At 68.6% G+C, this 45,409-nt stretch carries 43 protein-coding genes and 3 tRNA genes; 17 read left to right on the top strand and 29 right to left on the bottom strand.

Going from position 1 to position 45,409, the window contains the following annotated elements; translation table 11 throughout:
- Positions 1 to 265 precede the first annotated feature (265 nt).
- Positions 266 to 796 carry a hypothetical protein gene (locus PUT80_RS39880; RefSeq protein WP_275295225.1) on the bottom strand — a complete coding sequence of 177 codons (531 nt, stop codon included), beginning with the start codon at positions 794 to 796 and terminating at the stop codon, positions 266 to 268.
- A 148-nt stretch (positions 797 to 944) separates the two neighbouring features.
- Between PUT80_RS39880 and PUT80_RS39875 the strand changes: the two genes are divergently transcribed.
- Entirely contained in the window at positions 945 to 1,964 is a 1,020-nt protein-coding gene (locus PUT80_RS39875) for a rhomboid-like protein (protein WP_275295224.1), read from the top strand.
- A gap of 117 nt (positions 1,965 to 2,081) precedes the next feature.
- Positions 2,082 to 4,787, top strand: coding sequence for an EAL domain-containing protein (locus PUT80_RS39870; RefSeq protein ID WP_275295223.1), 2,706 nt, complete (start codon positions 2,082 to 2,084; stop codon positions 4,785 to 4,787).
- Here the strand turns inward: PUT80_RS39870 and PUT80_RS39865 are convergent.
- The gene (locus PUT80_RS39865; protein ID WP_037807467.1) at positions 4,781 to 5,581 is read right to left on the bottom strand and encodes an arylamine N-acetyltransferase; all 801 of its coding nucleotides are present in this window, start codon (positions 5,579 to 5,581) and stop codon (positions 4,781 to 4,783) included. The genes PUT80_RS39870 and PUT80_RS39865 overlap by 7 nt on opposite strands.
- Before the next feature lie 157 nt (positions 5,582 to 5,738).
- Here PUT80_RS39865 and PUT80_RS39860 point away from each other — a divergent pair, with 157 nt between their 5' ends.
- The gene (locus PUT80_RS39860) at positions 5,739 to 6,572 is read left to right on the top strand and encodes a serine protease (RefSeq protein WP_275295222.1); all 834 of its coding nucleotides are present in this window, start codon (positions 5,739 to 5,741) and stop codon (positions 6,570 to 6,572) included.
- A 368-nt stretch (positions 6,573 to 6,940) separates the two neighbouring features.
- Here the strand turns inward: PUT80_RS39860 and PUT80_RS39855 are convergent, their stop codons facing one another.
- The 5 genes from PUT80_RS39855 to PUT80_RS39835 all read right to left on the bottom strand — a co-directional run bounded on the left by PUT80_RS39855 (position 6,941) and on the right by PUT80_RS39835 (position 9,690).
- Positions 6,941 to 8,674 carry a glycoside hydrolase family 9 protein gene (locus PUT80_RS39855; RefSeq protein WP_275295221.1) on the bottom strand — a complete coding sequence of 578 codons (1,734 nt, stop codon included), beginning with the start codon at positions 8,672 to 8,674 and terminating at the stop codon, positions 6,941 to 6,943.
- A gap of 205 nt (positions 8,675 to 8,879) precedes the next feature.
- A tRNA-Phe gene (locus PUT80_RS39850) sits at positions 8,880 to 8,953 on the bottom strand.
- Positions 8,954 to 8,984: 31 nt separating this feature from the next.
- Positions 8,985 to 9,058: transfer RNA gene (locus tag PUT80_RS39845), tRNA-Asp, on the bottom strand.
- A 14-nt stretch (positions 9,059 to 9,072) separates the two neighbouring features.
- Positions 9,073 to 9,145: transfer RNA gene (locus PUT80_RS39840), tRNA-Glu, on the bottom strand.
- A 293-nt stretch (positions 9,146 to 9,438) separates the two neighbouring features.
- Positions 9,439 to 9,690, bottom strand: coding sequence for a hypothetical protein (locus PUT80_RS39835; RefSeq protein WP_275295220.1), 252 nt, complete (start codon positions 9,688 to 9,690; stop codon positions 9,439 to 9,441).
- A gap of 451 nt (positions 9,691 to 10,141) precedes the next feature.
- Between PUT80_RS39835 and PUT80_RS39830 the strand changes: the two genes are divergently transcribed.
- Positions 10,142 to 10,561, top strand: coding sequence for a hypothetical protein (locus tag PUT80_RS39830; protein ID WP_037807455.1), 420 nt, complete (start codon positions 10,142 to 10,144; stop codon positions 10,559 to 10,561).
- Positions 10,562 to 11,152: 591 nt separating this feature from the next.
- On the opposite strand, the gene PUT80_RS39825 is transcribed toward PUT80_RS39830, so the two are convergent.
- The gene (locus tag PUT80_RS39825) at positions 11,153 to 11,356 is read right to left on the bottom strand and encodes a cold-shock protein (RefSeq protein WP_003097368.1); all 204 of its coding nucleotides are present in this window, start codon (positions 11,354 to 11,356) and stop codon (positions 11,153 to 11,155) included.
- Between the two features lie 457 nt (positions 11,357 to 11,813).
- Between PUT80_RS39825 and PUT80_RS39820 the strand changes: the two genes are divergently transcribed.
- The 4 genes from PUT80_RS39820 (at position 11,814) to PUT80_RS39805 (ending at position 14,545) form a co-directional block, all read left to right on the top strand.
- A complete protein-coding gene (locus tag PUT80_RS39820) occupies positions 11,814 to 13,022 on the top strand; it encodes an Ig-like domain-containing protein (protein ID WP_134663772.1) in 1,209 nt (402 codons plus the stop codon).
- Between the two features lie 170 nt (positions 13,023 to 13,192).
- Positions 13,193 to 13,486, top strand: coding sequence for a hypothetical protein (locus PUT80_RS39815; RefSeq protein ID WP_275295219.1), 294 nt, complete (start codon positions 13,193 to 13,195; stop codon positions 13,484 to 13,486).
- Positions 13,487 to 13,493: 7 nt separating this feature from the next.
- The gene (locus PUT80_RS39810) at positions 13,494 to 14,039 is read left to right on the top strand and encodes a SigE family RNA polymerase sigma factor (RefSeq protein WP_275295218.1); all 546 of its coding nucleotides are present in this window, start codon (positions 13,494 to 13,496) and stop codon (positions 14,037 to 14,039) included.
- Between the two features lie 5 nt (positions 14,040 to 14,044).
- Positions 14,045 to 14,545 carry a hypothetical protein gene (locus PUT80_RS39805; RefSeq protein WP_275295217.1) on the top strand — a complete coding sequence of 167 codons (501 nt, stop codon included), beginning with the start codon at positions 14,045 to 14,047 and terminating at the stop codon, positions 14,543 to 14,545.
- Between the two features lie 343 nt (positions 14,546 to 14,888).
- On the opposite strand, the gene PUT80_RS39800 is transcribed toward PUT80_RS39805, so the two are convergent.
- A complete protein-coding gene (locus PUT80_RS39800; protein WP_134663774.1) occupies positions 14,889 to 16,247 on the bottom strand; it encodes an MFS transporter in 1,359 nt (452 codons plus the stop codon).
- Between the two features lie 204 nt (positions 16,248 to 16,451).
- Between PUT80_RS39800 and PUT80_RS39795 the strand changes: the two genes are divergently transcribed.
- The gene (locus tag PUT80_RS39795; protein ID WP_037807441.1) at positions 16,452 to 17,030 is read left to right on the top strand and encodes a PaaI family thioesterase; all 579 of its coding nucleotides are present in this window, start codon (positions 16,452 to 16,454) and stop codon (positions 17,028 to 17,030) included.
- A 482-nt stretch (positions 17,031 to 17,512) separates the two neighbouring features.
- Here the strand turns inward: PUT80_RS39795 and PUT80_RS39790 are convergent, their stop codons facing one another.
- The 8 genes from PUT80_RS39790 to PUT80_RS39755 all read right to left on the bottom strand — a co-directional run bounded on the left by PUT80_RS39790 (position 17,513) and on the right by PUT80_RS39755 (position 27,333).
- Positions 17,513 to 20,584 carry a tetratricopeptide repeat protein gene (locus tag PUT80_RS39790; RefSeq protein ID WP_275295216.1) on the bottom strand — a complete coding sequence of 1,024 codons (3,072 nt, stop codon included), beginning with the start codon at positions 20,582 to 20,584 and terminating at the stop codon, positions 17,513 to 17,515.
- Between the two features lie 72 nt (positions 20,585 to 20,656).
- On the bottom strand, positions 20,657 to 21,592 hold the full coding sequence (locus PUT80_RS39785) for a glutamate ABC transporter substrate-binding protein (RefSeq protein ID WP_037807716.1): 936 nt from the start codon (positions 21,590 to 21,592) through the stop codon (positions 20,657 to 20,659).
- Between the two features lie 29 nt (positions 21,593 to 21,621).
- A complete protein-coding gene (locus tag PUT80_RS39780; protein WP_037807438.1) occupies positions 21,622 to 23,010 on the bottom strand; it encodes a hypothetical protein in 1,389 nt (462 codons plus the stop codon).
- Positions 23,011 to 23,101: 91 nt separating this feature from the next.
- Positions 23,102 to 24,157, bottom strand: a complete 1,056-nt coding sequence (locus PUT80_RS39775) for an NAD(+)/NADH kinase (RefSeq protein WP_037807435.1) — start codon at positions 24,155 to 24,157, stop codon at positions 23,102 to 23,104.
- 142 nt (positions 24,158 to 24,299) lie between these two features.
- Positions 24,300 to 24,521 carry a heavy-metal-associated domain-containing protein gene (locus PUT80_RS39770; protein WP_009071751.1) on the bottom strand — a complete coding sequence of 74 codons (222 nt, stop codon included), beginning with the start codon at positions 24,519 to 24,521 and terminating at the stop codon, positions 24,300 to 24,302.
- A gap of 182 nt (positions 24,522 to 24,703) precedes the next feature.
- Positions 24,704 to 24,907 carry a cold-shock protein gene (locus tag PUT80_RS39765; protein WP_009071749.1) on the bottom strand — a complete coding sequence of 68 codons (204 nt, stop codon included), beginning with the start codon at positions 24,905 to 24,907 and terminating at the stop codon, positions 24,704 to 24,706.
- Positions 24,908 to 25,117: 210 nt separating this feature from the next.
- The gene (locus PUT80_RS39760) at positions 25,118 to 25,459 is read right to left on the bottom strand and encodes a hypothetical protein (protein WP_037807433.1); all 342 of its coding nucleotides are present in this window, start codon (positions 25,457 to 25,459) and stop codon (positions 25,118 to 25,120) included.
- A 230-nt stretch (positions 25,460 to 25,689) separates the two neighbouring features.
- Positions 25,690 to 27,333, bottom strand: a complete 1,644-nt coding sequence (locus tag PUT80_RS39755; RefSeq protein WP_037807431.1) for a thiamine pyrophosphate-dependent enzyme — start codon at positions 27,331 to 27,333, stop codon at positions 25,690 to 25,692.
- A 124-nt stretch (positions 27,334 to 27,457) separates the two neighbouring features.
- On the opposite strand from PUT80_RS39755, the gene PUT80_RS39750 reads away from it, so the two are divergent.
- Both PUT80_RS39750 and PUT80_RS39745 read left to right on the top strand, forming a co-directional pair.
- Positions 27,458 to 28,738 (top strand): hydroxyacid-oxoacid transhydrogenase, encoded by a 1,281-nt coding sequence (locus tag PUT80_RS39750; RefSeq protein ID WP_275295215.1) that lies wholly within the window; start codon positions 27,458 to 27,460, stop codon positions 28,736 to 28,738.
- Positions 28,732 to 29,136 (top strand): thioesterase family protein, encoded by a 405-nt coding sequence (locus PUT80_RS39745; protein ID WP_275295214.1) that lies wholly within the window; start codon positions 28,732 to 28,734, stop codon positions 29,134 to 29,136. The genes PUT80_RS39750 and PUT80_RS39745 overlap by 7 nt, the downstream gene beginning before the upstream one ends.
- Here the strand turns inward: PUT80_RS39745 and PUT80_RS39740 are convergent, their stop codons facing one another.
- Positions 29,137 to 30,090 carry a YafY family protein gene (locus tag PUT80_RS39740; RefSeq protein WP_275295213.1) on the bottom strand — a complete coding sequence of 318 codons (954 nt, stop codon included), beginning with the start codon at positions 30,088 to 30,090 and terminating at the stop codon, positions 29,137 to 29,139.
- Between the two features lie 45 nt (positions 30,091 to 30,135).
- On the opposite strand from PUT80_RS39740, the gene PUT80_RS39735 reads away from it, so the two are divergent.
- The 5 genes from PUT80_RS39735 (at position 30,136) to PUT80_RS39715 (ending at position 34,999) form a co-directional block, all read left to right on the top strand.
- Positions 30,136 to 31,224, top strand: coding sequence for an epoxide hydrolase family protein (locus PUT80_RS39735; RefSeq protein WP_275295212.1), 1,089 nt, complete (start codon positions 30,136 to 30,138; stop codon positions 31,222 to 31,224).
- 428 nt (positions 31,225 to 31,652) lie between these two features.
- Positions 31,653 to 32,054, top strand: coding sequence for a helix-turn-helix transcriptional regulator (locus PUT80_RS39730; protein WP_158242472.1), 402 nt, complete (start codon positions 31,653 to 31,655; stop codon positions 32,052 to 32,054).
- Between the two features lie 303 nt (positions 32,055 to 32,357).
- A complete protein-coding gene (locus tag PUT80_RS39725) occupies positions 32,358 to 33,605 on the top strand; it encodes a hypothetical protein (RefSeq protein ID WP_143271382.1) in 1,248 nt (415 codons plus the stop codon).
- A gap of 37 nt (positions 33,606 to 33,642) precedes the next feature.
- The gene (locus PUT80_RS39720; protein ID WP_101440864.1) at positions 33,643 to 33,873 is read left to right on the top strand and encodes a CHC2 zinc finger domain-containing protein; all 231 of its coding nucleotides are present in this window, start codon (positions 33,643 to 33,645) and stop codon (positions 33,871 to 33,873) included.
- A 286-nt stretch (positions 33,874 to 34,159) separates the two neighbouring features.
- Positions 34,160 to 34,999, top strand: coding sequence for a hypothetical protein (locus PUT80_RS39715; RefSeq protein WP_233921959.1), 840 nt, complete (start codon positions 34,160 to 34,162; stop codon positions 34,997 to 34,999).
- On the opposite strand, the gene PUT80_RS39710 is transcribed toward PUT80_RS39715, so the two are convergent.
- The 6 genes from PUT80_RS39710 to PUT80_RS39685 form a co-directional block, all read right to left on the bottom strand.
- Entirely contained in the window at positions 34,985 to 35,788 is an 804-nt protein-coding gene (locus PUT80_RS39710; protein WP_229857911.1) for a cupin domain-containing protein, read from the bottom strand. The genes PUT80_RS39715 and PUT80_RS39710 overlap by 15 nt on opposite strands.
- Entirely contained in the window at positions 35,757 to 36,161 is a 405-nt protein-coding gene (locus PUT80_RS39705) for a hypothetical protein (RefSeq protein WP_229857913.1), read from the bottom strand. Before PUT80_RS39705 ends, PUT80_RS39710 begins: the two co-directional genes overlap by 32 nt.
- Positions 36,162 to 36,177: 16 nt before the next feature.
- Positions 36,178 to 36,327, bottom strand: a complete 150-nt coding sequence (locus PUT80_RS39700; protein WP_167441923.1) for a hypothetical protein — start codon at positions 36,325 to 36,327, stop codon at positions 36,178 to 36,180.
- A gap of 188 nt (positions 36,328 to 36,515) precedes the next feature.
- Positions 36,516 to 37,256 (bottom strand): class I SAM-dependent methyltransferase, encoded by a 741-nt coding sequence (locus PUT80_RS39695; protein WP_101436254.1) that lies wholly within the window; start codon positions 37,254 to 37,256, stop codon positions 36,516 to 36,518.
- Positions 37,253 to 38,815 carry an asparagine synthase-related protein gene (locus PUT80_RS39690; protein ID WP_101436255.1) on the bottom strand — a complete coding sequence of 521 codons (1,563 nt, stop codon included), beginning with the start codon at positions 38,813 to 38,815 and terminating at the stop codon, positions 37,253 to 37,255. The genes PUT80_RS39695 and PUT80_RS39690 overlap by 4 nt, the downstream gene beginning before the upstream one ends.
- Positions 38,816 to 38,891: 76 nt before the next feature.
- The gene (locus tag PUT80_RS39685; protein ID WP_267903761.1) at positions 38,892 to 39,017 is read right to left on the bottom strand and encodes a hypothetical protein; all 126 of its coding nucleotides are present in this window, start codon (positions 39,015 to 39,017) and stop codon (positions 38,892 to 38,894) included.
- 210 nt (positions 39,018 to 39,227) lie between these two features.
- Between PUT80_RS39685 and PUT80_RS39680 the strand changes: the two genes are divergently transcribed.
- Complete coding sequence (locus PUT80_RS39680) at positions 39,228 to 40,706, top strand: helix-turn-helix transcriptional regulator (RefSeq protein ID WP_101436256.1); 1,479 nt, start codon at positions 39,228 to 39,230, stop codon at positions 40,704 to 40,706.
- Between the two features lie 133 nt (positions 40,707 to 40,839).
- Here PUT80_RS39680 and PUT80_RS39675 read toward each other — a convergent pair whose 3' ends face one another.
- The 5 genes from PUT80_RS39675 to PUT80_RS39655 form a co-directional block, all read right to left on the bottom strand.
- The gene (locus PUT80_RS39675) at positions 40,840 to 42,318 is read right to left on the bottom strand and encodes a site-specific integrase (RefSeq protein ID WP_101436257.1); all 1,479 of its coding nucleotides are present in this window, start codon (positions 42,316 to 42,318) and stop codon (positions 40,840 to 40,842) included.
- 84 nt (positions 42,319 to 42,402) lie between these two features.
- Positions 42,403 to 42,579, bottom strand: coding sequence for a helix-turn-helix domain-containing protein (locus PUT80_RS39670; RefSeq protein ID WP_244194626.1), 177 nt, complete (start codon positions 42,577 to 42,579; stop codon positions 42,403 to 42,405).
- A gap of 275 nt (positions 42,580 to 42,854) precedes the next feature.
- Positions 42,855 to 43,679: a hypothetical protein gene (locus PUT80_RS39665; RefSeq protein WP_229857915.1), complete on the bottom strand. Its 825-nt coding sequence runs from the start codon at positions 43,677 to 43,679 to the stop codon at positions 42,855 to 42,857.
- A 173-nt stretch (positions 43,680 to 43,852) separates the two neighbouring features.
- Positions 43,853 to 44,389, bottom strand: a complete 537-nt coding sequence (locus PUT80_RS39660; protein ID WP_158242473.1) for a recombinase family protein — start codon at positions 44,387 to 44,389, stop codon at positions 43,853 to 43,855.
- 256 nt (positions 44,390 to 44,645) lie between these two features.
- Positions 44,646 to 45,140 (bottom strand): hypothetical protein, encoded by a 495-nt coding sequence (locus tag PUT80_RS39655; protein WP_143271384.1) that lies wholly within the window; start codon positions 45,138 to 45,140, stop codon positions 44,646 to 44,648.
- Between the last annotated feature and the right edge of the window lie 269 nt (positions 45,141 to 45,409).

Below are 45,409 nucleotides of genomic sequence, written 5' to 3'. Positions count from 1 at the left end.
AACCCCGATACGAAGCCTCCCTGCGGTTCGGGGGTGCTTGTCAAGGCATCTTTCCCGCCTTGACAAGCACCCCCGAACCGTCAGCACAATCAAACTTCGGGGTGCCCCACGCAACCAACAGGCGCAATGTCGCCGCCAGGCGACGAGCCGAATCACCCCACAAACACCAACGGCCCCCGCCTGCGGATCCAGCCCAACCCTCCGCAACACCACGTAACGCGCGTAACGCGCGTAACGCGCGTAACGCGCTGACGCGCTCAGACCCCTAAAGGCAAATAATGTTCAAAACACAAGGCGGCTCATGGCTGCTCGACGAAGCCGGCTGGCTCGAACTCGACGGCGCCGACGTGCTCGTCGACGGCTGAGTCGGCCCAGTCGGCCCGGTCGTTTCCGGCCGCTCGCTCGACGACGGACGCGCCGGAGCGGAATCAGCCGGGTGGTCCGCGGTGCTGTGCTCGCCGAACGGATTGACGTTCGCCTTGGTCGAGGGCGCATCCCCCGTGCCGGCAGTGCCCTCTTCGGTCTCCTCGCCGGTGGGCGTCGGCGGGTTGGTCTCGTCGACGCCGCCCGCACCGCCGGTGCGGTCCGGCATCTCGATCACGCGCATTTCGGTGATCCGGGCGGCCCCGTCGTTCGCGGTGGTCCCGTACGAGACGAGCATGGCCGCGGCCCCGCAGCCGACGATCACCGCGAGCATCACCGAAACCATGCGCCACCTGGACCGGGACGGCGGCGGGATGCGTCGTTCGTGTCCTTCGCGCACCAACAGCTCGGCGACCGAAACCTCGTCGTTCACCAGTGAGACCTTTCACCAGGAGTGGCCTATTCCTACCGGATGCGGCCACCGAACGGGTGACAAAGAGAGAAACCTTCTACCCAGAGTGCTCACTCTAGCGGGTGTGAATCACAGCGCATTCACAGCTGCGCTTAGCCAAAATCCCAGCATGCCCAGCCACTCTGGACGCATGTCGCTGCGCGAGCCGGACCCGGCGCCCCGCCCGGCACGCAGTGCTGCCACCGCCGGAACTCCCCGGAAGTGGCGCTCCTTGACGTGGCTGCGCGGACGGACGCCCGCCGTCCAGCCGGTCTCCGTCCCGATGGCCGGGAAGCCGGAACCGGGCAACCCGGGCACCGAACCGGCCATCGCAACGGCAGCGGCCCCCACCAGCGCAGGCGGCACCCAGTTGGTCGAGATCATCGACGGGTCCTCGCGACCGACGGCGACGGCCGTGCTGACCAAGGACGACCCGGCCGCCAGCTCGCTCGAACTCGTCCAGCCCGTGCCGAGGCTCCCCTTCCTAGCCGCCGTCCCCGCGAGCTGGCGGCCGAAGCGCGCCTGGCTGAGCCTCGTCCCCAGCCCGCGGTCCACGCCGTTCACCTTCGGTTACCTCGTCCTGCTGCTCGGCACCTCGCTGCTCCTCCGCTTCGGCAGCTCCAAGCTCACCGACAAGCTCCTCGCGGTCTCCAGCACCGACGCGCACAACATGGCGCGCCACCCCCTCACCGCGCTCCTGACCAGCGCGTTCTGGATCGCCGACGGCGGCTGGCTGCCGTACGCGGTGATCTTCGCGATCGCTGTCGCCCCGTTCGAACGGCGGTTCGGCGGGCTCCGGACGGCGCTGGTCTTCTTCAGCGGCCACGTGCTCGCCACGATCGCCACCGAACTGCCGGTCATGGCCCTGATCCACACCGACGTCCTGCCGCATTCCGCGGGCCGCTGGCTCGACATCGGGGTCAGCTACGGCTTCCTCACCACCGCCGGCGTGCTCGTCGCGCTGCTGCGCGGGAGGGCTCGGATCGCCGGGATCGTGGCCCTTGAGCTATTCGTTATCGGCGTCTACGTGACCGACGATCCGGCCAGTCTCGCCTCCGTCGTGACGGTCCTCGGACACGCCTGTGCGGCCCACTTCGGCCTGCTCGTGTGGGGTCCGCGGCTGCGCAGCGTGCCCCGCATCGCCCGATAGCACCCACCTTCATCGTCCGGACGAGTGACGCAAGCAGCTCCCCGTGCGGATATACACAGGCTTCACTCGGTGGTGTAATCGACGGGCCATACGCCGACAAGGGGGATCGGAAGCACCATGGAGGCTGACGCCCTGGCCGGTGAACCGGGTGGGATCACCCGGCGCGCCCAGCTAGCGGGCCTGCGGCCGGACGCCGGCGCGGGGGTCCTGTTCTCCCTGCGCGCCTCCGAACCGGCGACCCTCACCTGGCTGCCCGGCCTCGACGCGGTGCTCGGCCTCCCCGGCGCGACCGGCAAGGAGCTGTGCGACCGGCTCACCGAGCTGCTCCGCCCGCTCACCGCGAACCTCCGCCGCACCCCGCCCGGCCGCGATTTCGAACTCGAGCAGCCGCAGGACGGTCCCGACGGCACCGCGCGCCGCATCCGGCTGCGTGCGCGGACCGTCGGCGAACAGGACCACACGACCGGCCTGCTCGGCGTCGCCTCGGCGGTCGCGGAGACGGTGCCGGAGAAGTCCGACCTCGCGGAGCTGTCCGACCGGTACCAGCTGCTGATGGAGCAGAGCCCGGACGCGATCTGCGTGTACTCCGGCGGCGTCGTCACCTACGCCAATCAGGCGGCCCTGGACCTGTTCGCGGCACGGGCGGCGCACGAGGTCGTCAGCCGCGAGTTCGCGGACTTCGTCGCTGCCGAATCCGCGGACCTGCTGGAGGATCCCAGCGCGGAACCCCGCGAAGCGGTGTTGAAACGGTTGGACGGGAGCAAATTCGTGGCGGAAACCGTTTCGGTGCGCACCAGCGACTCGAACCCGCCGTCGTTCCAGGTGGTGATCCGCGACAGCACCGTCAAACACGCCGCCGCGGCCGCCGTCCGCGCGCAGGAAGCGCTGGTCACGCACGTCAGCGACGCCGTCGTCACGATCACCGCCGAGGGCATCGTCACCGGCTGGAATCCGGCCGCCGAGACGGTCTACGGCTGGCCTGCCTCGGAAGCGCTCGGCAGGCGGGTGCACGAGGTGCTCGGCATCGACCCGTCCCCGGCCTCGATCCGCGACGGCGACGCCGAGCAAACCCACCGCTGCCGGGACGGCTCGCCGCGGCAGGTCCGGGTGTCCGCGACCGAGACCGTCGACGGCTTCCTCCTGGTCTGCACGGACGAAACCGCACGTCGCCGCGTCGAACAGCACTACGCGACGGTCGTCGCCGCGCTCGACGAGGGCGTGCTGGTGATCGGCCCGACCGGGCTGATCCAGTCGGCGAACCCGGCCGCCTGCCGCATCCTCGGCGTCCCCGAAGCGGACCTGCTCGGCGTGCCGTGCACAACGCTCGTGTTGTTCGACGAGGAAGGCAACCGGATCCCGGACGACGAGCTGCCGTCCATGCACACGCGCCGCACCGGGATCACGCACAACGGCCTGGTCGTGCGCCTGCGCCGCCCCGACGGTCGCGATGTGTGGGTGTCGCTGACCTCGCGGTTGCTCGATTCGGACGACCCGAAGGGCGTCTCGGTGGTCACGTCCTTCACCGACATCACCGAACGGCGCGCGATCAGCGCCCGGCTGGCCCACGAGGCGACCCACGACCCGCTCACCCGGCTCGCCAACCGGACCCTGGTGCTGGACCGGCTCAACCGCCGCGACGGCGGCGAGGCGGCCGCCGTGCTGTTCCTCGACCTGGACAAGTTCAAGCTGATCAACGATTCCCTCGGCCACCCGGTCGGCGACCAGGTCCTGCGCATCGCGGGCGAGCGGCTGCGCCGGGCCACCGGCCCCGACGACGTCGTCGGCAGGCTGGGCGGCGACGAGTTCGTGGTCGTCACGTCCGCGACGACCGGTCCCGCGCAGGTCGGCGTGTTCGCCGCGCACCTGCGATCGGTGCTGGCGGAACCGGTTTCGGTGCACGGCAGGCAGTTGCACCTGGACGCGAGCATGGGCATCGTGCTCGTGGAACCGGACGACCGCCGCAGCGCGGAAGATCTGCTGCGCGACGCGGATGTCGCGATGTACCAAGCGAAATCCCGCGGCCGCGGCCGGTTCGAATTCTTCGACGTCGCCCTGCGTAGACGCATGCAGCGGCGGTTGCGAATGGAGCAGGACCTCCGCGATGCTGTCCACAGTGGACAGCTATGGCCCGCTTACCAACCGGTGGTCGACCTGCGCACCGGCGAGATGGTCGGTGTCGAGGCGCTGCTGCGCTGGACCCACCCGAAACACGGCGCGATCTCGCCCGCGGAATTCATCCCGCTGGCCGAGGAAAGCGAACTGATCAACGTGCTGGGCAAGTACGTCCTGCGCGACACCACGCGCGAACTGGCCGCGCTGCGCACCGGCCGGGGCCTCGACTTGAGTCTGAAGGTCAACCTCTCGGTCCGGCAGCTGGACGACCCGCACCTGGTGCCCGCGGTCCGCGATGCCCTTGCCACCACCGGCTTGCCGCCCGGATCGTTGACGCTGGAAGTCACCGAAAGCGCCCTCATGCGCGATACGTCGGCGGCCGCGGAAGTGTTGTCCGCCTTGCGTTCTCTGGGCGTTCTGCTGGCGATCGACGACTTCGGCACTGGCTATTCGTCGCTGGCCCAGCTCCGTCGGCTGACACTGGACACGCTCAAGATCGACCGCTCGTTCATCACCGGAATCGCCGATTCCCGCGACGCGGCCGCGATCGTCACGAGCATCATCGCGATGGCGCACGCGGTGGATCTGACGGTGGTGGCGGAAGGCGTCGAGACGGCGGAAGAGCTGGCGCTGCTGCGGGAGCTCGGCTGTGACCAGGCCCAGGGTTACCACCTGGGCCGGCCGTTGGCTGCCGCGGAGTTGTTTCAGTAAGTCTCGAGCAGCGCCGCCAGCTCGTCCTCGGTGAGGAAGACGTCGAGGTCCTCCAGGGTCTTGCCGAGATCGACCGGTTCGATCGTGCGCGTTTCGACCGTGCCGTCGGGGTGGCTTTCCTGGTACTCGCGGCCGAGGAGCCTGCGGAACCGTCCCGGTTCGAGCCGCATCACCACGACCCGCCCGGTGAACGGGGACTTCGGGTGCGTGGACGTGTAGTGGTGGAACACCTGGTAGTCGAGCGGTCGGCTGTGCACGAGGGGAAGCACTTCGTGCAGGTCTTCCCACCCGTCGCCGTCCTGCTTCTGGAGCACCCACCAGCCGTCGCGGAGAGTCATCCGATGCGCCCACCCGGCTTGGTCCACTTCGGCCCCGTCGATCAACGGCATCGGCACCAGGATTCCGGCCCCGAACCCGACGTCCACGAGAAACTGTTGCCCCTCAACGGTAATCACGAGCGTCATGTGCGTGTACGGCCCGCTCTTCCGCGGCTGCACCCGCGCGACCGTGCGCTGCACCTGGTAACCCAACTGCTCGGCGACGGCCGCGAACAACCCGGCCTGCTCGTAGCAGTACCCGCCTCGGCGACGTCCGACGAGCTTCTCGCTGACGACGTCCAGCTCGATCCCGCGATGGCGGCCGATCACCACGTCGACGTTCTCGAACGGGATCGCCTCGACGTGCGCCCGCGCCAACCGCCCCAGCGCGGCTACGGACGGTTCCTCCCGCCGCTGTCCGATGCGCGCGAGGTAGGCGTCGACGTCTGCTGCCTCGATGTTCCATTCCCCAGTCATGCGATCAGTGTGCAACCTCCAGCTAGCTCTAGGTCAATAGTCACCCAGGGTCACAACGGTTGTGACTGGCACCACTCTCTGGTGTGATGTACCCCCGATGCCTACCAGTCAGTAGCACACGTCCGAGTGAGTGCTGGCCTTTCTCGAAGGGAGCCCGATGAAGACCCCTCGACCACTGGCCCGGGCCAGTGCGGTGACGGCACTGGCGACCGCCGCCGCATTGCTGCCCGCGACCGCGTGGGCAGCGGCCCCGACCTGGGCCCCGGCGGACACCGCCGCCGTGCACCCCGGGGTGCAGACGCACACCAACGGGGCGCAATGCACCTCGAACTTCGTGTACAGCAACGGAACGGATGTCTTCCTCGGACAGGCCGCGCACTGCTCCGGCACCGGCGGCTCGACCGAAACGAACGGCTGCTCCGCCGGTTCGCTCCCGCTCGGCACCCCGGTGGAAATCGCCGGCGCGAGCAAGCCGGGAACGCTCGTCTACAACTCGTGGCTGACCATGCAGTCCCGCCACGAGGCGGACGCGAACACCTGCCAGTACAACGACCTCGCGCTCGTGAAGGTCGACCCCGCGGACGTGTCGAAGGTGAACCCAAGCCTGCCGTTCTGGGGCGGGCCGACTGGCGTGAACACCACCGGCACGAAGCAACTCGCCACCGTGCTCAGCTACGGAAATTCGGAACTGCGCGGCGGAATCACCCAGCTGTCCCCCAAACAGGGCACCAGCCTGGGCGACACAGGCGGCGGCTGGAGCCACACGGTACTCACCGTGACCCCCGGCATCCCCGGCGACTCCGGCAGCGGCTTCCTCGACCGCGACGGCAACGCACTCGGGGTGCTCAGCACGCTGAACCTGCTGCCCCAGCCGGGGACGAACGGTGTTGGCGATCTGTCGCGCGAGCTGGAGTACGCGAGCGCGCACGGCGGGCTTGGGACAGTGCAACTTGTCCCGGGGACGGCTAAGTTCCGGGGGCCGTTGATCTAGGGCTCGAGCTTCGGTTGGTGGCGTGCCCGGCACGATTCAGTTCGTGCCGGGCACGCAGCCGGTTCTGTGGTTTGGCGAGCGCTTACCACGCCGAGGGTCGGACAAGCTCGTGCTGGACAGGCCGAGTCTCCGCGCCGTGGCCGCTCGACCGCGAGCCGGACAACAAGCCGGGACCAGCAGACTCGCGGGCACGACGAGACGCAACACCGCGATCGCGACAAGCCAAGCAGCCCCACCGGGCCTCACGCCACCGCCCGGTGACCGGCCTCATCCGAGCCTGCGCCAGACACCACCAGGCACGGCGCCACGCGACTGCCCGCGACAATCCAGGCACTGTGCACCGCTACTGCCCAGGAATGCGGCCTGGATCAATCTCCCACCGCGACCGCGTACAGGTACCAAGTCGAGTGGGGCAGCCACTGTTCATCCCACCGCCAGTCGTCGTCCTTTCCGGTGACCACGTATCCGCGATCCCAGGCGATCCCGCTGCCGTCCTCGTTCAAGCCGGTGATGCCGTTGACGATTCCGCCCGCGGTGGGCAGGAACTGCCACGACCCGAGCCAGCTGTACTGCGGGTTGGCGTGGCCGCTGCCGTCAAGCATGCACACGCCGTACGGGTTGCTGCCGCAGATCCAGTTCAGCTGATCAGCCGCGTACGACCGCAGGCGTGCCGCGAACTCGCCGGGAAACCGTGGCGCAGCAAGGCGAGCGGCGGTCGCCAGGGAAGCGATCCGCGCGTTCTCCCCCTGCCACCACTGGTCCTTCGCTCGCGGAGTGACGTTGTGCGGGAAGAAAAATGAGCTATACCTCTTACCCTCCCCATCTTGCACAAGATTCCGCGCATACCCAAACGGGTTAGGCACCTCGGCGGTCACCGCGAGTTCGACCTCCAGCGAGCGCCGCACCACCTCCAACACGTCAGAAACCGTTGCCGCGTCAGCGATCTCGGTGTACGCGAGCAGGCTGATCACCGGCAGGCCAGCGTCCGAGGGATGGAAATACGGCCGGTCGCCGTCGTCCGCGCACCAGTAGTCTCGGTAGGACTTCCAGGAAACCAAGCGCTGCAACAGGTTGTGCGCCCGGCGATCCGCTGCTTCGCGGTAGACTGGCTTCTTAGTCACCTGGTACAGCTCGACCGCCGCCAGCAACGCACCGTAGTCGTCCTGGATGTTTTCCTTGCCGTCATTGGTCATCTCGACGTTGTGCTGCTCCAGGTATTCGAACGCAGCTTCCGCTGTCGCCAAGTACTCCGTGTGCGAGTAGTCGCCCGACGCATCCAGCGTGGTCGCCGCGGCCAGCGCTGCGATCGCGACCCCGCCGCCTTCGCGGTAATTCACCTGGACGGGGTCGCCGTCGCTGTTCGCCAGGACGTACCGCAGCTTCGGATCCTTCGGCGGTCCCGGCTGGATGACCGACGTGACGAAGGTGCCGCCGTCGAGTTTGACCCGGTGCAGGTAGTCGGCGCCGAACAGCGCTTCGTCGGCCAGCCAGGTCCGCAGTTGGGTGAATTTGGTGTCGCCGCGCGCGGTGAGCCGCTGGTACGCCTTGGCCAGCACCCATGCGGTGAGCGGGATCTGGAGAGTGTTGAAGTAGCTGCGGTCCGACAGCTGCGTGAAATGCTTGCCGAAGTCGCCGGTCGCGTCGTACCAGGCACCGTGCGCGTCCATGACCTGCGTGCCCTTGGGGCCGATCGGCGCTTGCCGGTCCTGGCGGTCGAACCGGTCCGAGCTGCGGGTGCCCTTGAAGTAGTGCACGACGTGGGAGAGCGTGTAGCGCTCGAGCACCAGCTGGTCGATGCGAAACGGCTGCGACCGCCCGTCCGCGGCGAGCAGGATGTACTCGCCTTCGGCCTTCAGGGCGGAGAAGTCCGCGGTCCAGTAATGTCGGTCGTCCCATCCCGGGACCTGAGCCGCCGGCCGCGGGCTGCCGGTGAACACGACCTTTCCGGTGGCGAGGTCCGCGACGGTGAACCTCGGGATCGCCCGGGGCGACTCAGCGGCGAGTACCGCCCGCTTGGGCGCGCCGGGTGCGTAACCGACGTTGTTCGCGTAAACCGCCACCCCGGGCCGTGCCTCGACGGCCTCGGCTCCGAACGGTGCCATCACCCCGACCCCCACCGCCGCCGATCCGGCCAGAAAACCTCGACGTCCCACATCTCCCGGCATCCTCGACCTCCAGTGGTCCAGACCTTTTGAGATATCATCGAGGCTAGGGAGCGCTCCGAAGGTTTGGCAAGACTGTTTCCGAAGGGAAGACCGAGACGACGAAAAAGCCCCCATCCGCTGGGATGGGGGCTGAAATTCGCTGTGGCCAGGGCCGGGGTCGAACCGGCGACCTTCCGCTTTTCAGGCGGACGCTCGTACCAACTGAGCTACCTGGCCGGGAACGCCGGCTAGGAGCCGAACGATCTTGCGACCCTGACGGGACTCGAACCCGCGACCTTCGCCGTGACAGGGCGACGCGCTAACCAACTGCGCCACAGGGCCTTACTGGTACTGCGTACTCCCAACGGGATTCGAACCCGCGTTGCCGCCTTGAAAGGGCGGAGTCCTAGGCCACTGAACGATGGGAGCCCGATCGGTTTCGGTGGACCGACCGACCGCGCTCTCAGGTGTTCCCCTGGGAGCGATTACAAGCATAGGGCACGTTCCAAGGGCTTTGCACGGGGGGTTCATTAAGCGATCGGCGAGCCTCCGACCTGCGGTAACGCCAGCGCCAACGCCCCACCCGCGCCGCTTCCCGCCGATCGGCCGCTTCGAAGCCGGGTCGGACGATCGGTGTGCGCCACGCCACTCTACGCCGGAGACGAGCGCGCACGCCGAGAGTTCAGGCCGCCGAAACCCACACAGTTCGGCCGTCCAGCCTCTCAGCGCTGTACGGGCGCCTGACCGTCGTCACCCGGACTCAGCCCGAGCATCTCCAGCAACTGCGCGCAGTCCTCGACGTCGAGCGCACCGGCCGCGACGGCCAGGCGGGCTCGGCGGACCTGGTCGTCGGAGACCCGGTGCCCTTCCGACGACCCGCGCTGCGCCGGCACGCCGCCGGACAGTGACGTGCTTCCCCCGTCGGCACCTTCGTACCGAAGGAGGAACTGACGAACTTCGACCGATCCGCTCATGGCCCCTCCATGCGGTTCGCAACAACTGGCCGCGAGGCTAACCAGCGGCGAGCAGCACCGGCAGCCCCCCGGAGAGTGAACCTGCGAACACTCTCCGAAGCTTCCCTGGTAACGCATTCCAAGATCGCGCAGAACGATTTCTCCCGGCTTCCCCTCGCCGATCCCCGGAACTCGTGCAACAATCGGTGTTGCTGACACACCCCCGGTCAGCGCCTGTGGAGATCCCCTCCGACCCCCGCGTTCCTCCCCCTGGCGCGGGGGTCTCTCCATTTCCGCACACCGGCGCTGACCTGCGGATCTACTCTCCGTACCCCTGATCAACAGACAGTCGCGAAATGTGTTTACCGACTGGGCTGAACAGGTGATCGAATTGGGCTTGCCGGGCACGGAAATGCGTGTGTCGTGGCTCACAGTGGTTTCTTTGCCGAGACCCAACCGTTATCGTGACCGCGTGCCTCTTCCCTCCCTCGGCCGCCTCAGCAGCCGCACGAATCTCAAAGCCGTCTCGAGCGGGCGGCATCGCAATGCCGCCAAAGCCGCCGGCGACGAAGTCGTCGAGGACAAGGAGCTCACCAGCTACCTCGCCGCGCTCGCCCCGGACTCCGACCCGGAGAGCACCGGGACCGGCAGCCGCTTCGGCGACGCGCAGGTCTACCAGCTGCGGATGAACCTCATCGCCAGCCAGCAGCTCAAGGACATCGCCGTCGCCAGGAACCTGACCCCGCAGGCACTGGCGCAGGAATGGATCCTGGAGCGCCTCTCGTGGGAGGGCCAGGCCGCCTCCGCCCAGGAGCGCCGCCACTCCGACGCGATGACCGACGAATTCCACTTCCCGGCGGAGACGTTCGAGCAGCCCCTCGTCGGGCGCTGATCCCCGCACCCCCTGAACGAAAACCCCCGGCTTCCCCCGACGGCCGGGGGTTTTCCCTTTCCAGGGGTCGCCGGACCGCCGGAGTCCCGGTGAGCGGGACGCTCTCGGATTCCGCCGCCGACGACGCGGTCTTGGCCGCGAAACGGACGGCGCGGCGGATAGCTCGCGACAAGGGCGACAGCCAGCCGAGGCCGCCGCTGTCGAGCAGCTGCACGATCGCCTGCCAAGAACGGCACAGCGGGGCGCGTGAGAAGCCAACCCGCCAACTCCAGCGACCGACCCGGCCCCAGCGACCCGCCACAGCGGCCAGCGCCACCCGATCGGGTCGGATCACGCACGCCCACTCGCAGTGGGGCAACCATCCGATCCGGCGTCGCCCGTACGTGCCGGGAGCCTCGCCGAAACCCGCCCTCGACCGGCGACCCCCGAACCCGAGCACCCGGCAGCCGCCGCCCCAACACCCGCCAGGATCAACCGCGGTAACCGTCGCTCCAAACATTCCCCACAACGGAAGCCGCAATGAAAAAAGGCCCCGACGGGAAATCCCGTCGGGGCCCTTCTTTCAGGCCTGAGAAAACGCGCGGGCCTGACTCAGATCGCGCGGACCTTCTGGGCCTGCGGGCCCTTCTGCCCCTGGCCGACCTCGAACTCCACTCGCTGGTTCTCCTCGAGGGTGCGGAAGCCGCGTCCCTCGATCTCCGAGTAGTGCACGAAAACGTCGCCTTCGCCGCCGTCCTGCGCGATGAAGCCGAAGCCCTTCTCCGCGTTGAACCACTTCACAGTGCCTTGCGCCACCGCTGTACTCCTCGTAACAGATCCGCTTCGAATGCCACCGAAGCGGCACCCAGGCCGTCCCGGGCGGTTCCAACGAGACGAGCGAAGAGCTTTTCGGCCCCACGGCTCGCGTCAGAAGTTCCGCGAGTGTGAAGCCACGAACACGCAAAACGACGGCCTGGTCAGCAGCCTACCGGGATCTCACCAAATCTGAACCCCGTTGATCGCAAGGATCGGTTCCGACGTGCGCGCGTCACCGGAACGTCGTATCGCTGCCTACGCACCGAAGTCGGACCCGCGGCTACGCTGATCCAGTACACCCAGCGCACTTCGGGGATGCACAGTGCGCGGTCGTTCGAGCCGCTTCCGTGATGGTCACTCGGTGCAGTGTGATGCTGGTCACCCCGTTTCCGGTGAACGTGAAGGTGTCTCGGGACGTCTGGGTGTTCGGGGTACCAAGGGGAGATTGGGGATCGGTGTGACAATCCGACACTTCGCACGCCGCCGGGCCGGCGTCGCGGTGCTGGGCTTGGTCGCCGCGCTCACGCTCGGGGCGTGCAGCGGCGGCGGGTCGAGCGTGAACGCGGGCGGGACCGCGGGCGGCGGGCCGACCGAGGCGCCGGCCACTCCGGTGAAACCGGCGGCCGTCGCGCTCACGCCGGCGTCCGGGGCGGGCAACGTCGCGCCGGGCGAACCGGCGAAGGTGACCGTCGCGAACGGCACCATCGGGAGCGTCACGCTCACGAACGCCGACGGCAAACAGGTGCAGGGACAGCAGTCCCCGGACAAGAAGAGCTGGAGCAGCACCGAAGACCTCGGCTACGGCAAGACCTACACCTGGTCCGGGCAGGCCACCGGCGAGGACGGCAAGCAGGTCCCGATCAACGGCTCGTTCACCACGGTCAAACCGCGCCGCCAGATGCAGGGCAGCCTGAACGTCGGCGACGGGCAGACCTACGGCATCGCGATGCCGATCGCGCTCACGTTCCCGAGCGCGGTCAAGGACAAGGCCGCCGTCGAGCGCGCGCTGTCGGTGGAGACCACGCCGAAGACCGAGGGCGCGTGGGCGTGGCTCAACGGCGACACTTCGGTGCACTGGCGGCCGAAGGAGTACTTCAAGCCGAACACGAAGGTCGTCGTCTCGGCCAACATCTACGGCGTTTCGATGGGCGACGGCGTCTACGGCAAGCAGGACGTCTCGGCGAGCTTCACCATCGGCCGCTCGCAGATCGTCAAGGGCAACACCCAGGAACACACCATGCAGGTCATCCGCGACGGCCAGCAGGTCATGGACTTCCCGGTGAGCTACGGCCTCGACTCCGACCCTGGCCGCGTCACGCACAGCGGCACGCACGTGGTCATGTCGAAGCACTCGACGTACTCGATGAGCAACCCGCGCTACAACTACACCGACGTGAACGTGCCGTGGGCGGTCCGGATCTCCAACAACGGCGAGTTCATCCACGGTCTCGCCGGGTCGATCTGGGCGCAGGGCAAGAAGAACATCTCGCACGGCTGCCTGAACCTGTCGCCGGCGAACGCGAAGATCTACTACGACAGCGTCCTTCCCGGCGACCCGGTGGAGATCTCCGGCAGCACCCAGCAGCTGGGCGCGAAGGACGGCGACTACAGCGACTGGACCTACGACTGGGCGTCGTGGACCAAGCTGTCGGCGCTGGCCGCCTGACCGCGAACCGAACCAGCGTCAACCGGACGGCCGGGAGCTCTCGAACGCTCCCGGCCGTTCGGCTGTCCCGGCCGGAAAAAGAAAAAACCGATGCAACCCCGGCGACCGCCGACCGCATGACTAGAGCAGAGAAGCGCCACCCGGCGCTCGCCTGAACCAGGAGGAAACTCGTGCGTGTTCGCTTCGCTCTCGCCATCGGTTCGCTGCTGCTCGCCGGAGGCGCGCTGGCCGGCGGCGCGGTCGCTTTCGCCGCGGACGGCCCGCCGTCGGTGCAGCCGGCCCCGGCGCAGACCGCCCCGGCCGAGCGGCCCACCGCGGCGCCGGCCCCGGCTCCCGCGGACCGCCAGACCACCGCCGCGCCGAAGGTCGCCGCGCCGGGGCAGCCCGCGAAGTCCAAGCGCGTCCCGACCGCGGTGCCCGCGGGCCCGACCGGCGACCTGCACCTGCCCTCGGTCTGGGGCTGATCGCCCGGTGCCCTCCCGCTCCCGTCCGGCGTCCGGGCAGAGCTCGCCGTGGGACGGCGAGTTCGCCCGGTACTTCGGCGAGCGCGCGCACAGCCTGCGGTCCACCGCCTACCTCCTCTGCGGAGACTGGCACCGGGCCGAAGATCTCGCACAGGCGGCGCTGCTCAAGCTGTACCTCGCCTGGCCGCGGCTGGCCCGGCACGACGCGCTCGACGCCTACGCGCGCAAAATCGTGCTGCGCACTTTCCTCGCGGAAAACCGCCGCAGCCGCTGGAAACGGGAGCGGCTCACCGACGCACCACCCGACGTCCCGGCTCCTGCCTCCGAGACTGAGCACGACCAGCTGATCCAGCAGGCACTCGCCGCGTTGGCCCCGCGTCAGCGCGCGGTGCTGGTGCTGCGGTACTTCGAGGACCTGTCCGTCGAGGAGACCGCCGCGGCGCTCGGCTGCCGGACCGGCACAGTGAAAAGCCAGGCCGCGCGCGGTCTGGCTACCCTGCGGACCCGGCTGGGCCCGCATTTCGAGGCACTGCCCGTCCCTGGAGGGAGGTGAACGAGATGGTCTCCGATGATGCCGACGATGTGCGCGCGCTGTTCGCACGGACGTCGGACGGCCCGCCCCTGCAGGTCGACGCCGCGGACGTGATCGTGCGCGGTGCTGCCGTCCGTCGCAAGCGCAAGCGCTGGGCGGTCGCGGGCAGCTCCGCCGCGACGGTCGCGGTGCTCGTGGTGGCCGGTCTCGCGGTGGGCAGCCGCGGGACCGAACAGCCGCCGGTGATGCCTGCCGGACCGGGACTCGCCACCATCTCGCCCGCCCCGTCCAGTCCGGTCGCGCCGAAGAAGGTCCCGTCGGGTCCGGCCCAGGTGCCGACGCCTGGTCCGGAGGTGAGCCCTGGCTCGCCGGACCGGCAACCGCCGGTGGAACCGTCCGGTCCACGAGCGGGCACGTCGCGGGCGCCCGCACCGCCGCGGGCGTATCCGACCACGACCGACCGGGCACCCGCGTCCATGCGTTCACCTGCGGGAAGCACCTCGTTACCCAGCTCGACCTCCGGCTGAAACGCTTTCGCGGCAAGAGTGGCCGACGTCACCAGATTAAGTGGGTTTTCGACGAAATATCCCGGGCTTTCGGGGCGATGTTCTCAGTGGCGGCCGGAGCGGCCGTCGAACCAGTCGCTCAGCCGGCACAGGATTGGCCGGCCCGAGAACCTGAGGAGGAAGCACCATGGTGCTCGTTGCACTGATGATCGAAACCGTTGTTGCCGTCGTGGTCGCCGGTGGCCTGGCAGCTTGGGCCCGCAAGCGCTTCGCTCCGCAGGCGGTCGAGGCGACGCAGAACAGCTGACTTGGACGCGAAAACCGCCCTCTGTCCGCAATGGACGGAGGGCGGTTTTCGTTTCGCTTACTTGCTGGCGCCGGCGAGCTTGCCGCCGTGGTCCGCCGTGTCGATCTCCTCGATCGGCACGCGTGCCGTCTCCGGGATCTTGATGATCGGGACCAGCGCGATGAGCGCGGCGATGATCAAGTAGTACGCCGGCCAGTCCGCGTTGCCGGTGCTGCCGATCAACGCCGTGACGATCACGCCGCAGGTGCCGCCGAACAGCGACGTCGAGATGTTGTAGCCGATCGCGAACGAGCCGTACCGCACGCGCGTCGGGAACATCGCCGGGAACGTCGAGCCGATGACCGCCAGCATCAGCGCCAGCAGGATCGCCACGACCAGGAAGCCGACGATCAGCCACAGCAGGCTGCCGCTCTGCATCAGCTTGATGCTGGGCCAGCTCAGCACGATGAACCCGATGGCCGCGGTGAGCAGCAAGGGTTTCCGGCCGATCCGGTCGGACAGCGCACCCAGTGGGATCAGCAGCGCGAACTGCACGATTTCCACCCCGATGATGATCAGGCTGGACTCGGTGTCGCCGATCTTCAAGGTGTCGGTGAAATACGTCGGCATCGTCGTGAGCAGCATGTAGTCGGCGATGTTCAGCAGCAGCACGATCCCGATCAGGTTCAGGATCATCCGCCAGTTGCGCTGGATGGTCTCCTTGAGCGGAGCCTTCTCCGACTTCTCGCCCGCCGCCTCGAGCCTGCGGAACTCAGGCGTGTCCTCGAGCTTCGACCGCAGGTACAGACCGATCGCACCGATCGGAAGCGCGATGAAGAACGGAATCCGCCAGCCCCACGAGTCGAACTGCTCGGTCGACAGCGACAGGTAAGTGATCAGCACGACCGAGTTGCCGAGCACGTAACCGGCGAGCGTGCCCATCTCCAGGAACGAACCGAAGAACCCGCGCCGTTTCGTCGGCGCGTATTCCGCGATGAACGTCGCCGCGCCGCCGTACTCGCCGCCGGTGGAGAAGCCCTGAATGAGGCGCAGCAGCAAGATCGCGATCGGCGCCGCGATGCCCATGCTGTAGCCGCCTGAGTACGTCGGCAGCACGCCGACCAGGAAGGTGCAGCCGGACATCAGCAGAATGGTGAGCGCGAGAACCTTCTGCCTGCCGAGCTTGTCCCCCAATGGGCCGAAGAACGCTCCGCCGAACGGTCGTACGATGAAGCCGACGGCCAGCAGGGCAAGCGATTTCAGCACCGCGTTGCCCTCGCCGGGGAAGAACAGTGTCCCGATACTCGTCGCGATCGCGCCCGAGGTGAATACGCCGTAGTCGTACCACTCGGTCGCGTTACCCATCGCGGACGCGATCACCGCGCGTTTGACTGTTCTCTGATCGACCTCGGGTTTCCCCGTCTTTGGCTCACTCATCCCGGCGGTGACCTCCTCCTGCACACGTCCCGGTCCATCCGTTGGAGCACATTTCCCCAGTCTTGACCTGTTGAACCAAGCTGGCAGGGTGAGTCGCGAAATTTCTACCGTGCGGAATTTTCCGACTACCCTGCGCTCAGGAAATGCGCCCGCGCCGGTCAGGGCGGGTGCCGACGGGTCCTTCCGCCGGGTTAACGTCGTCCCATGAGTCCTGTTTCCGGCCCGTGGCCGCCGGTGCCGGTGGAGCCGCCGGAGATCCACCCGAAGGCCCCCGCCCCCGGCACCGAACTAGGCGCCCACTTCGCCGAATGCTTCGGCTGCGGCGACGAGGTAGACGACGGCCTGCACCTGCGCTCAGCCATCGGCGAGGGCTACACGGTGCACTCGAAGTTCACCGTGACGTCGGCCCATCAAGGCGCCCCCGGACTCGCCCACGGCGGCCTGCTGGCCTGCGCCTTCGACGAGGCACTCGGCTCGACTGTCGGCAACCTGCTGCACCGCCCCGCGGTAACGGGAAAACTGGAGACGGACTTCCGCCGCCCAGTACCGGTCGGTTCGACGCTGTACATCAAGGCCCGCCTGGACGGAGTCGCAGGCCGCAAGATCTACGTCAGCGCAGACGGCCACCTGGACGCCACGGACGGCCCCATCGCGGTGAACGCCCGAGCAGTCTTCATCGCAGTGGGCTTCGACCACTTCAGCACCCACGGCGACCCGCAGGCGTTGGAGAAGCTAGCCGAGCAGCACCGACGCAACAAACGCGAGTGGGACATCAACCCCTGATCCAGCTGCTTTGCGCCCCTCCCGCGGTTCGTGAGGGCCACCCTCATTGACTCTGATTCCCTCAGGGTTCCCCTCACGACCAGCCGCCGCCCTGAGGGGCTCCTTCACGGACTTGGATTCCCTCAAGGAGCCCTTCACGGACCGCCCCCGCCGTTCGCCCGGATGCCGCCCCAATGCGGCATTGGGTGCATCCCACGCACCGAACGCCACATTGGGTGCATCCCACGCACCCAATGCCACATTGGGGCGCTACCCCCCACCCACCCAAACCGCAGCCGGTGCACCCAACGAGCGAGGCACCCAGCCCTCCCCGCACCCCGATACGAAGCTCCCCTGCGGTCTGGGGGTGCTTGTCAAGGCATCTTTCCCGCCTTGACAAGCACCCCCAGACCGTCAGCACAATCAACCTTCGGGGTGCCCCACGCAACCAAGACGGGCGCAATGTCGCCGCCAGGCGACGAGCCGAAACTCAGGTAAGCAACTCAGGTAAGCGTCCGAGGCCGAATAGCATTAGCCCGATCCACCAACGCAATCCGATCACCAGCGTCATCCGTCAACCGAGCCAACGACCGATAACACCGCTCCAGCCCGAACCGAACGTCCCGCTCCTCCAGCTCACACCCGAGCACCTTCGCAGCAGTAACCGGCTTAGCCTGCCCAGGCACCTTCAGCCAGTCATAAGCCGCCTCAAGCACCTCAGCACTAAGCCGCGTATGCCGCTCAGCATCAAGATTCAACCGCTGCAACCGCCCGGAAGCGTCCACAAGATCGCCCTCGGTAACAGTCGGATGCTCCCCGGTACCCACACCTTGCGCCCGAGTTTTGATCTTGATAGCCGCAACCTGCGCATCCACATAATGCGTCGAAGTAGCCGGAACCCCTTCCAGCACCTCCACCGCACTCTCCCGCGCCCCCTGCGCCAAATACACCCGCGCAAGCCCGAACGCAGCACTCACATAAGTCCGGTCCGTCCGCCAAACCAGCTCATAGAACCGAGCAGCACCAAAGTAATCCCCCACGCCCTCAGCACTGACCGCCAACGCCAGCTTCGGCGCGATCTCCCCCGGCAGGTCGTCGTAAACGGCGTCAAACGCCACATGCGCGACCCGCGGCCGACCACCGGCCAGCTCGATCAACCCGCGATACCAGTCAATCCGCCAGTCATGCGGGAACCCATGCCGAATAGCCAAATACTGCGCGGCCTGCAGCTGCCGCTGCGCCTCCACGAACTCGCCCAGCTCGATCCGGGCACGCACAATCCGCAACCGCACCTCGATCGACTCGCGCGGCGCAGTAGCCAGCGCCTCGATCGCCTCGTGCGGATCCAGCGCGGTCGTCGTAGCCAGCACACCAGCAGCCGGGTCGTCCGTGTCGACCTGCGGAATCGGCAGCCCGGCAACGACCTCGGCCGCGTCCGGCAACGGCACCCGCTCGCCCTGCTCGGGCACCACGAGATGGACACCGAACGTCCGGCTCTCCGGCCCGAACACCGTCGACGCGGCGGGCCGCGGCTGACCGGTACCGAGCGCCATGATCTCGCGCAGAACCCCGGTCAGCTGGTCGGCCATGTCGTCGGCAGCGATGAACCGACGGTCCGGATCAGCGTGCGTGGCCCGCTTCAGGAACCGGTAGTACGACCCGAAAAGCGCGAACAACGGCACCGCGTCCGGCCCGGGCAGCGTGTTCTTGAACTCGCGGGTGTAGCCGGCGAACTCGAAGCTCAGCACGGCCAGCGTCCGGCCGACCGTGTACAGGTCCGAGGACACCGACGCGCCCTGTGACGCCAGCTCGGGCGCACTGTAGCCGGTGGTGAAGAACAGCGGGCTCTCGTAGTCGTCGATCCGCCGCACCGCGCCGAGGTCGATCAGCTTGAGCTGCTCGCGGGTCTGGATGACGTTGTCCGGCTTGAGGTCGCAGTACAGCAGGCCCTGGCCGTGCAGGTAGCCGAGCGCGGGCAGGATTTCCAGGCCGTACGCGATGACCTGGCCGATCGGCAGCGGCTCCGGCCGGTTGCTTTCCCGGTGGTGCTGCAGCGCGAGCTGGCGCAGCGACTGGCCGCCGACGTACTCCATGACGATGTAGCCGACGGTGTTGCCGGTCTGCGCGTCCGGATGCTGCACGAAGTTGTGGATCTTGACGATGTTCGGGTGCTCGACCTCGGCGAGGAACCGCTGTTCGTTCGCCGCGGCGGCCATCGCGGTGGAGTCGCCGGTGTCGATCAAGCCCTTGAGCACGACCCAGCGGTCGGACACGTTGTGGTCCTTGGCTAGGTAGATCCAGCCGAGACCGCCGTAGGCGAGCGCGCCGAGCACCTCATACTGGCCGCCGACAACCTCGTGCGCCTTCAGCTTCGCGATGAACGAGAACGGCGTGCCGCACTTCTCGCAGGTGCCCTCGGGCTCGCCCGGCTGACCGTCCTTGCCACGGCCGACCTTCGCGCTGCAGTTGCCGCAGAACCGCTTGTCCTCGGCCACGACCGGGTTGGCCAGCACCGCGGTCGACGGATCGCGGTACGGCACCGGAGGCACGTCGATGAGCCCCGCGCCGAGCCGTCCGCGCCGGGAGCGGCGGGTGCCGCGCGAGCCAGTGCGCCGAGAGGTGCCGGGGAACGAACCCGTTCCGGTACCGGTGCCAGTGCCTTGCGAGCCCTGCGAACCGTGGGTACCGGTGCCGTGGCCCTCGCTGCCGCCCGACGGCAGGACGCTGTCCGTGCCGTGGTCGGGCAGCGGGCCGCCGTCGGCGGGGGCCACCCGCGGGGTCGGCGGCATGATGCTCTGGGTGTGCGGCGTCGGGCTGGCGAGCACGCTGGTCGGCATCGGCGCGGCAGGGTCGACGGGGGCGACCGGCTGGTTCGACTGCGGCAGGATCACCGGCGCGAGGTCGCCCGGCGGACGCGTGGGGGCGTCGCCGCCGTCAGCCGGGGGCTTGCCCTGCGCCGCGGCGCCCATCGGGATCGGGCCGGAGTTCGGTCCGGTGGCGCGGTTCTCCGGCGGACGCGACGGGCGGTTCCCCTGCGCTTGCTGCGGATGGTTCGGCGGGGCCGGTCGCTGTCCGGTGCGCGATTGCGGCGGATACGGCTGCCCCTGCGACGGCGGCGCGGGCTGTCCCGGGTACGGCTGGCCTTGCGACGGCGGCTGCCCCTGCGGACGGCCCTGCGGCGGCATCGGCTGGCCCCCGCGCGGAGCCGGACGGCCCTGCGTCCGCGGCTGCTGCCCGGCCTGCCCCGGCTGCGCCTGTCCCGGCTGAGCGGGCTGGCCCGACGGCGCGGCCTGTCCCGGCTGGCCCTGCTGACTGCCTCGCTGAGCTGACTGAGCCTGCTGCCCGCCCTGCGGACGCTGCACCGGTGCGTTGATCAACGTCTCCGCGTCCGGATCGGCCTGCGGGTTCAGCCGCCCGGACACCGACGGTTCCGGGGTGTCCCAGCGCACGGGCGGCGGCGGGGTCCACGAAGCGTCGGCCGCCTCGCCCCGCCCGGACGGCTGGTCCGCGGCCTTCGCCTCGTCGCCGTCCCCCTCCGGTGCTGCGTGCCGAGGACGGCGCGCCTCCTCCGACACAACTACCTCCCGAGCTCCCCGCGGCAAACCTGCCGCTCAAAAAGTACAACTCACGCAGCGCGACTGGCCAGGTCACCCGTACTGCGGGGACGGCGGGTTCGCCGGCCCCAGCCGGGCGCCGACCCAGTTCTGGTAACTGCTCGCCCAGGTGCCGTCGCCGCGGATCTTGTCCAGCACCGCGTTCACGAAGCGGACCAGGTCCTCCTCGTCCTTCGGGACCCCGACGCCGTAATTCTCCTGTGTCATCGGATCGCCCGCGACCTTCACCGTCGGGTCCTGCGCGGCCATGCCCGCCAGGATCGTGTCGTCGGTGGACACCGCGTCGACCTGGCCCTGTTGCAGCATCACGAGGCAATCCGACCAGTTCGGCACCGACACCGCGACCGGTTTGGCCGGGTCGGTGGCGATCTTCGCGAGCGAGGTCGACTTCGCCGCCGCGCACACGCGTTTCCCGGCGAGGTCGGTCAGCGACTGCGCGTTGGACGACTTCGGCACCAGGATCTTCTGCCCGGCCACGTAGTACACGGACGAGAACTGCACCTGCTTCCGGCGGGCGCAGGTGATGCTGTAGGTCCGGACCACCACGTCGACCTGGTGTTCCTTGAGCACGTTCTCCCGCTGCGACGACGTGATCGCCCGGTACTGCACGTGGCCCTCGGAACTGCCGAAAATCGCCTTGGCGATCTCGTTGACCAGGTCGATGTCGAAGCCCTCGAGCTTGCCGGTCTTCGGATTCCGGAAGCCGAACAGATAGGTCGTCTGGTCGACGCCCGCGATGAGCTTCCCGCGTTGTTTGATCTTCTGCAGGCTCGGTCCGGAGGTGTCCAGACCATTCGGCGCGAGGCTGGCGAGCGGGTTGCAGCTGGTGTCGGAATCGCCGCCGGCCGCGGCGTCCGGGCCGCCGACGCCCGCCGGGGCGGGCCAGGCCGCGTCAGTGACCGGCGCGGCCTCCATCGGCTGGACCGCCGTCCCGCAGGCGGCGGCGAGAACCGCGACCACCGCGAGCACGGCAGTCCGGACGAAGTGCCGCGACCGGATCACCGGTACTCCCTCAGTCTCTCTCGCACGCCGACTGTGATGCCGCCCGCCGCGAGCACCGCCAGCACCCCGACGCCCGCCGCGAGCGCGGTGAGCGCGTTGTCGCCGGATCTGGTGCTGTCGAGGAATTCCTGCCGGCAGACGTCGATCGCGGCCTGGAGGTTTGTGTCGAGCCGCGCGAACGCGGCGGCGGCGCTGTTCGGGCTCACGCTCGTCGCGAAGTCGACGGCTTCCTGGTACTGCCCGCCGTCGTCGAGGCGGCGGACCTGAAGGTGGGCCAGCGACCATTCGCGCGCGGCCTGTTCCGCCGCTTCGATCTTCTGCTCGCCCGCGGTGCCGGAGGCGAGGCCGCGCGCGTCGCCGAGCAGGCCGCCCTTGCCGTCGGCACCGACGAGCTTCTCGGCCAGCTTGATGAACTGCTGCTCGTACGCGCCGCCGTCGCCGCGCGCGACCAGCGTCAGGGTTTCGTCCGCGCGGGCCTGCAGCGCGTAGATCCGGGCGCGAACCAGGATGTCGACCTGCGACGTGCCGTCGGTGCGCCCGGTCGCGACGAGACTGCCCTGCACGACGAGCGCGACCGCGCCCCACAGCAGCGACAGCACGATGCAGCCGGTGGCCACGAGCAGCCCGATGTTCAGCACCCGGTTCGTCCGCCGGGTCAGGTAGATCTGCGCGGCCACGAGCGCCGCGAGGAGCACGACAACCAGCGCGACCGCCACCCACGGCACGTCGCTGCTGCTGTCCTGCTCGCCGGTGAGCTTCTGCGTGTGCGCCTTGTAAAGCTCGTCCGCGGCGGGCAGGATTGTCGTGCGCATCAGCTGCGAGGCCTCGCGCAGATACGAAGCGCCGGAGGGAAAACCCTGCCGGTTGTTCGCGCGCGCGGTCTCGACGATCCCGGTGTAGACCGGGACCTTCTGGTTCAGGATGTCCACCTGGTGGGCGGCGGTGCCGACGTCAGTGGTGTCGGACGCCGCGCGGGCGAGCGCGGATCCCGCTTCGGCGATGTCCTGCTCGTACCGCTTCCGCAGCGCGGGCGGTTCGGTGCCGACGGAAAGAAAAGCGCTGGCCGCGGTCGCGTCCGCGTCCGACAGCGAGCGGAACACCTGCTGCGCGGCCGCCGCGAGAGGTTCGCGGTGGTCGATCAGGCCGTTGATGGTGTTGTCCTTGTCCTTCACCGACAACACGCCCACGAGCCCGGCCACCAGCGAAAGCAGCACCAGCGCGACCGCGATCAGCGAAAGCTTGCCGGGCGTGGTGGTCGTGGATCTGACGACCGCGCGCACCGCCTGCCCGGGCAGGTCCAGCAGCCCGGCGATTCCGCTGCGGCCCCGAAATTTCTCCGGTGGGGGCTCGGCAGTCGTTTCCGGCCGCGTCGCAGTGCTGCTCATCCCCGATCCTCCCCGTGTGCCACTCGCAGAAGGTAGCCGGTCGGGCGAGGCGCAGCGAACGACACCCGGAAGGTGTCACCTGCACGTGATCTCAGCCAGCGCACTGACCGCGGCTTCGGCCTTTCTCACCGGTTCCGCTCGTAGCGGTACTGCGTAGCAACCCCTGGGTTGCCGCTTCGGCCATTGCTGCGCGTACGTCGACGCACCACGGGCCGTCAGCTCGCAGTTCGACGTACGCTCCTTCGCCGTTCTTCAGTTCCAGTTCGCGTTCTCCGTCTACCGCGATAACCCCGCCACCTGCGGCAAGGTCCACCCGTACGCCGGGACGCAGCACTCCCCAGCCACGTACGCCGACTGGACGCACCACGCCGGGCGCGATCGCGGCGTGCACCACGTACGCGGAACTGTCGACCGGTCCAAGCTGCAGCGCCACACCGTCCGCGCTGGAACGAGAGCTCGGACACAGCTGTCCGGCGATGCTCGACAGGCCAATGCCGTCCGGCTCAGCGAAGGTGCAGTACAGCTCCGTGAGCGCGGTCGGATCCCAGAGCGCCTTCGCGCCGACGTGTTTGTTCATCGAGACCGCGACGTCCACGAGCGCGATCTCGCGACGGTTCTTGGTGACGACCTCGAGCATGCTGACTCGCTGGGTGACGAGGTCGGCGTCGACCTGGCCGCTTGCGACCATCCCGGCGGCGAGCCCGGCGACAGTGGCCTCGCCGGCCTGCGGAAACGCGTTGTTGGTGCCAGTCGGCAACGCGAGCAGCGGGACGTCGCCGCACGCCTTCGCGGCGACGCGGGCCGTGCCGTCGCCGCCGAGGCACACGATCACGCCCGCTCCGGCCTCGACCATCCGGCGCACCGCGTTGATGGTGTCCTGCGCGGTGCCGGTGAGGGTGTCCTCGTCGCAGAACTCCACGCGGGGCAGCGGCTCGCGGCCGAGGTCGCGCAGCACGGCAGCGGAGATACCGCTGAGGTCAGTGGACAGCAGGGCACGCTCGACGCCGGTCACCGCGAACGCCGACAGCAGCCGGCGCACCAGGTTGGCCTTTTCCTCGACCGGGACGGCCGACGCCTGCGTGACGAGTCTTCGGATGTCCTGACCGGACGCCGGGTTCGCCACGATCCCCGCAACGACTACCCCCATCGAGCACCCCTCAGTCCACTGCCGCCAGGGGACCAGCACACGCGTCCGGTCACGCGGAGGAAAGGGTTGCACGGACGTTGCATCGGCCGTGCCTCCACGCCGGCCAGAGCCTACCCTGGGTTCCCGCGTGGCTACCCGTCGTTCAAACGAGAGAAGCAAGCCCTTCGTAGGTGTACCCGGCTTCTTCGACCGCCGCGCGGACGGCGGTCTCGTCGAGGGCTTCGGCGCTGCGGACCGTCACGTGCCCGGTTTCGACGTCGACGGTCACGTTCTCGACCCCGGGCACCTCGGTCAGTTCCTCGGTGACCGACTGCGCGCAGTGGCCGCAGGACATGCCGGTGACGAGGTAGGTGTTTTCGCTCATGCCCGCGAGCCTACGAGCCTCCGGGCAGTCCACGATCGGGTGATCCACAATGGCCGGTCCGGCATACAAAGCCTTGTCCGGCAAGACAATCCGCATGGTGGGACGAGCGCTCGGCGGCAGAGACGAAAGAAGCCACCACCCCCGCAACCGGGAGTGGTGGCGACTTAGCGATTAGACGCAGGTCAGATCAGGCTGACCGACGTGGCCTGCGGGCCCTTCTGGCCCTGGCCGATCTCGAACTGCACGCGAGCGTTCTCCTCGAGGGTACGGAAACCGTTGCCCTGGATCTCGCTGTAGTGCACGAAGACGTCGCCGCCGCCGTTGTCGGGAGTGATGAAGCCGAACCCCTTCTCGGAGTTGAACCACTTCACGGTGCCCTCAGTCATCTAAACAATCTCCATACATAACACCAAAACAGGAAGCCGACCGACGTCCTGGGCCCAGACACGGGCGAGATGCGTTCCCAGAGAGGAGGCCCACGCCCGCTGAGTTCTGCGAGCGTGCTTTACCACGAACACAAAAATCGAGACCAACTAAAGTAAAGCACAGCGGAGCGGGCGCGGACAAGCCGACTCACCCCAGTTCGCGAAGCCGGGTCACTCCCCGCTGGCGTGGCGGAGCGGCGCACCGAACGGCGAGCGCCAGTCAGCGCCCTGATCAGGCGCGACCACGGCTACGTCGTGGGCTTCCGCACTGGCGCTGAACAGCACCGGAACCACCCCGGACCGGGTCTGGGCAGGCACCTCGACGGCCTGGCCCTGTTCCGGCTCCTCGCGCACTACCGACACCAGCGCACCGGCCCGCGCGGACCGGGCCCGGCCGCGAGCCGTCGCCGCGGCGGTACGGGATTTCCCGTCCTTTTCGTCGGCCATGACGAACTCCCCTCGTTCCTTCCCCGCGGCAAGCGGGGCGATGACCGCGATGGTGCCATCCGGCACCGACAAAATCCGGCCGAAACCGGTTGTCCCCACCCCTGAAACGCGCCGAATGGCCGCGAACCGAGCCGGGGAACGTGTCCACCCGGGAATTTCCCCAACCGAACGCCAGCGAACCTCGCGGGGCGAACCGGGTCCGGATGCCGAACCCCGGGAACACCGTCAGGTTACCTGAGCCAACCCCCGCCAGCTACCGAACATTCCCGGCGTTTCCCTGTGTTCTCAGGAAGATTTCAGGTCCCGGAAGGACGCGGGGCTCCGAGAAGCGTGCTCAGCCGCACGTCGGGGGTCACGACGTCCGGGTCCGTCCGGACGTCGATGACGCACGGCCGCTGCCGGACGAGCGCGCTCGCGATGATCGGTTCGAGCCGCTCGCGATCGTCCACCGTGTACCCGGCCGCGCCGAGCCCGCGCGCCCACGACGCGAAGTCAGTCAGCGGGATGGTCACTCCGGACAGCCGTCCGTGCGTACGCGCCTGATGCATCGCGAGGGGACCGTGCAAGCCGTTCTGGAACACGACCACCATCACTGGCGCGCGGTAGCGCACAGCGGTCTCGATCTCTTGCCCTGTCATGAGCGTGCCCGCGTCGCCGACCATCGCGACCACAGCGCGTCGCGGTTCGGCGAGCTTGGCCGCTACGGCCGCAGGCACCGCGTACCCCATCGCGGCGTTGCTCGGACCGAGCTGGCTGCGCGGAGCGGTGAAGCACCAATAGCGGTGCATGAACTGCGCGAAGTTGCCGGCGTCGCTGGTGACGATGGTGTCCTCGGGCGCGAGCTTTCGCAGCGCGCGCACGACGTCGACCGGATGTACGCGCGTGTTGTTGCTTGTGTTCGGCGGTGTCATGAAGGTGTGTACGGCAGCGTTCGCGGCCGACGCTCTGCGCGTACGCGGCGAAGCGATCGCGCGCAGTTCCTTCAGGAACGGCTCCACTTCAGTGTCTACACGGAACGTCAGGCCGCGACGGCGCTGCTCGTCGATGCCAGTGCCGACAAGGACAAGCGTCTGCTGCGGAGTCGGATAGCGGAAGCCCTGCGTCGTGACTTCGTCGAGTTGCGTACCTAGCGCGAGCACGAGGTCGGCTCGTTCGAGCGCGTCGAGCTGGCGCGCGGGGATGCCGAGGCCGAGGTGCCCGGCGTAGCGCGCGTGGTTCTCCGGGAACGCGTCCTGGCGGCGGAAAGCGTTGTACACCGGCAGCGCCAGCTCGTCGGCCACCGCGATCAGCTCGTCCCGCGCCGACCGTGCGCGCCCGCCGACGATGACCACCGGGTAGCGCGCTTCGTCCACCAGCCCGGCAACCGCTTCCGCCGAACGGCCCAGCGTTCCGGTGGTCGGCGGGCGCACCTTCGCCACCGGTTTGGCCGAGTCGTACGGGACGCCCCACGCGTCGCTCGGCACGCCGATCACGACCGGGCCCGGCCGTCCTTCGCGGCACCGCGCGAGACCTTCGGCGAGCAGATGCGGCACGTCGTCGGGATCGTCCGCGCGGACGCACCATTTGGCGATCGATTCGAACATCCCGGTTGAATCGGACGTCGGCACCTCGCCGGTGAGCACCGGGTCGAGCGCGGGGGTTTCGAGCAGCACCACCATCGGCGTCTCGTCCTGGTACGCCGTCTGCACGCCCATGACCAGCGCGGCAGCGCTCGGACCGCGGCTCGCGAGCAGCACGGCGGGTCGTTCGGTGAGCTTGCCCTCGGCCTCGGCCATGAACGCGGCGCCCGAATCGTGGCGGGCCGAAACGAGCGTGACATCGCGCTCGCGGCGCAGCGCGTCGAGCAATTCCAGGAACGACTCGCCGACGACCGCGTACACCCGGCGGACCCGGGCCTCGTTCAAGACGCGTACGGCCGTTTGCGCGACGGTGGTTCCCACTTGGTATCTAATGAGGAGAGCTTAGGGCGGCACCGTGAACCGGCGTCAAGTGATCTTGAACAACTCGCCGCGGGATTGTGCCGATTGCCGGATCGGGCTGCCCACCAGTTGGGAGGACGCCGTCGTGACATCCGCCGAACATGAGACTGTTTTCACTTATGGGGCTCCGGCGCTCAAATACGGAACCGGCTCGAGCGACGAGATCGGATACGATCTTGCCCAGTTCGGCGCCCGGCGCGTCCTGGTGGTGACCGACCCGGTCGTCGCGGCGACCGGCTGGCCGGAGCGGATCGCCGAGGGCATCCGCGGCTACGGAATCGCGGCCGAGACCTTCGACGGCGTGCACGTCGAGCCCACGGACGTCAGCATGCAGAAGGCAGTGGACTTCGCCCGCGGCACCGGCCCGTACGACGCGTTCGTGGCGGTCGGCGGCGGGTCCAGCATCGACACCGCGAAGGCCGCCAACCTGCTGACCAGCAACGACGGCGAGCTGATGGACTACGTCAACGCGCCGGTCGGCGGCGGCCGCGCGCCGGCGAACCCGCTGAAACCGCTGGTCGCGGTGCCGACGACGACCGGAACCGGATCGGAAAGCACCACGGTGTGCGTGCTGGACGTGCTGTCGCTGCGGGTGAAGAGCGGGATAAGCCACCTGCGGCTGCGCCCGACGCTCGCGGTCGTGGACCCGCGGCTCACGGTCAGCCAGCCGGCCGGGGTCACCGCGGCGAGCGGGATGGACATCCTGTGCCACGCCGCGGAGAGCTACACCGCCAAGCCCTACACCGAGTTCGGCCGGAAGCGGCCGGAGGAGCGGGTGCCCTACTGCGGGTCGAATCCGCTGGCGGACATGTTCGCGGAGAAGTCGCTGCAACTGCTGTCGTGGGCGCTGCCCGCCGCGGTGCGCGACGGCGAGGACCTGGCCGCGCGCGAGGCGATGGCGCTGGCCGCGACGTTCGCCGGGCTCGGCTTCGGCAACGCCGGCGTGCACATCCCGCACGCCAACGCGTATCCGATCGCCGGACAGGTCCGGGATTTCCACCCCGACGGCTACCCCGGCGAGGAAGCGATGGTGCCGCACGGCATGGCCGTCTCGCTCACCGCGCCCGCCGCGTTCCGGTTCACCTTCGAAGCGAACCCGGAGCGGCACCAGCGCGTCGCCCGGCTGCTGGCCCCGGATTTCGAATGGTCCGGCGACTTCGCCGACCACCTGCCCGCCGTGCTGACGATGCTGATGCGCGAGATCGGTCTGCCCGCCGGAATCGGCGCGGTCGGCTATAGCGAGTCCGATGTGGACTCCCTGGTGGAGGGAACCTTGAAACAGCAACGCTTGCTGGCCACCGCGCCGCGCACACCGTCCGAAAAGGACCTGGCGGGGATTCTCCGGGACTCGGTGCGGCTGTGGTGAACTACCCGCATTGGCAGACGATTCCGTTGCGCTGGAAAGACAACGACGTCTACGGCCATGTGAACAACGTCGTGCATTACTCGCTGATGGACACCGTCATCAACACCTGGTTGATCGAACGCGGCGGTCTCGATATCGAGTCCGGGCCGGTGATCGGGCTGTGCGTGGAATCGCGTTGTGCTTACCACGCCTCGGTTTCGTTCCCGGACACGCTGCGGATCGGGCTGCGGGTGGCGCACCTCGGGCGGTCGAGCGTGCGGTACGAGATCGGGATGTACACGGCGTCGGAAACCTTGGTAGCGGAAGGGCATTTCGTGCACGTGTTCGTGGACCGCGAGTCCCGGCGGCCGGTCGAGGTGATCGGGAAGCTGCGGGAATCGCTGGCGGAACTGGCTTGATCACCCCGGACTGACCGCACGCAACGCCCGGCCGCCGAGTTCGCGCAGGTGCTCCGCCAGCTCCGGCGGTTCGTGCACCTGGAACTCGCGGCCGAGGCTGGTCAGCCGGAACGCCAGCCACTCCAGGGTGTCGGCCGGGCTGACGACGCGGCAGGTGCGGTCGTCCACCGCGGTCACTTCGCTTGCCGCGCCCCAAATCCGCACCACCTCGTCGGCCGGCGCGTGCACGGTGACCACCGCGCGATGCGTCGGGCGGGAGGTGTGCAGCTTCTTGGTCACGTACTCCGCCGGGTCTCTGGCAGGCAGGTCTCTCGCGGTGAACCGGGTCCCGATGGCCTGCGGTTTCTCGATGCGATCGACGCGGAAGACCCGCCAGTCGTCGCGGTCACTGTCGAACGCCAGGAGGTACCAGCGCCGGCCGGACGACACCAGATGATGCGGCTCGACCAGCCTTTTCGTCGCCTTGCCGTCGTTGGCGAGATAGCCGAACCGCAGCCGCTCGCGGTTGGCGATCGCCGTGGCCAGGACCGTGAGCGCTTCCGGATCCACCCGCGGCCCGTCGTTCAGCGGCAACGGCACCGTCGCCTTGCTCAGCACACTCACCCTGCGCCTTAATCGAGACGGCAAGACCCGCTCCAGCTTCGTGAGCGCCCGCACCGACGCCTCGTCGATCCCGGTCACCGCGTGCCCCGACGCCATCCGCAGCCCGACCGCGATCGCGACCGCCTCCTCGTCGTCCAGCAGCAACGGCGGCATCGCACTGCCCGCGACCAGGCGATATCCGCCCTCCGCACCCATCGTCGCCTCGACCGGATACCCGAGCTCCCGCAGCCGCTCGATGTCCCGGCGAACCGTGCGCCCCTCGACGCCCAGCCGCTCCGCGAGCTCACTGCCCGGCCACTGCCTCGGTACCTGCAACAGGGACAGCAACTGCAACAACCGCGCCGCGCTCATGATCTAGGACCATACCTGCCCTATATGCTCTCTAACGTTCTTCTCATGACCATTCGCCCGTTCCGCATCGACATCTCCGACGCCGCCCTCGCCGACCTGCGTGCCCGGCTCACCCAAACCCGCTGGCCGTCCCCCTTGCCCGGCGACGGCTGGGCCCGCGGCGCCCCGGTCGACTGGCTGCGCGAGGTCGCGTCCTACTGGGCGACCGGCTACGACTGGCGCGCCCACGAGGCCCGGTTGAACGAATTCCCGCAGTTCCACACGGAGATCGACGGCGTCGACCTGCACTTCTTGCACGTCCCGTCCGCCGCACCGTCCGCCACGCCACTGCTGCTGACGCACGGCTGGCCGAACTCCTTCGTCGAGTTCGCGGACCTGATCGAGCACCTTTCGGACTTCCACGTCGTGGTCCCGTCCCTGCCCGGCTACGGCTTCTCGTCCGCCCCCGGCCCAGGCTGGGACGCCACTCGCGTGGCCCGCGCATGGGCCGAGTTGATGCGCCGCCTCGGCTACCGCGACTACGTCGTCCAAGGCGGCGATTACGGTGCCTATGTAGCCCCCGAAGTCGCCCGGGTCGGTCCGGTGCTGGGCGTCTACATCACCGCTGGCCTGGGGATTCCTACCGAAGCCGACCTGCCTGACCTGGATTCTTCGGAGCGCGCGGCGTTCACCGAGATGATGTCGCAGGACTGGATGAACGGCGTCGACCACCATGCCCTGCTGCGCGCCGCACCGCAGACGTTCGCGTACGGCTGGAACGACTCCCCCGTGGGTGCTTTGGCGTGGATGGCGCAGAAGTTCCACGAGTTCGGTGGTGGCGGCCGGGCACTGGACGAGATGCTGGACGGGTTCCTGACGAACCTGAGCGTGTACTGGTTCACGGAGACCTTCGGGACTTCGTCGTGGTCGTACTACTCGAGTACCGGGTTCGCCTGGCCGCGGGGCCAGAAGGACGCGCCGACCGGGGTGTACAGCGGAGTGCCGGGGATCCGACGGCTGGCCTCGAGGGAGTCGGAGATCGTCCACTGGCCTGATGACAATCCGGCTGGGCATCACTTCATCGCGATGGACCAGCCGGAGGCTTACGCCGCGGACCTCGCACGGTTCGTGTCCCGACTCCGCTCGCGGCGGTGAGGCTAGGGGTGGGTACCCACCCCGGTGAGGGGCCGGGCACTGCCCGCTAGACTGAGCGCGCGGGCCGTTAGCTCAATTGGTAGAGCTGCGGACTTTTAATCCCCGGGTTTGCCGTGTCAACGAGTGTCGCATAGTGCCGCCCAGGGCTAATCCGTGCAGGTCAGGCGGCATTTTTCGCGTGCGCTGATGTCGGGCAGTGTCGCGGCGTATCGGGTGCTCTGTGAGCAACGGAGCCCAATCGGAGACCGACATCGGCCTGGGGGTACCCATCGCAGGCCACCGCAGGTGCGCGGTGTGCCGCGCCCCGGGTCCACCGCTATCCGCCTTTTGGGAATCAGTTTTGCCTCGAATTTTCGGTATATATCTCCGGGCTGGCGATTCTATGATCAACTGTGTCGACTATTAACTACTCGATTGTTTCAGCGCGGGTGCTTTCGGCGATCACGCATTCGCCCGGGTTTGAGTCGTTCGGCGCTGAGATCGCTCGGCTGACCGGGCTGCGGGCTCCGTCGATCTACAAGTTGCTCGCGCGGTTGGCGGAGCGGGGGTTCGTGCGGGAGGCGCGTGTCGAGCCCGCACGGCACGGGACACCACGGCGCTGGTTCGCCTTGACTGATGCCGGTCGGGCGTTGGCCGAGCAGTGGGGCGTGATGCGGCGGGAGACGGTGGTCGCTGAGCGCTTGCGTGCGGTGGCCGTCGTGTTGGACCTGGGTGCGGGCGATCCGTTGTTCAGGGTGGCGGACTTGTTGGACGTGCCCGGAGTGCCGGGCGCCGAGTTCGACGTGGATGCGCTGGTCGAGGCTGTGTTGGGCTCCGACGACGGGCCTTGAGGAGCCCGCGTGGGCCGTCCGCCGATCGGCTGGGGTGGCTGCCCGTCCGGCGCGGTCTTTCGACGTGCCCGTTGGCACGCCAGCAGGGCACGGATGATCCTGTGGCTGTACCACCACTGCCGCCGTTGCGTCAGGCTCGGGCGATCGGTGGACCGCCCGGTTCGTTCGCCATGCCGCTTGCTGGGTCAATACGGTGACTCGTCTCTATGCCGAACTACCGTCGAGGGTGATGCGGGCACGGATCGAGGGCGAACGGCCATCGGTGCTGTCGTCCGTGATGGCCGGGTGCGAGGTGAGCGGGCGGTGTCAGGTCTAAAGGAATCGGGGCAGCGCGATCGGCGTCCGGTGCTGGAGTTCGTCACGGAGGATCCGTGGGAGCAGCAGCTGGCCCGGGACTACTGGCTCCTGGATGCCGACGGGAAGTTCGTCTACAAAGTCGGCGATCTGGAGCGACGGGCCTACGACGAGCGCCCGGCGCTAGCCCGAGAACGGATCCCGGGCTTGGCCTACTATCTGCGCAAGCGAGTCCGGGCGCATGTTCCGGCAGTGTCGTGTCCCGGCTGCGGTGCCCGTGTCCATGTCGACAACCGGCCCGACTATCAGAAGGTGCTCAAGCTGCTGGAGGCCAGCGAGGTCCAGGCGTGCGCACCGTGCCGCGCGTCCGCGGTCGACGCGGCGGACCGAGCGGTCGCCGTGACACGGTGGCGCGAGGACCACGGCTGGTACGACGAGCAGCCGCCGGTGAAGGTGGCGGCCTTGTCGCTGCGGGAGGCGGTGAGCCTGCTGGCGGTATTCCGGGTGCCCTTCGACAGCGCGTTCACCTCGACTACGCCACTGGAACGGTGGCGGCGAAGGCTGGTGCCGCGTTACGCGGGAACGGACCTCGACGGCCGCGCACGACTGCGGGAGCTGGTCAAAGCGGGGGCGTTGTTCCCGCATCCGGACTGCCCGTCCTCGGGATATCGCGCCGTACACAGCCGGACCCAGGAGGTGTCGCTGGACTTCGAGACCGCGCGGTTGACCGCGCCTGGACCAGGGCCGACCAGCCTGCGCAACGAGGCCCTCGCCGCTGACCTCGTGGCAGCGTTGACCGGCCCATGGCCCGAACGATGGCACCGGCAGCGCGCGGTCGAGTGCCGCAAACTGCTGCACGCCGAGAACACCGGCTACCTGATCCGAACGCTGCACGACCACGGACTGCCCGCACCTCGCCACGACCTCGAACGGGACGTAATGGGACGCCTCGCCGACACGCTGACGCTGGCAGAGGCGGTGTACCTGATCGAGATCGCGACCGGGCGTGCGCACGAGCAACTCCGCCAGGGACACCTGGCCAACGTCCGCGAGGCCACCAACCAGGTCCTGCAGCGCCTACGCTGGTACCTCCGGCAGATCACCACGGGCGAGGCCGAACCGAAGGCACTGACGGCTCTGCCAGCACCCTGCTCGGTCGTCGCGACGACGTTCTTCCATACCGCGCTGGGACGGGACTCCGCCCTGCACGAGCGCGCTGAGCCCCTCACGCTGCCACCCGCAACCGAGTCCACGTGACGACACAGTGTCGGTCAGCACCGCTACGGTGGCCGCGATGACCACCGCCACAGCCACCCCGGACCCGGCACACGGCAGCGACATCCTGACCGTGGTCGCCCGCCACGTCGTGCTGCGTGAGCACGGTCCCGGTCGGTGGTACGGCCGCTGTCCGTTCTGTACGTCGACGACCTTCCAGGTCCGCTCGACCCACGGCACCTACCACTGCTTCGGGTGCGGCGAAGGCGGCACGGCGCCCACCTTCGCCGCCCGCATCCAGTGCCCCTGACGCAGACACACGAACGCGTCGACGGCGGATTTCGGTCATCCGGCCGGATTCCTCTGCCTTAGCGCTGGCCCGGAAAGGGTGTACCCAGGTACGGATTCGGTTATCGCCGGACAGGCATTGCCCCTTTTCGGCCCGTTGCTGTCCAGTCGGCCAGCAATGATCGAGGGCCGGGATGGGGGCTCAGCACGGAGCTACGCCCGTGATCGTGAGCTTGCCACGCCCGTCGTACGAACCTCGTTCACGGTGACGACGGCCGGTAGCCTGACTCTGTGCCGGAGAATGAGTCGTGACTGCTGCCTCGCCCACGCCCACGGTGTTCGACGTCCGCGAGCAGCAACATGACGACGTGCTCGGCCAAGTCGAGCGCGCTCTGGATGTGCGCCTCGACCGGGCCTCCGTCGTGTATGGCATCCACGGAGCCACCGAGGGATTCCGCACGAGCGCCGACACCTGGGTCCGCATCGAGCGCCGTCAGCGATGGCGGATCAACAGCGCGGTCTGGGTTGGCCTGGAAGCCGCCGCGACGATCCGGGGTGTGAAGAAGCCCGCCTGGTATCAGAGCACCACGTGGTCCGACCCTGCTCGCGACATCGTGTGGCGCGCGGACGAGCTGGAACGAATCACAGCCCCGCCGGTCGGCGACCTCGCCACGGCGGCCGGCCTGCCGAAAGCATGGTGGGCGAGCTTGCACGAGTCCCTCACCGCGTTGGCCGCGCACCCGACCGAACGGGTCGGGATGAGTCAAGCACACCTGACGAAGCGGATCAGCGAGGTCTTCGACGACGTTGATACCCAGGTGGACGAGTGGGCGACCGCGCACACCGACGTGCACTGGGCGAACTTGTCCACCGACGCCCACCTCATCGACTGGGAGGACTGGGGCCTCGCGCCGCGCGGGCACGACGCCGCGTGCTTGTGGCAGTCCGCATTGCCCGACCCTGCGGTAGCCGCACGGGTGCAACGAGAGTTCGCCGACGACCTGGAAACCCGGTCAGGCAAGCTCGCACAGCTGCTCCAATGCGCAAACGCGATCCGCGTCGCGCGTCGGCGGGGAACGCCGACACCGCTGTCCGTACCGGCGACGGCGGCGGCCGACGTGCTGCTCGCCGAGCTACGTACTGGCTGAGCACCATCCGGCATAGCCAGCCGCCAGATCGCCAGTCAGTTCCGCGCACACCCCTGCGTCGAGCAGCGCCTTGGCGAGTACCGCCGCGTCAACGCCGGTGGCCGCGGTGACCTGCTCGATGTTGGTCGGGTTGCCCGACAGCAGCGCGCGCAGCGCCGGTTCCGCACGCCCTGCGAACGTCAGCTCCGTGCCCACGGCGATCACTTGTACGGTCGATCCGTCCGGGATGATGTGCGGCGGGAAGTCGGTGAGGCACACCACGTCGGTGACCGGGCCGAACACGCCAGAGGTCACCACGCGTCGTCGCGGTGGACGTTCCTGTTCCCGAGCGGTCAGGTAGGCGGCCTGCGGGAATCGCGCGGCCAGCTCGGTCACCCGCCGTGGGAGTTGCTCGTCGGGAGCGTTCCAGCGCTCGAGGTCGTGGCGGAATTCCACGTCCTGACGGGCCTGGTCAGCGAGCCAGCTCATCCAGTCCACGCCGGTTCGCTTCACGAACCCGAACGTGGCGTGCAGGCTGAATCCCGAGCCCTGGTTGACGCGCGTGGCCTGGTGCCAGAAGCCGCGGGGAATGTGCATGACGTCGCCGGCCTTCAGGGTGCCGGACCAGACGATCTTCTCACTCGGCTCGTCGTTGTGCTCGGCGTCGCGGTACATCGGCGCCGGCCGCGACAATCCGCGCACTTCCCACGCCTTTTCGCCGCCGAGCTGCACGATGATCACGTCGTGGTCGTCCCAGTGCAGGTTGAATCCCGCCGCGTCATTCGTCGTCAGGTAGGTGTTGACTTGCACCAGCTCGCGCCCACCACTGGAGTGCCAGGCAGGCGATCTCCATGGTGGCGTCGAAGGCATCCAACGTGTCGAGCACGATCGTGCACCCGGAGTCGATCAGCTGGCCGAGCCGGTCCATTCGTGCCATCGGCATGCTCTGCCCCCGCCGGGAAACGACGTTGCCGAGGTAGGCATCCGGGTGGAGCTCGTCGCCGCCCTTGAAACAGCGGAACTGCGGCGCCGACAGCGACCGCCGCATGATCACATCCAGCAGCTTGGCCGGCGTCATGATCCGAGCGCACAGTTCGGGGGCGGTCATACTGCCGACCGCGAAACCCTGGCCGAGGGGCTGCGGGCCGCTCCAGCCGAGCGCCTTCTCGATCTCCTTGACCAAGTGGTGATCCACGCGGCTATTCCGGGATGTTCAGACCGTCGCCGCCCGCATCGCCGTGCCCGTCACCGCCACCCGAGGTGGAGGGATCGCCGTGTGTGAGGTCCATTCGGTCGCGAACCACCGGCACCCTTCGCACACTGATCACCAGGTCATCGTGCTCATCCATGAAAAGGGCTCCCCTTCGTTCGTGGCCGTTCCCTCTCCACGCTGGCCTGATGCCCGTGCCGCTGCCTAGCGCCATTCGGGTTTACCCACGATCACACTCAGTTCCCGCCGGTGGGCGCGGCGAGTGCCCGGCGTGAACGACGAACTCGGCGCGGCTGAGTTTCCGTCATTGACGCCGGTCCCTCGTGGTTATGGCGCTGCGGGGTTGTACCTGGCGACGAAGTGCGCGGTGGAACCGGTGAGCGGGCCGGTGTGGTTCCGCGGATCGGTGAATAACGCCGCGGGGCGGAACCCGGTGAGGGTGGCGTGGAGCTCCAGTTCGCGGGGGAATAGGACTCGGCGCCGGATGAGGTCGATTTCGGGGGTGCCGTCGTCGAGCTGCCAGGTGCGGCGCAGGGTGGCGATCTGGGTGCGGGCGTCCCAGCTGTGCTCGGTGATCACCTCGGCCTGGATGCCTGCCGCCTCCACGCGGCCGCGGGTCGGTGTGGCGATGAGGGTGGGGGCGATCTGGGTGACGAGGATCAGCAGGGTGCCGCGGTGGGCGTGGGCGGCGAACGTGGCGAAGGCGGCGCGGATGTCATCGTTGTGGTGCAGATATGCCAGGGAGTTGCCGAGGCAGAGGATCGTGTCGAAGGTGCGGTCCAGTCGGATCGTGCGCAGGTCGCCGACGCGCAGGTCCAACTCGGGGTGTTGATGTCGTGCGTGGTCGATCAGCGCGGGCTGGAGGTCCACGCCGACGCAGTCGTGGCTGTCGGCGAGTGCCGCCAGGTCGCGGGCGGTGCCGCAGCCGAGGTCGAGAACGCTCCCGGCAGGGACGGCCCCGTAGTCATCGATGAGGCGCTGACAGGTCGCGGCGGCGGTGCTGTCGCGGGTCAGGGCGTCGTAGAGGTCGGGGCGCCGGTAGGCGATGTTGTGCTCGGCCAGGCTCATGCGACGGGGGCGGGTTCCGGGGCCAGCAGGGAGCGCAGGCCGACTTCGAGGACGAGGGTGTCGCACAGCACGGACGGCACGGTAGCGCTCTGATGCGCGTCGCGCACGGTGCGCTTCAGGGCGTCGGGGTCGATGAAGCCGTGGTCGGCGAGCAGCATGCCTTCGGCGAGCAGACGTTCGGCGAGTGGTAGTCCGTGGTGGCGCAGGCCGTGTTGCATGAGGTCCCGGAAGTGCTCCGTGCGCTGGGGGTGGGTGACGAACGACGGCAGGTCGGCGCGGGTGAGGAAGTCGCGGTAGAGCTTCTTGCCGCGGCGGACCTCGAGCGGGAGCTGTTCGGCGAAGCGCACCAGACGGGGATGGGTGAACGGCGTGACCGGCCAGATTCCCGCGCGCAGGTAGGCGGGGTGGTGGATCGCGAACCCCATCAGGGTCGGTGTCGGCAGCACGGCGGAGGGCGCCAGGTTGTCGTCGATCGCGGCGACGGCGTCTCGGGTTCGGGGCCCCAGCCAGGACACTTCGGCGAAGCTCTGGGGTGGGAGTGGGGGCAGTTCGTCGATGCGGGGTGCCATGATCTCGTCGCCGCCGTTGCCGGTCAGCATGATCGTGACGCCACGGTGGGCAGCGCGGTCGGCGAGGGCTTCGAACGCTTCGCGGTAAAACTCGCCGCGGGGATCGTGGGCGGCGCCGCTGGCACGGATGCCGCCGGCGCAGAACGGGGCATGCTCGTGCGCTCGCAGAATGTCGTCGGTCGCGCCGACGCGGTCGGCGATCGCGACGCGACGACGGTGCTGCTCGGCACCGAGGGCTCCCTCGACAAGGAGCCCGAAGGTCCGCAGTGCGGGTCCTGCGGGCTCGTGTGCGGCGATCGCGACGGTGGCGGAGTCCAGGCCGCCGGACAGTTCCAGCCCCATCGCGGCACCACTGGCGCGCCACGGGTGCAGTGCCTCCGTGAGCAGGTAGGCGAGCCCATCGCGAGGGTCGGCACCGGGGCGCAGGTCCCGCGCGTGCGTAACGTGTTCGGCCGGGGTCGGGTAGGTGAGCTGGAAGCCCGCCGTGGTGAAGGTCGCGATCGCACGTTCGGTCAGCATGGTCACGTCGGTGAACAAGGTGTCGCTGCTGTAGCGGTGCCGCCTGGTCAAGGCGCGTGCCACGGCACGATCCTGTAGCTGGGTCGGCTGGAGGAGTCCGCGCAGCGCGGGCAGGTTCCAGCTCCCGTGCAGTACCTCGCCGTCGGAGGCCAGATACAGCGGTACGGTGCCGCCGATGCCGGCGGTGAGGGTGACCCGTCCCGGCTGCAGCTGCAGTACCAGTGCGTCGCCACGGGAAGTGCCATTCGCGCCGTCGCCGCCCTCCACGGGATGCGCCGGTCCTGCCAGGGTCACCGGGCTGGCGAGGTCACGCACCAGGATCGTGGTCGCTCGCGCGTCGTGGTCGATCTCGTGACGCAGTGCCGGGTGGGAGATCGGCTGGACCCAGCTCTCGCCGCAGCGCCATCGATCGCTATCCCAGTGCCACGCCGGTCGGGTCAGGTCGCTCAGCGCCAGGCGGAACGAAAGCATGTCGGGTTCAGGTCCTTTCCACCGTGCGGCTCAGGCGGCGCGAGCCGCCCGAGCCGCGGCGGATGTGGGCGTCCGGTCAGCTGGCGCAGTGGTCGCCCTTGTCGTTGCCGTCGGCGTCGCCAGGCATCTTCGGTGCGTAGAGGCTCTCCGACGAGGGCACACCGAGCACTAGGTCTCCGGTGAACATCGCGTCCAGGTCCATCTCGACTCCTTCGTGTGCTGAACCCGCGGCAAGCTGGGTAGGCCCGCCGTGGTGAACGCGCCGATCGACGCGCTTACCCCATTTCACCAGCACGTTTGCCGTCGTTCGACCCCGGATGGCGGGCGGGCGGTACCCGAATCGTGGACGTTGTGGGGACAGGCAGCGGACTTCGGCATCTGCCCAGCGTCCCGGCTCGCTTACTGTGTGCATATGGCTGGCTCCTCGAACCCGTTCCGCTCGCCGAACGAGACCTTGGTCGCCCTGCGGATCGAGCGGGCCCTGTCGCAGCAGGAGCTGGCCGAGGAACTCAACCGGCTGGCGACCACGAAGCACAACCGGCACCTGACGCTGACCAAGAAGTCGGTGTACCGGTGGGAGTCCGGGGAGACGGAATCCCCGAAGCGGCTCTATCAGCGACTGCTCGCCGAGTACTTCGGCGTCTCCATCCCCGAACTCGGTTTCCATCGACCCCAGATCCAGGCCAGCCGGCCGCCCGACACCGCCGGGGCTGCCGTCGCGTCCGCGGCGCCGGACGAGAGCCCGGACGTGGTCGGGGACCGGCAGCGGTGGCTCGCGGTCCGCACCGCGCTCGGCAGCACCCGGCGAGCGCTCGCGCTCGTCGCCGAGGGCCTCTACCCGGGCTACCGCGTCCCCGGGCTGGTACACACCGGCGTCATCACCCGGCCGGACTGGATCCCGGCGACGCCCGTACCTCTGGGTGCGGTGACGTTGACGCTGGACTCCGACGCCGCCCTCCCCGCGCTTACCGGTGGCGAACCCGAGACTTCCGCCGTACGCCCGCTGGCCACCCCTGCGCACCGTTTTCGCCGCTACCATGATGCGATCCGCGAACTCGCCGCGCCGCGCCTGTTCGAGAACAGGTTGTGCTTCCGGCTGACCGGGCTGGACTGGTCGGCGCGCACGATCCGGATGACCTTCGGGCACATGGGCTTTTTCGACTCGATGGACACCAACGAGGCGCTCGCACACGAAACCGCCCTGCACCACCTGACCCGGGATCGACACGGCGAGGTGATCACCACCAAACCGTCGTGGCGGAACCTGGCCTTCCGCAAGCTGATCGCGGACCCGTTCGACCTGTCCCGCCGCCCGCTCATGGGCGCCGTCGGCACCCTCACGATCCGCGGCGGCGAATCCCCCAGCATGGTGCTCCACCAGCGAGACGGCGGCCGAGTCGCCGGCGGCGGTGGCATGACCCACCTCATGCCCGCCGGGATCTTCCAGCCCTCCAGCGTCCTGCCCGCCGCTGTCGCCGAAGACTTCTCCTTGTGGCGCAACATCGAACGGGAACTCGCCGAGGAACTGCTCGGACACGACGAGTACGACGGCAGCGGGCACCCCATCGCCTACAGCGACCTCGAACCCTTCGCCGCGCTCGATGACGCCTACCGTCTGGGCGCCATCCAGGTCTGGTGCCTCGGCCTCACGCTCGACGCGCTGACCCTCTGCGGAGACATCCTGACGGTCGCGGTCATCGAGCCAGATCTCTACGACACGATGTTCGCCAGTGCCGTCAGCTCGAACTCCGAGGGCACGGTCTCGGCCCGCGCTCTCCCGTTCGAAGAGAACACGCTGCGCGAACTTCGGGAACAGGGACATCTCTCACCGGGTGCCGCCGCAGCGCTGCATCTGGCGTGGGCCCACCGCGCGACGCTCTTTCCCCGATAAGCCAACGGCACAAGGATTCGCGGAGGGCGCGGCGACGCGCTTCACAGCAAAGCACGGAGAAAACCGGGACACGACCATCCATTGTGGATGGTCGTGTCCCGGTTTTTCTTGTTTCGGGGTGTCCCGTGGTAGGTCAGGCGGCGGTGGGCCGATTGCGCCGCTGGTTGCGCGGGACGATGGACGCGGCGGCTTCGGCGGTCTCACGGGCCAGTTCGGGCAGAACGTGGGCGTAGGTGTCGGCGGTGACCGCGATGGTGGAGTGGCCGAGTAGTTCCTGCACGACTTTGAGGTCCGCCCCAGCCGCGAGCATGAGTGTGGCGGCCCCGTGGCGAAGGTCGTGCAGGCGCACGGGCGGAAGTTCGGCGGCGTCGGCGATGGCGTGGAAAGCGTCGGTGAGCTTGGCCGGGTGCAGCGGGCTGCCGTCGCGTTCGGTGCACACCAGCTCGTGCTCCAACCATGCGGTTCCGGCCGCCGCGCGCAATTCGTTCTGGTGTTTCTTCTGCCGCCGCAGCACCAGGGTGGTGGCTTCGTCGAGGGCGATGATGCGGCCGGAGGCTTCGCTCTTAGGCTCGCCGAACTCGGCCTTCCAGCCCAGCTGCACGATCGCGGTGGAGATGGTGATCGACCGGTTGGACAGCTCGATGTTCCACCACGGCAGCCCACAGGCTTCACCGCGCCGCAGGCCCCGGTAGGCGATGAGGTGGAACAGCGCGTAGTAGGGGTGCCCCTCTGCTTGGTCGAGGAACTTTCCGATCTGCTCGGGTGTCCACACCATGACCCGCGACGGTTTCTGTCCGGTGCGCTGCCACCGCTCGACCCGGTCCGGTGTCCACAACAGAGCCTTCGGGCGGCGCCCGGAAGGCAGCTCGACGTAGGCGGCCGGGTTGAAGGTGATTTTCTGGGCGCGGATGGCGGCGTTGAGCGCGGCGCGCAGGGTGGCGCGGTAGCGCTGCATGGTGGCCGCGCCCATGACCCGCAGACCGTGCGCGGTCTTGCGGACCTCGGGGTCGTCGCTGTCCTTGGCTGCGGTGATGGTGTCGTTGCGTTCGGCCATCGCGTCGAACATCCGGGAGATGTGGTCGACGGTGAGCGCGTCGAGCCGGTAGTGGCCCAGGTGCGGGATCAGCCAGTTGGTGATGTGGAACTGGTAGGCGATCCGGGTTCCTTCCCTGATCTTCTTGCGAGTGGTGATCCAACTGGTCAGCCATTCGCCGACGGTGGGCATGGCTCCGAGGCTGGCGTTGCCCGCATCGAGCTGCTGGGCGACCTCGTCCGGTGTGGGGAACGGTTCGCCGGTGCGCAGCCGGTTGTCGATGAGGTCGCCGATCGTGGCGAGTGCGGTGTCGCCGCGTCCTTCACCGAGTTCGACGAGATCGGCGATTTTTCCCAGTTGTTCTTGTGCGTCAGTCTGGGAGGCGAAGCCGTGCCGCCTGCGGGTGCGGCGGCTCCCGTCGTGGGTTTTGGGAAGCTCGGCTTGAAACGACCAGGTTCCGTGGTTGGAACTCCACATGCCGTTGGCGCGCTTGAGTTTCGGGCATTGGGAGCCGAGTTGTTTCTTGGTGCCGGGCTTCGTGCAGGTGCAACGTTTGTAGGTGGTGCCTTTGAAAGTCATCGCGGATTTTTCCTTTCCCGCAATCCGTGGGTGTCGCGTTCGGACAGGGGCCATGGACGCTCCGGTGCGCGCAGAGGGGAAGCGTCAGGCATGAGGCTCTTTGTCCAGCCCGAGTAGCTCGATCACACGCGCGACGGGGATGCGGTAGCTGCGGCCGACGCGGACCGCCGGCACCGGGAAGGTTCCGGCGCGGGCGAGTTTGTAGGCCGTGGTGCGGCCGATGCCGAGCATGCGGGCGGCGGTCATCAGGTCGGTGGTCACGCCGAGGTCCCCGAGTCGTTCGCGCGACCACGCCGGTGACGACGCGGCCGTGGTTGTCGAGTCAGGTGTGGCGGGGCGGAGACGGTCGAGATCGTGCACAGCAACCTCCTCGCGGCGAGGCGATGGTGGGTTCGGCGGTAGAGCAGGGGTTCTCGTGCGCGGGCACTGACCAACACGGAACGGGCACCCGACGGCGTTAAGCGTGGAACGCCGGAACGGCGCCCAGCGACGCTGTCAGGCCCGGCACGACAAGCCCGGGACGCAGCTGTCGGCCCTTACGGCACCGGCACCGTGGCGGCAGGACCGCTGCGGCACGAGAACGGAGAGCAGCCGTCGGGATCGTCTTCCTCGATGCCGGGTCGGCCGCGGGTGGCGTCGAGGTCGACTTCGTCCAACGGCAGCAGGGAGCGGTGGATGAAGAACTGGCCGCGCAACGGTTTTCCCTCAGCGTTGGCGCGAGGACTGCCGTTGCGGATCGCCTTGTCGAACTCGATCAGATCCGTCCACGCCTGCGGATCGGTGTCGCGGATGAACCGCAGCCGGGAGTTGCCCGAGTACGGGCAACCGATGCACGAACTTTTCACCACGTCGCCCAGGCCGCGCTCGCGCAAGTAGGCCAGGCAGTCCGAACGCGACATCCCGAGGTCCAGCAGAGGGAAGATGTTGCGGGTGTAGTTGACATCGGAGTCCTTGGCACGGTGGAATTCGTCAGTGGAGATACCGATGGCCTGGTCGACGAACACCCCGCGCGGCACGCGCAGCGGATGCGGGTAGCCGAGGATCTCTCGGACCGCTTTCTTCAGGGGCCGAATTTTATAGTCACCAGTACATTGCCGCCGCGCCATTCCCCTTGAGCCATCAGGGTTTTTGACGAACAACGGCATCGTCACGAAGCGTGCGTTGGGGTTCAGGGCGTCGTGGCGAATGTTGCCATTGGACACCGTCAGCACCGGTATCCCGGCCCGCGCACCGATCCGGCGTGCGATGTCCAGCTGGGCGTAGACCTGCTTGGGTTCCCAGCCTGTGTCGGCGAACAAGGCGGCGTCGAAACGCGGGATCCGGCCCTCGCACGCGAGCAGAAACACCGACAGGCTCTGCACCCCGGCACCAAGGCTCAGGAATCGGCCGCGCGGCCGACCGGGATAGCGCTCGCGACGCGGCGTGCCCGATCGGTGGGCCGCCGGTGTCGTGGACGGACGGCGGCGCGCTGACGACCGTGTCGGCGGGCGCGACGTGGCGGCGCGCGCTGCGGACGGTGGACGCGATGCCATCATCACCACACCTCCTTCCCGTCACCGTGGGCGGCGAATCCGTGGACCGGCGTGAGAAGCCGGTGCGGGATGCGCCGCACGCTGGTCGCGGGATCTTGCGCGGCCCAGAACAGCGCGGGGGTGACCAGGGCGCGATGCGCGGGCTGGTCGGACAGCACCCATTGCTCGACGGGACGGAACGCACCGTTCTCGTCGCGGGTGCCAGTCGCCTGGTAGCCCGTGTATTTGATGTTGGTCAAGATCGAGGCGACTGCTGCGGGCGGCCAGGAGAGGTGCGTCCCGGGCGGCGGGTAGCGGCCGTGATCGGCGTCGAGCCGCGCGGTGATGTCCTCGACGGACAGGCCGGTGACCGCGCGCCAGTAGAAGACGTCCTGCACCACCGGGGCACGGCACGGGTCCGGTGTCAGGCGGGTGCGGGGAGTACCGCGTCGGCTCTGCGCTCCGGTCACGGTCATCGTGGTGTAGCCATATGGCGGGTGGTGAACATTCCAGCCCGCGCGGATCAGGACCGCGATCGCCTCGGCCGACCGTCGCGTCACCGGATGCTGCGCAGGCTGAACACCGGAAGGCGTGTGGCTGGCGAGTGCTCGGTTCGGTGGCCGCCGGTATCGCAGCGCGACGCGGAGGCGGTGGCGGGCGGTACGGACCCAGCGGCGCAGACGGGTCGCGGGGCGGCGTGTCCTGCGGTGTATGGGCATGGCGAAGAGCCCCTTCAAAAGTCGGGCTGCGGAAGCGGGTGGAGCGTGGCGCTCCGGGGCGGGCTCGGCGGTGTCCTCACCCCGGAGCGCCACAGGTTCAGCGGCGCGAGGAGGTACCGCTGCGTCGACCACGCGCGGCAGTCGAGGCCCGGACGGCACCGGATGGGCGCGTCGAGCCGCCGCGCGCTGCGGCAGGGCGGCTCGCGCGGGTCTTGGTGTCCCGGGTCGCGCTGGCCGACGGGTGGCAGGGCGGACGGTGCAGGTGGGTCAGGTCGTCCAGCAGGAGGCGTAGTGCGTGCGCGGCTTGCTGGGGCATGACTCCGTTGCCCAGCGCCCGGAGTTGTGCGGTGCGGGGAAGGTCGAGATGTTCGGCGGTGACCCAGCCCGGGGGCAGGCCCATGAGCCATTCGACGAACGGCGGCGCGAGCACGGGACGTGCGTGCCGTCCGGGTTGCGTCGGGTACGGCGCGGGTCGGCCGGTGATGAGTTCCCAGCGGTGCACGGCGGCGGCGTACTCACCCCAGTCCACCGGCCCGGGTTCACCGCGGGCGGCGCGGCGGGCGCGCGGGGCGCGGGCGGTTGCCACGGTCACTCACCTCCTTCCGTACCCGGGTCTTCGGCTTGGGCGTGGTGACGGCGATGACGACCGAGGGCAGCATCAGATCGCCCTTCGAGCCGCGCTGCGCGGGGCAGCCTTTCGTGCCGTCGGTCGCCCGCGGGGTCGGCAGAAGTCGTAGAGTGTCCAAGAGCGACGGGCCTCCTTGTCGTGACGCGGCGGAGATTCCGTTGGAAGAACCGTCGTGCGCGGTCGGTGTCGGCAGCAGGGCCCCACGCACCCGGGGAAAGACAGCTACGAATCCC

The organism is Amycolatopsis sp. La24 (assembly GCF_029087445.1).
Classification (GTDB): domain Bacteria; phylum Actinomycetota; class Actinomycetes; order Mycobacteriales; family Pseudonocardiaceae; genus Amycolatopsis; species Amycolatopsis nivea.
This window is presented reverse-complemented; position numbering and strand designations above follow the sequence as displayed.

Excerpts from the sequence above, each read along its gene's own strand:
- PUT80_RS39695 (WP_101436254.1), bottom strand. The coding sequence starts at position 37,256 with ATGAGCCTGGCCGAGCACAACATCGCCTACCGGCGCCCCGACCTCTAC.
- PUT80_RS39765 (WP_009071749.1), bottom strand. The coding sequence starts at position 24,907 with ATGACTGAGGGCACCGTGAAGTGGTTCAACTCCGAGAAGGGGTTCGGC.
- PUT80_RS39775 (WP_037807435.1), bottom strand. The coding sequence starts at position 24,157 with ATGGGGGTAGTCGTTGCGGGGATCGTGGCGAACCCGGCGTCCGGTCAG.
- PUT80_RS39860 (WP_275295222.1), top strand. The coding sequence starts at position 5,739 with ATGAAGACCCCTCGACCACTGGCCCGGGCCAGTGCGGTGACGGCACTG.
- PUT80_RS39855 (WP_275295221.1), bottom strand. The coding sequence starts at position 8,674 with ATGGCACCGTTCGGAGCCGAGGCCGTCGAGGCACGGCCCGGGGTGGCG.
- PUT80_RS39685 (WP_267903761.1), bottom strand. The coding sequence starts at position 39,017 with ATGGACCTGGACGCGATGTTCACCGGAGACCTAGTGCTCGGTGTGCCC.
- PUT80_RS39700 (WP_167441923.1), bottom strand. The coding sequence starts at position 36,327 with ATGGATGAGCACGATGACCTGGTGATCAGTGTGCGAAGGGTGCCGGTG.
- PUT80_RS39865 (WP_037807467.1), bottom strand. The coding sequence starts at position 5,581 with ATGACTGGGGAATGGAACATCGAGGCAGCAGACGTCGACGCCTACCTC.
- PUT80_RS39690 (WP_101436255.1), bottom strand. The coding sequence starts at position 38,815 with ATGCTTTCGTTCCGCCTGGCGCTGAGCGACCTGACCCGACCGGCGTGG.
- PUT80_RS39795 (WP_037807441.1), top strand. The coding sequence starts at position 16,452 with ATGAGTCCTGTTTCCGGCCCGTGGCCGCCGGTGCCGGTGGAGCCGCCG.
- PUT80_RS39870 (WP_275295223.1), top strand. The coding sequence starts at position 2,082 with ATGGAGGCTGACGCCCTGGCCGGTGAACCGGGTGGGATCACCCGGCGC.
- PUT80_RS39675 (WP_101436257.1), bottom strand. The coding sequence starts at position 42,318 with ATGACTTTCAAAGGCACCACCTACAAACGTTGCACCTGCACGAAGCCC.
- PUT80_RS39720 (WP_101440864.1), top strand. The coding sequence starts at position 33,643 with ATGACCACCGCCACAGCCACCCCGGACCCGGCACACGGCAGCGACATC.
- PUT80_RS39835 (WP_275295220.1), bottom strand. The coding sequence starts at position 9,690 with ATGAGCGGATCGGTCGAAGTTCGTCAGTTCCTCCTTCGGTACGAAGGT.
- PUT80_RS39780 (WP_037807438.1), bottom strand. The coding sequence starts at position 23,010 with ATGAGCAGCACTGCGACGCGGCCGGAAACGACTGCCGAGCCCCCACCG.
- PUT80_RS39680 (WP_101436256.1), top strand. The coding sequence starts at position 39,228 with ATGGCTGGCTCCTCGAACCCGTTCCGCTCGCCGAACGAGACCTTGGTC.
- PUT80_RS39740 (WP_275295213.1), bottom strand. The coding sequence starts at position 30,090 with ATGAGCGCGGCGCGGTTGTTGCAGTTGCTGTCCCTGTTGCAGGTACCG.
- PUT80_RS39805 (WP_275295217.1), top strand. The coding sequence starts at position 14,045 with ATGGTCTCCGATGATGCCGACGATGTGCGCGCGCTGTTCGCACGGACG.
- PUT80_RS39735 (WP_275295212.1), top strand. The coding sequence starts at position 30,136 with ATGACCATTCGCCCGTTCCGCATCGACATCTCCGACGCCGCCCTCGCC.
- PUT80_RS39800 (WP_134663774.1), bottom strand. The coding sequence starts at position 16,247 with ATGAGTGAGCCAAAGACGGGGAAACCCGAGGTCGATCAGAGAACAGTC.
- PUT80_RS39770 (WP_009071751.1), bottom strand. The coding sequence starts at position 24,521 with ATGAGCGAAAACACCTACCTCGTCACCGGCATGTCCTGCGGCCACTGC.
- PUT80_RS39875 (WP_275295224.1), top strand. The coding sequence starts at position 945 with ATGCCCAGCCACTCTGGACGCATGTCGCTGCGCGAGCCGGACCCGGCG.